Here is a 56,012-nt window from a genome sequence, read left to right on the forward strand (position 1 = left end):
TGTTGTTGCGCTTGCCGCTGGAAGTCGCGCCGTTGTTTGAACAGTGGCTGCAGGATCACTATCCGCAACGGGCTGGTCATGTAGTGAGCCTGATCCGCCAGAGCCGCGGCGGTGAGCTGTATGACAGCCGCTTTGGTGCGCGGATGCGCGGTGAAGGTGTTTTTGCCGAGTTGCTGGCGCAGCGCTTCAGCCGCGCCATTCGTCGTTTCGGGCTGAACCTGCGTGAAGGCTACGCGCTTGATTGCACTGCATTTTGTCCGCCGGGCCGACAAATGTCGTTGCTCTGATTTCCATAATGGGTATTGGCCACTGATGCTTTTTTGATACTATTTTGGCATCGCTTTGAATCGCTGAAATGCCCGTGCTAGAGCCTCGCAATTCAGTTTGAGTTAAGTTTTCCCGGGTAGCGTAGGAATTCAGTCAACAACTGATGTGATTGTTGGTGCGCGCAGGTCATCCAAGTGACATGCGCTGTTTGAATCATCAACCCGGTAGAATGGACTTAACCTAAAAACGTCAAAGAGGATGAATCATGCCCATCAAGGACCCATCCAAGGCCGTACCGGATGTACCCGCCGAAAGCGCTGATGCTGCCCTGAAGCATATCGTCGATGGCTTTCTGCGGTTTCACCACGACGTATTTCCTGAGCAGCAAGAGCTGTTCAAGAAACTGGCCACTGCACAAAAGCCTCGGGCAATGTTCATCACCTGTGCCGACTCGCGCATCGTGCCCGAGTTGATTACCCAGAGTTCTCCTGGCGACTTGTTCGTCACCCGTAACGTCGGCAACGTTGTGCCGCCCTACGGGCAAATGAACGGTGGTGTATCCACCGCCATCGAATATGCCGTGCTGGCCCTGGGCGTTCATCACATCATCGTTTGCGGCCACTCTGACTGTGGCGCCATGCGTGCAGTGCTCAACCCTCAGAGCCTGGAAAAGATGCCGACGGTCAAGGCCTGGCTGCGTCACGCCGAGGTTGCGCGCACGGTGGTTGAAGACAACTGCTCTTGCGGCAGCGAGCATGAAAGCATGCAAGTGCTGACCAAAGAAAACGTCATCGCGCAGTTGCAGCACCTGCGCACGCATCCTTCGGTTGCTTCGCGTCTGGCTGCTGGCCAGCTCCACATTCACGGCTGGATCTACGACATCGAAACCAGCCAGATCGAAGCCTATGACGCCGCGAGCGACAGCTTCCTGCCGCTGACTGCCGGTCAGCCAATCCCCAGCGCTACCCCGAAAGGCCGCTACTAAGCGTCCCTGAAACTCCCGCGACACGCTGATTGACGGCTGCACCCTCCGGGTGTGGCCTGGTCATCGGCTGCCTTGAATTTCCCTGACTGCCCTGCCGGCTCGCTGGCGGCCTGCGCCTGCGCGCGCGTCAGGGGTGTGTTATCGGCCATCGGAATGGCTGTGAACGTGAGAGAAGGAGTGACACGGTGAACAAAACACAGATCAAAGCGGCACTGCCGCGTGAATTACTGGCATCGGTAGTGGTTTTTCTGGTCGCCCTGCCCTTGTGCATGGGCATCGCCATTGCCTCGGGGATGCCACCGGCCAAAGGCCTGATCACCGGGATTATTGGCGGCATCGTGGTCGGCTGGCTGGCCGGCTCGCCACTGCAGGTCAGTGGCCCGGCGGCGGGGTTGGCCGTCTTGGTGTTCGAGTTGGTGCGCCAGCATGGCGTGGCGATGCTTGGCCCGATCCTGTTGCTCGCGGGCTTGCTGCAATTGCTGGCCGGGCGTTTGCGGCTGGGGTGCTGGTTCCGGGTGACGGCACCGGCCGTGGTGTACGGCATGCTGGCGGGGATCGGCGTGTTGATTGTCTTGTCTCAGGTGCATGTGCTGTTCGACAGCGCACCGCAGCCGTCCGGGTTGGCCAACTTGATAGCGTTTCCGGAAACGGTCAGTCAGGCGCTGCCAGTGGAGCACCAGGGCAACGGCTGGAAAGCCGCACTACTGGGGTTTGGCACCATTGCGCTGATGTGGGGCTGGGAGCGTTGGCGGCCGCAGTCGTTGCGTTTTGTGCCCGGTGCCTTGCTCGGCGTCGCGCTGATGACTGCCGTCAGTATCTGGCTGGCGCTGCCGGTCAATCGCGTTCAGGTACCAGCCGACCTGAGCGAGGCAATCGACTGGCTGCGCCCGGCCGACTTGCTCAACCTCGCTGACCCGAACCTGCTGGTTGCAGCCTTTGCCCTGGCCTTTATCGCCAGTGCTGAAACCTTGCTGTCGGCTGCCGCGGTAGACCGCATGCACAATGGTCAGCGTTCGGATTTCGATCGTGAGCTGTCGGCCCAAGGCTTGGGCAATATGCTTTGCGGAGTACTCGGCGCGCTACCGATGACCGGGGTGATCGTACGCAGCTCGGCCAACGTTCAGGCGGGTGCGCGGACGCGCCTGTCGGCGATCCTGCATGGCGTCTGGTTGCTGGCCTTTGTGGTGATGCTCAGCAGCGTGTTGCAACAGATTCCGGTGGCAAGCCTGGCGGGCGTGTTGGTGTATACCGGTATCAAGTTGGTGGATTTCAAAGCGTTCAAGGGCTTGGGCCGTTATGGCCGGATGCCGATGTTCACCTATGCCGCTACTGCGTTGGCGATCATCTTCACTGATCTGTTGACCGGGGTGCTGCTGGGCTTTGCCCTGACCCTGTTGAAGCTGGCGCTCAAGGCGGCGAGATTGAAGATCAGTGTGGTCAGTCGAGACGAGCCGGATCACTTGGAACTGCGCATGAGTGGTGCGGCGACCTTTCTCAAGGTTCCGGCGCTGGCACAGGCTCTGGAGGGGATCCCGGTGGGCACCACGCTGCATGTGCCGTTGGCCAACCTAAGCTATATCGACCATTCCTGTCTTGAGTTGCTTGAGGATTGGGGGCGAGCTAATGCGGGCAACGGCTCCCGTCTGGTGATCGAGCAGCACCGGCTAAAACGCCGGGTTGAAGGGCGGGTGCGTACGACGGTTGGTTTGGGGGCTTAGTGTTATCGCGGGGCAAGCCCGCTCCTACAGGGAATGTGTGATTCCGGTGGGAGCGGGCTTGCCCGCGATGTGTTTACTGTCAGGCCGGCTGATCCAGCCCCACGCCTAGTTGGCGCGACAGGCACGGCCAGCGCTTCCAGGCTGCGCCAGTGTCCGGGCTGCTGAGTTTTTCCCGGTATTGCTCTACCGACTCCAGGGCAAAGCTCTCGTCATTGAGCATCTCATCGACCGAGTGGTGCACCACTTCATCCAGCTGGTTGGCAAATTCTTCGCCGATCAGTTGGTGAGCAATCAAGTTGGCCACGGTGGTGTCCAGCGGGATCAGTGGCTGATTGAAGTGCTTGATGTACAGGTCATTCACTTCTTCCACCAGGCGGTGTGCCAGGTAGGCTTCGTCCAGCAGGCAACCCAGGCCCAGATGAGCGTTGGTGATGGCGGGTGGTTGCAGGAAATACTGTTCGGCGATTTTCAGCACCGGCTTGATCTGCGATTCGATGCCAGCTTCGCGGGCCACTTCATTGGCCGCCTCGAGCATTTCCGGAACCTGTTCAATGTAAGCGCCGACGAAGCGGGCCAAGGCATCTTCGGCGTTGATTGCCGGCAACTGGATCGATGGATGCAGGTGCGGTAGTTGCTTGGTGAGTTGTTCTTTCAGTTGGCCGGTTTCGGTCTCATGTTGATGGGCACGGCTAATCTGCGCGCGCAAAGCGGCGATGTTCATGACAACTCCAGGGTAAAGACGTGACAAACGGAAGACATAAGGTAGCTTGGTTCTGAAAAGCGCTAAGACGCATTTTGCATAACCCTGATCCGTTTATAGTTACTAATTATATCGAAATGCCATCATTGTGCTTCTATCCTAGTTAAACCGGGGCTTTGCGCGCAAACGTTCAACTGTCAGGCGGTTGAATTTTTTATCGCGTTGCGTGGTCGAGGTCGCTGTCTATACTCCGGTTTGAAGGTGATTCGCTGATGAGGCCCGACTGCAGTTCGCAGGGGCTCGGTCGTCGAAGTTCGCAGTCTTGGCCGCCGTACCCTTAGCCGTAGGTCCACGCCTCCGGGATAACAAGAACGATAAGGGGAACCCGCAATGATGCGACATCCACACGTCTGGATGGGCCTCCTGTTGTGGTCGGTATTCGGTCAGGCCAACGCCGCCTGGACCGTGAACATGGCGCCAGGGGCGACTGAAGTCAGCAACGCAGTGTTCGACCTGCACATGACCATCTTCTGGATCTGCGTGATCATTGGCCTGGTGGTCTTTGGCGCAATGTTCTGGTCGATGATCATCCACCGTCGTTCCACCGGGCAGCAGCCTGCGCATTTCCACGAGCACACCTGGGTCGAGATCATGTGGACGGTGGTGCCGTTCCTGATCCTGGTGGCGATGGCCATTCCCGCAACCAAAACCCTGATCGACATCTACGATGCCAGTGAGTCGGACGTCGATATCCAGGTCACCGGTTACCAGTGGAAGTGGCACTACAAATACCTGGGCCAGGACGTTGAGTTCTTCAGCAACCTGGCCACGCCCGCCGATCAGATCCACAACAAAGCCCCGAAAGACGAGCATTACCTGCTCGAAGTCGACCAGCCATTGGTGCTGCCGGTCGGGGCTAAAGTGCGCTTTCTGGTGACCGCCGCCGACGTCATTCACTCCTGGTGGGTGCCGGCCTTTGCGGTCAAGCGCGATGCCATCCCCGGCTTCGTCAACGAAGCCTGGACCCGGGTCGAGAAGCCGGGCATCTACCGCGGTCAGTGCACTGAGCTGTGCGGCAAAGATCACGGCTTCATGCCTGTGGTGGTCGAGGTCAAATCGAAGGCCGACTACGAAACCTGGCTGGCCGAGCGCAAAGCCGAAGCGGCCAAGCTCAAAGAGCTGACCAGCAAGGAATGGACGCTGCAAGAGCTGGTGGAGCGTGGCGACAAGGTTTACCACACCACCTGCGTGGCCTGTCACCAGGCTGAGGGTCAGGGCCTGCCGCCGATGTTCCCGGCACTCAAAGGTTCGAAAATTGCCACCGGTCCCAAGGAAGATCACCTGAGCATTGTCTTCCACGGCAAGCCTGGCACGGCCATGGCGGCGTTCGGCAAGCAACTGTCGGAAGTCGATATCGCTGCGGTAGTGACCTACGAGCGCAACGCCTGGGGCAACAACAAGGGCGACATGGTCACGCCAAAAGATGTGCTGGCGATGAAGCAGGCAGAAAGCAAATGAGCCGGCCTGACCGCAATTCCCGCACCAGTCACCGGACTGCAGGAGACAGGACATGAGCGCAGTGATCGACGACCACAGCCACGGTCATGAGCACGCCCACGGACCGGCCAAGGGCCTGATGCGCTGGGTGCTGACCACCAACCACAAAGACATCGGCACCATGTACCTGTGGTTCAGCTTTATCGCCTTCCTGCTCGGTGGCTCTTTTGCCATGGTGATCCGCGCCGAGCTGTTCCAGCCCGGGTTGCAGATTGTCCAGCCGGAGTTCTTCAACCAGATGACCACCATGCATGGCCTGGTGATGGTCTTCGGTGCGGTGATGCCGGCCTTCGTTGGCCTGGCCAACTGGATGATCCCGCTGATGATCGGCGCGCCAGACATGGCCCTGCCACGGATGAACAACTTCAGTTTCTGGCTGTTGCCAGCGGCATTCCTGTTGCTGGTTTCAACCCTGTTCATGCCCGGCGGCGGGCCGAACTTCGGCTGGACCTTCTATGCCCCGCTCTCGACCACCTACGCCCCGGAAAGCGTGACGTTCTTCATTTTCGCCATCCACCTCATGGGTATCAGCTCGATCATGGGCGCGATCAACGTGATCGCTACCATTCTTAACCTGCGTGCGCCGGGCATGACCCTGATGAAGATGCCGTTGTTTGTCTGGACCTGGCTGATCACCGCCTTCCTGCTGATCGCGGTGATGCCGGTACTGGCAGGTGTGGTCACCATGATGCTGATGGACATTCACTTCGGCACCAGCTTTTTCAGCGCTGCCGGTGGCGGTGACCCGGTGCTGTTCCAGCATGTGTTCTGGTTCTTCGGGCATCCTGAGGTGTACATCATGATCCTGCCGGCGTTCGGCGCGGTCAGCTCGATCATTCCGGCGTTCTCGCGCAAGCCGCTGTTCGGCTACACCTCGATGGTTTACGCCACCGGGGCGATTGCCTTTCTGTCCTTTATTGTCTGGGCACACCACATGTTCGTGGTTGGCATTCCAGTGGTCGGCGAGCTGTTCTTCATGTACGCCACCATGCTGATCGCCGTGCCGACCGGGGTGAAGGTGTTCAACTGGGTCAGCACCATGTGGGAGGGTTCGCTGACCTTCGAAACGCCGATGCTGTTCGCCATCGCCTTCGTCATTCTATTTACCATCGGCGGCTTTTCCGGGCTGATGCTGGCCATCGCCCCGGCCGACTTCCAGTACCACGATACCTATTTCGTGGTGGCCCACTTCCATTACGTGCTGGTGCCGGGGGCGATCTTCGGGATCTTTGCATCGGCCTATTACTGGCTGCCGAAATGGACCGGGCACATGTATGACGAAACCCTCGGCAAGCTGCATTTCTGGCTGTCGTTCGTTGGTATGAACATGGCCTTCTTCCCGATGCATTTCGTGGGCCTTGCTGGCATGCCGCGGCGGATTCCCGACTACAACCTGCAGTTTGCCGACTTCAACATGGTCTCCTCGATCGGGGCGTTTACCTTCGGTGCTACGCAGATCTTCTTCCTGTTCATTGTCATCAAGTGCATTCGTGGTGGAGCCCCGGCTCCGGCCAAACCCTGGGATGGCGCTGAAGGGCTGGAGTGGTCCGTGCCGTCGCCAGCGCCCTATCACACCTTCCAGACACCACCGGAAGTGAAATGAACCCGCAACGCCGGAGGATGAGCCATGAGTGAAGGGACCTCGCTCAAACGCCTGGTAGTGAGGCTGATGCTGCTGACCGTGGTGATGTTCGCCTTCGGCTTTGCCCTGGTGCCGATTTACGACGTGATGTGCAAAGCCTTCGGTATCAACGGCAAGACCGGCGGGCAGTATGCCGGTACCCAGGTCAGCGACCCGAACCGCAGTGTGAAAGTGCAGTTCATGTCGACCAATGCCAGTGACATGGTCTGGGAGTTCTATTCCACTGCCGATCAGATCGACGTCAATCCCGGTGCGGTCAATCAGATGGTGTTCATTGCCCGCAACCCGACCGACAAGCCGATGAGTGCCCAGGCCATTCCCAGCATTACCCCGGCCGAAGCGGCGGCGTACTTCCACAAGACCGAATGCTTTTGCTTTACCCAGCAGGTGCTGCAGCCGGGTGAGCGCATCGAAATGCCAGTGCGTTTCATCGTTGACCGTGACCTGCCCAAGGATGTGAAACACCTGACGCTGGCTTACACGCTGTTCGATATCACCGCTCGCCACCCGCCGGTTGCACACCTGGCGGGCCCGGCCACACAGGGCGCCCGATAAGGAGAACACTCCATGGCTTCGCATGAGCACTACTACGTACCGGCGCAAAGCAAGTGGCCGATCATTGCCACGGTCGGCATGTTCATCACGGTGTTCGGCCTGGGCACCTGGTTCAACGACCTCAAGGCCGGGCGCCCGGAATCTCATGGGCCATGGATCTTTTTCTTCGGTGCGCTGTGCCTGGTCTACATGTTCTTCGGCTGGTTCGGGGCGGTGGTCAAGGAAAGCCGGGCCGGGCTCTACAGCCCACAACTGGATCGCTCATTCCGTTGGGGCATGTCCTGGTTCATTTTTTCCGAGGTGATGTTCTTCATCGCCTTCTTCGGCGCCCTGTTTTATGTGCGTAACCTGGCTGGGCCCTGGCTCGGAGGGGAAGGCGCCAAAGGCGTAGCGCACATGCTGTGGCCGAATTTCGAATTTTCCTGGCCCCTGCTGAACACACCTGATCCCAAGTTGTTTCCGCCCCCCAGAGACATTATCGACCCCTGGCACTTGCCGTTGATCAACACCATTTTGCTGGTGAGTTCCAGTGTCACCGTGACCATCGCGCACCATGCCTTGCGCAAGGATCACCGCGGTGCCCTGAAGTTCTGGCTGGGGCTGACCATTGCGCTGGGCATCGCCTTTCTGATCCTGCAAGCCTACGAGTATCACGAGGCCTATACCCAACTGGGCCTGACCCTCGGCTCGGGCATCTATGGCGCCACCTTCTTCATGCTCACCGGGTTTCATGGCGCCCACGTGACCATGGGCACAATCATTCTGATTGTGATGCTGGTGCGGATCATGCGCGGGCATTTCAACGCCGATAAACACTTCGGCTTCGAGGCCGCCAGTTGGTACTGGCACTTCGTCGATGTGGTGTGGGTGGGGCTGTTTATCTTCGTTTACGTGCTGTGAGCCGGCTCAGAACGGCGCATGGGAGACCAGTTGGCCGCTGTAGAAGCCCCAGGTGATTAGCGCCAGGGTTAGCGCAGCGAGTGTGACCCGAACGGTCAGGGCTTTGAGCAGACGCGTGGAGTGTCCGTCGTCCTTGACCAGAAAGATCAGGCCACTGAACAGGCTAGCGATGGTGGCCAGCAGCATCAGGACAATCGCGGCTTTGAGCATGGCGAAACTCCGGGGGGATGCATCGATGACTTTAAGTATAGCGACTGACCATGGGGTGATCGGGTGAAGCCATTTCGCCCAGGCTGGGTGCCGACCCTGGTGGTACTGCTGCTGTTGCCCGGGCTGATTGCCCTGGGCTGCTGGCAGCTCACGCGTGCCCAGGAAAAGCGCGAGCTGCTTGCCCGCTACGCTGAGCGCCAGGCCGGTGAAGCCATCGCCGCCGGGCAACTGCCGCAGCTGCCGGATCCGGCGTATCAGCGGGTGCACCTGTACGGTCATTTCGATGCCGCGCACAGCCTGTTGCTCGACAATCGCCTGCGTGATGGTCGGGTCGGCGTCGAACTGCTGCAACCGTTTCTCGACCAGAACAGCGGCCTCTGGCTGCTGATCAATCGTGGCTGGTTGCCTTGGCCAGACCGGCGCACCCCCGTGCAGTTCACTACCCCGGAGCAGCCGCTGAGCCTGGATGCCTGGGTGTATGTCGCCCCCGGCGCGGCCTTTCAGCTGCATGCCGACCCGCAAGGCGGCAGTTGGCCGCGGCTGCTGACGGCGATTGATGCCCGTCACCTCTGGCCACAGCTGGCTCGCGAAGGCTTCCCTTACGAATTACGTCTGCAAGCAGGCCCGGCCAGCTACCGCCTGGACTGGCCGGTGGTTGCCATGGGCCCGGAAAAACACCTGGGCTATGCCGTGCAGTGGTTTGCCCTGGCCTTGGCGTTGGTTCTGCTCTACCTCTACTTCGGCTGGCATAACAACAAGGAGAAACAGCATGGGAGCCGTCACGAGTCCACTCAACATGTCTGAAGGCAAGACGCCGTCTAGTCGCGCCCGTGGACGCCTGCAACTGATCTTGATCCTGCTGGTGGTCATCGGCCCGATGCTGCTGGCCACGGCCATGTACAAACTGCAGTTCTGGGTGCCCGACAGCCGCAGCTATCACGGCGAAATGATCGGCAACGGGCAAAGCCGTGCCGACCTTGGCGTCAACGCTGATGTGCAGCGCTGGCAGTTGCTGGTCAGTGCCCCCAAAGAATGCGGGCTGGACTGCCAGCAGTTGGTGTACCTGGCCCGGCAGATCCAGATCGGCCTGGGGCGTGATGCCAGCCGTGCCAGTCATGCGCTGGCCGTGACCCAGCCACTGAGTGCGGACTTCCAGGCTCGACTGGAACGTGAATACCCACAGCTGCAACGCTACCCACTGGACCTGAGCAAGTACGAGACGGTCAGCCAGGGCAAGCAGGATGCCCAGCTGTGGATCGTCGACCCACACGGCAACCTGGTGCTGCGCTACGACGCCAGGGTCAAGGGCAAGGATTTGCTCAATGACCTGCGCCACCTGCTGAAGCTGTCCAACATCGGCTAGGACACCCTCATGGCCAGACCCGGATTCCGCCTCGCTGTGTTCGCCACCCTGCTGGCACTGGTTGTTGTCTTGCTCGGTGCCTATACCCGTCTCACCCACGCCGGCCTTGGCTGTCCGGACTGGCCAGGCTGTTACGGTTTCATCAGCGTGCCGAAAACCGAAGCGCAGTTGGCGCACGCCGAGCGACATTTTCCGGATACGCCGGTGGAGCACCATAAAGGCCGCAACGAGATGGTCCATCGCTACTTTGCCGGCACCCTGGCCTTGGTGATCACCCTGCTCGCAGTGCAAGCCTGGCGGCGTCATGGGCGTGATGGTCAGCCTTATCGTTTGCCGTTGCTGCTGCTCGGCGTGGTGTTCGCCCAAGCTGCCTTTGGCATGTGGACGGTGACCCTCAAGCTGTGGCCGCAGGTGGTGACCGCGCACCTGCTCGGCGGTTTCGCTACTTTGAGCCTGTTGTTCTTGCTGAGCCTGCGCTTGTCGCGCGCGTTCGCGCCGTTGCCCAAGCTGCCGTTGAGTGTGCGGCGGGTAGCGGCCCTGGCGTTGCTGGTGGTAATCGGCCAAATCGCCCTGGGCGGCTGGGTCAGTGCCAACTACGCGGCGGTGGCCTGTGTTGATTTGCCCACCTGTCATGGCCAGTGGTGGCCGCAGGCGGACTTCGCCAATGGCTTTCATCTCACCCAGCACATCGGCCCCAACTACCTCGGCGGGCAGTTGGACAGTGATGCCCGCACCGCTATCCATCTCAGTCACCGACTGGGCGCGTTGCTGGTCACCGGCGTGCTGTTACTGCTGAGCTGGAAGCTCTACCGCCACGGACTTGCCAGGCTCGCACGCCTGGTGCTGCTGGCGTTGGCGGTGCAGGTCGGCCTGGGCATCAGCAACGTTCTGTTCCACCTGCCACTGCCAGTGGCTGTAGCCCACAACGCTGGCGGGGCCATGCTGTTGCTGTGCATGGTGCTGGTCAATTACCGCATTCGCCTGGTGGCCAAGGCTCGCCGGGTCAGCCAGGGCTGGCGCCTGACACCGTTGAGCAGTGGCGGTGTCGTACATTATCTGGGAGACAACTCATGGCGACGCTTCTGAGCGAACGCAAACTCCAGGCGGGTTGGCGCGACTACCTGGAATTGACCAAGCCGAAGGTCGTTGTGCTGATGCTGATCACGTCGCTGGTGGGGATGTTTCTCGCCACGCGCGCAGGCGTGCCGTGGACGGTGCTGTTATTTGGCAACCTCGGAATCGCCTGCTGTGCCGGTGGCGCCGCGGCGATTAACCATGTACTCGACCGACGCATCGATGCGCTGATGGCCCGCACCCACAAACGCCCGGTGGTTGAAGGGCGGGTAGCACCGTCCGCTGCGGTGACCTTTGCCCTGTTACTGTCGCTGTTGGGCATGGCCTTGCTGCTGGTGTTCACCAACGCCCTCACCGCCTGGCTGACCCTGGCCTCGCTGCTGGGGTACGCGGTGATTTACACCGGCTTTCTCAAACGCGCGACACCGCAGAACATCGTGATCGGCGGGTTGGCAGGTGCAGCGCCGCCGCTGTTGGGCTGGGTCGCGGTGAGCGGCCACATCAGCGCTGAACCGCTGCTGCTGGTGCTGATCATTTTTGCCTGGACCCCGCCGCACTTCTGGGCCTTGGCCATTCACCGCAAGCAAGAGTACGCCAAGGCGGATATTCCGATGTTGCCGGTGACCCATGGCGAGCAGTACACCAAGGTGCACATCCTGCTTTACACCTTGGTATTGCTGGCGGTCAGCCTGCTGCCGTATGTCATTCACATGAGTGGGCCGCTGTACCTGCTGAGCGCCGTGCTGCTGGGCGCGCGCTTCCTGCAATGGGCCTGGGTGTTGTACCGTGGCAGTCGGCCGCACGCGGCGATCAAGACCTTCAAGTACTCTGTCTGGTACCTGTTGCTGCTGTTCATCGCGCTGCTTGTAGACCACTACTTACTGTTGAACTTATGACTCGAACCCAGAAAACCGTCTTTATCCTCGTTGCCCTGGTCGCCGTGTTTCTTGGGCTGGCTGTCAACAAGGTGCTCAATGGCCGCAGCGAAGGCAACCCGACCGAGCTGATCGATGCCGGCATTATTCTGTTGCCGCAAAGCCGTACCGTGCCGGCGCTGGAGATGACCGACGAGAACGGCCAGACGCTGCAAATGGATGAGCTCAAAGGTAAGTGGTCGCTGCTGTTCTTCGGCTACACCTTCTGCCCGGACATCTGTCCGACCACCCTGGCGCAACTGCGTCAGGTGAAAAGCGAGCTGCCTAAAGAAGCTGTGGAGCGGCTGCAGGTGGTGTTGGTCAGCGTTGACCCGAACCGCGACACGCCGGCGCAGCTGAAACAGTATCTGGGGTACTTCGACAAAGACTTCCGCGGCGTGACCGGCTCACTGGATAACCTGCAGAAGCTGGCCAATGCGGTGAGCATTCCGTTCATTCCAGCCGATACCAGCAAGCCGAATTACACGGTGGATCACAGCGGCAACCTGGCGCTGCTGGGGCCGGATGGCAAGCAGCGTGGTTTTATTCGTGCGCCGTTCAACAACCAAAAGCTGGTGGCGCAGTTGCCGGGGTTGGTTAAGCGGGACTGAAATGCATCGCGGGGCAAGCCCGCTCCCACAGGCGATCTCCTGTAGGAGCGGGCTTGCCCCGCGATAGATTACCGAATCAGAACGCTGGCTTAACCGCGCCCTTGTACTTCTCTTCGATGAACTTCTTCACTTCCGGGGTGTGCAGGGCTGCAACCAGCTTCTTCACCGCGTCGGCGTCTTTGTTGTCTTCACGGGTCACCAGGATATTCACGTAAGGCGAGTCAGCACCCTCGATAACCAGGGCATCGCTTTCCGGGTTCAGCTTGGCTTCCAGCGCGTAGTTGGTGTTGATCAGCGCCAGGTCGACCTGGGTCAGCACACGCGGAATGGTGGCCGCTTCCAGTTCACGGAACTTCAGGTTCTTGCTGTTCTCGGCAATGTCTTTGACGGTCGAGAGGATGTTGGTGTTGTCCTTGAGCTTGATCACACCGGCCTTGTCCAGCAGCAGCAAGGCACGGCCGCCGTTAGTGGCGTCGTTAGGGATAACCACGGTGGCAGTCGATGGCAGCTCGTCGAGCTTCTTGTACTTGCTGGAATAAGCGCCCAGTGGCTCCAGGTGCACACCGGCAACGCTGACCAGTTTGGTGCCCTTGGCCTTGTTGAATTCATCCAGGTACGGCTGGTGCTGGAAGAAGTTGGCGTCCAGGCGCTTTTCGGCCACCTGAACGTTCGGCTGGATGTAGTCGGTGAAGACCTTCACTTTCAGGTCCACACCTTCTTTGGCCAGCGCCGGTTTGACGAACTCGAGGATTTCGGCGTGCGGCACCGGGGTGGCGGCGACGGTCAGGGTCTCGGCCTGGGCGGAGAAGGCCGCAACGGCGGCAACAACAGCAAGCAGCTTTTTCATCAAATCACTCCTTGTGAGGGCCGAGCCGGCCCCCGGTGCGTCGGCAGCGCCGACCCATGGGGTTACTTACGGGAAAAATGCACAACCAGTTTGTCGCCCACACTCTGCAGCACTTGAACCAGTATCAGCAGCAGGACCACGGTGACGACCATCACATCGGTCTGGAAACGCTGGTAACCGAAGCGGATCGCCAGGTCACCGAGGCCGCCAGCACCCACCACACCAGCCATCGCGGTGTACGACACCAGGGTAATGGCGGTCACGGTGATGGCCGCGAAGATGCCCGGACGGGCCTCAGGCAGCAAGGCGTTCATGATGATCTGCCGGGTCGTGGCGCCCATCGACTGGGTGGCTTCGATAATGCCGCGATCGACCTCGCGCAGCGCAGTTTCCACCAGGCGTGCGAAGAACGGCGTTGCCCCCACCACCAGTGGTGGAATGGCCCCGGCGACGCCCAGCGAAGTGCCGGTGATCAGCACCGTGAACGGAATCATCACAATCAGCAAGATGATGAACGGCAGCGAACGCAGCACGTTAACCACGAACGACAGCAGCGCATACACGCCTTTCTGCTCGAACATCTGCCGCGGGCCGCAGAGGAACAGCAGCACGCCCAAGGGCAGGCCCAGCAGCACGGTGAACAGCAGCGAGCCGAACAGCATGACCATGGTGTCGATGGTGGCGAGCCAGATTTCGGCCCAGTCGACGTTGGCAAAGAAACTCAAAGCGTCCATTAACGCAGTACCTCCATATGAACATCAGCCGCCGTGAAGCGGGCAAAGGCCGCCTCCATGTCGCCGCCAGTGACGGCCAGGGTCAGCTGCCCATACGGGGTGTCTTTGATGCGGTCGATGCGACCGGCAAGGATGCTGTAGTCCACGCCTGTTTCGCGGGCTACTGTGCCCAGCAGCGGCGCGTAGGTGGAATCGCCCTGGAAGGTCAGGCGCACGATGCGGCCCGGCACATGGGCGAAGTCGTCGCGCTGCTCGTCTTCGTCGATCTGCTCGTCTTCCTGGACGAAGCGCTTGGTGGTCGGGTGCTGCGGATGCAGGAACACATCGGCCACCGGCCCGTGCTCGACGATCTGCCCGGCGTCCATCACCGCAACCCGGTCACAGACCCGGCGGATCACGTCCATTTCATGGGTGATCAGCACGATGGTCAGCTTCAGTTCGCGGTTGATCTCGGCCAGCAGTTGCAGCACCGAGGCTGTGGTTTGCGGGTCGAGCGCACTGGTGGCTTCATCGCAGAGCAGAATTTTCGGCTTGGTGGCCAGGGCGCGGGCAATCCCGACGCGCTGCTTCTGGCCGCCGGACAGCTGTGCCGGATACTTCTTCGCGTGCTCTGACAGCCCGACACGGGCCAGCAGCTCGCTGACACGGGCGTCGATGTCCTTGCGCGACAGCTCGCCGGCCAGGGTCAGTGGCAGCGCGACGTTGTCGGCTACGGTCTTGGATGCCAGCAGGTTGAAGTGCTGGAAGATCATCCCGACTTGCTGGCGGAAGCGCCGCAGGTCGTTGGCGTTGAACGCGGTGACATCTTCACCGTCAACGATGATCTTGCCGCCGCTTGGCGCTTCCAGACGGTTGATCAGGCGCAGCAGGGTACTTTTGCCGGCGCCGGAATGGCCGATCAGTCCGAACACCTGGCCGTTTTCAACGCTCAGGCTGGTCGGGTGCAGCGCGGGGATGTCCCTACCGGCAACGCGGTAGGTTTTATGCACATTTTGAAACTCGATCACGTAGCGAACCTTGTGGGGCGCATGGAATTTGGGTCAGCGGTTAGCCGGGGCGCGCATTTTAGCCTGTTCGTATAGAGGTTCTTAGCATTTATTTCGCAATTGACCAATGCTACGGGAATAACGCGATCAGTGGTCAATCCGAATGAACGCTCGCCGAGCCCGGCCAGTCACTACTGAAAGGGCCCGCCGTGGGGCCGAACCAAGACTGATCGAGGAGAGCGTTCCAATGCCCAGCAAGAAGAATCCGCCCAAGGAAAGTCAACTGGCCGGCACCCAGACACCGGACCGGGCCAATACCAACGCCAAGCTGCAAAGCCTGGAAACCTTCCGCAGTGATGCCACCGGCCAGGCCTTGCGTACCAACCAAGGGGTGAAGATAGCTGACAATCAGAACACCTTGCGCGCAGGTGCACGCGGGCCGTCATTGCTGGAAGACTTCATCATGCGTGAAAAAATCACGCACTTTGACCACGAGCGCATCCCTGAGCGTATTGTCCATGCCCGTGGCTGCGGTGCCCATGGCTACTTCCAGGCATACGAATGCCATGCCGCGCTGAGCAAAGCCGGATTTCTCCAGGACCCGGAGAAAATCACCCCGGTCTTCGTACGCTTCTCCACCGTACAAGGGCCGCGTGGTTCGGGTGACACGGTGCGCGACGTGCGGGGCTTTGCGGTGAAATTTTTCACCGACGAGGGCAATTTCGATCTGGTTGGCAACAACATGCCGGTGTTCTTCATCCAGGACGCCATCAAGTTTCCTGACTTCGTCCATGCCGTCAAACCCGAACCGCACAACGAGATGCCCACCGGCGGCTCCGCGCACGACACCTTCTGGGACTTTGTTTCACTGGTGCCGGAGTCGGCGCACATGGTGATCTGGGCGATGTCTGACCGGGCGATTCCGAAGAGTTTGCGCAGCATGCAAGGCTTTGGCGTGCATACCTTCAGATTGATCAACGCCGAAGGCAAATCGAGCCTGGTGAAATTCCACTGGAAGCCTAAAGCGGGTGTGTGTTCGCTGCTGTGGGACGAAGCGCAGAAGCTGGCAGGCAAAGACACCGACTTCCATCGCCGTGACCTCTGGGAGGCGATTGAAACCGGGAATTATCCCGAGTGGGAGTTCGGTGTGCAGATCGTTGCTGAAGAGGATGAACATAACTTCGATTTCGACCTGCTCGACCCGACCAAGCTCATCCCCGAGGAACTGGTGCCGGTGACACCGCTGGGCAAGATGGTGCTCAACCGCAACCCGGACAACTTTTTCGCCGAAACCGAACAGGTCGCGTTCTGCCCGGGGCACATCGTCCCGGGTATCGATTTTTCCAATGATCCGCTGCTGCAGGGGCGATTGTTTTCCTACACCGATACCCAGATCAGCCGTCTGGGTGGGCCGAACTTCCACGAAATCCCGATCAACCGGCCGTTGGCGTCCAACCATAACGGCCAACGCGATGCCCAGCATCGCGTCACGCTGGATAAAGGCCGGGCCTCGTATGAGCCAAACTCCATCGACGGCGGCTGGCCGCAGGAAACGCCGCCAGCCGCCAGCGAGGGTGGCTTCGAGTCGTATCCGGAGCGGATCGAAGCGCACAAAGTGCGCCAGCGCAGCCCGTCGTTTGCTGATCATTTCTCCCAGGCGCGGTTGTTCTTCCACAGCATGAGCCCGACCGAGCAAGCGCACATCATCAGCGCCTACAGCTTCGAGCTGGGCAAGGTTGAGCGGGCTGAGATCCGCACGCGCGTAGTCAACGAGATCCTCGCCAACATCGACCTCAAGCTGGCCGCGCAGGTGGCGGCGAACCTTGGTTTGCCAGCGCCGAAAAAAGGCACGGCCGAGGTGCCTGAACTTGGCCTCAAGCATTCACCCGCCCTTAGCCAGATGAACCTGTTGGGCGAAGGCATCCGCGGCCACAAAGTGGCGGTGCTGGTGGCCAATGGTGTGGATGGAGAACGTGTCGATGCGCTGGTCAAGGCGCTGGAGGCAGAAAGCGCGCAGATCAACCTGTTGGGGCCGACCTCGGCACCGGTGAAGACGGCTCAAGGCAAGTCGCTGGCGGTGGATGCTTCGCTGGATGGCATGCCGTCGGTGATGTTCGATGCCGTGTGGGTCGCTGCTGGCAAAGCGTCTACCCAAGCCTTGCTGGCAAGTGGCGCAGCCCTGCATTTTTTGCTGGAAGCCTACAAGCACCTCAAGCCCATGGGGCTGGCCAGCGAGGCACAGCCGTTGCTCGACAGCACGGGCCTGAAGGTCGATGAAGGCTTGCTGGTGGGCGACGACGGGAAAACCTACCAGGCCTTTATCACGGCCATCGGCAAGCATCGGGTGTGGGCGCGGGAGGCTGCGGCCCAGGCGATTCCCGCGTAGGCGCAGCAGGCGGGTGCTCGTTCGAGCACCCGCTCAGTCAAGGACGGCGGGGAATCAGAACCGCCTGGGCGGGCTGATTACGGTGGATCTCGTGGGACTGCTGCAGGGCGAATTCGCTGTCGAGCTTCTGCACGCGTTTGCCCAGCAGGGTTTTCAGCCACGGGGCGTCATCTTTGCGCGGCACCTGGAACACCACGTCGCACTGGTAATTCACTACGTCGGTGGCAATGTCATCCAGTTGCCGGCGCATTTCCCGAATATTCGTGGTTTTCAACGCCACGACGGTGCTCGGCGCGGTCGGGTCGATGAGCTTGGCCGCAGGGCGCGCTTCGGCTGCCTTGAGGGCGGCCTCGGCCTTTTCCAGTTCGGCTTTGCGTGCCTGGGCGATGGCGCCGTTGACCCCGCCAGTCAGTGCCGGTGCCTTGGGCATCAGCGCGCGGGCGCGGCTCAGGGCCGTAGCCGCCGCATTGACGTCACCCTTTTGCAGCACGATCTGGCTGCGTTGCAAGTAGGCTTCGGCCAACTGTCGTTGGTACTGCTCGACGCGAGGGTCGTTGGGCGCCTGGGCTTGCAGTGCGGTCAGCTGGTCTTCGGCGGTGGCCAGCTCGCTGCTGGCGATGCTTTGCTCCAGTTGCTGCCAGGCATCGGCCTGTGCAGGCGTACCGGCGTTATCGGTCGGGGTGCTGGAGCACGCAGCCAGGAACAGCGAAAACGCGGCAAGGAGCAGATAACGGGAGGCGAACGGCTTCATTCCTGCGTCTCTCTAAGTTTGCGCAAAAAGCGAGCAAGTCTACACCCAGTCCGCAGACTCGAAAATAAATCTTCAGGGCCCGGCGTGATTTAAATGTCGCAGGGTGCAACCTCGGGGCTGCACCCTGTGAGTCAGCGCCGCGGCAAGGCCAGGCTCAGCAAGAATAGCACTGCGGCGCAGACCACGATCGAGGGACCGGCCGGGGTGTCTTTGAACCAGGACAGTGCCAGGCCTGCGCACACCGCCGTAACCCCCAGCAGACTGGCACCCAGCGCCATTTGCTCAGGCGAACGCGCGTGACGTTGCGCCGCAGCCGCCGGGATGATCAGCAGCGAGGTGATCAGCAACACACCGACGATTTTCATCGCCACGGCAATCACCACGGCAATCAACAGCATCAAGGCCATGCGCAGCGCTGCTACCGGCAGGCCTTCGACCATCGCCAGCTCTTCATGTACCGTCACTGCCAACAACGGGCGCCAGAGCATGACCAGCAACAGCAATACCACGGCGCTGCCGCCGAGAATCCAGGCGAGGTCGCCCGGGCTGATAGCCAGTAGGTCGCCGAACAGATAGGCCATCAGGTCGATGCGCACATCGTGCATGAAGCTCAGCACCACCAAGCCGAGTGACAGGGTACTCGGCGCAAGAATCCCCAACAGCGTGTCGGAGGCCAGCGGTTGGCGCTGTTGCAGGGTCACCAGGAGCATCGCCAGCAACAGACAGCCGACAGTGACCGCCAGCGCCGGGCTGATGTCCAGCACAAAGCCTAGGGCTACTCCCAACAGCGCCGCGTGAGACAGGGTGTCACCGAAGTAGGCCATGCGCCGCCACACCACGAATGACCCCAGAGGGCCGGCAACCACCGCCAGGGCCAGGCCTGCGAGCAGGGCGTAAAGCAGAAAATCAGCCATGCTTGCAGTGTTCTCCGTGTACATGCCCGCCTTGGGCGGGTGCAACCACCGAACCATGCAGGTCATGGGCGTGGTCGTGATGATGGTGATAGATCGCCAGGCTTGGCGCATTGCTGCCGAACAGTTCGACGAAGGCCGGATCGCCGCTGACCTGCTCCGGATGGCCGGAACAGCAGACATGACGATTCAGGCAGACCACCTGATCGGTGGTGCTCATGACCAGGTGCAGGTCGTGAGAGACCATCAGTACGCCGCAACCGTGGCGGTCGCGCAGTCGGGTGATCAGGCTGTACAGCTCGGCCTGGCCAGCCACATCGACGCCTTGCACCGGCTCATCCAGTACCAGCAGCTCAGGCTCGCGCAACAGTGCCCGCGCCAGCAGCACGCGCTGCATTTCGCCGCCGGAAATCGTCTGGATCGGGCTATCGATCACTTGCTCTGCACCGACTTCGTTCAGCGCACTCAGGGCCGCCGCACGGTCAACGCCCGGCACCAGGCGCAGAAAACGCAGTACCGAGAGCGGCAAGGTGGCGTCTACCTGCAGCTTTTGCGGCATGTAGCCCACTCGCAGGCGCGGCTTGCGCCACACCTTGCCGGTATGCGGTTTGAGCAAGCCAAGCACGGCACGCACCAGGGTGGTTTTGCCAGCGCCGTTGGGGCCGATCAGGGTGACGATTTGCCCAGGCTCGACGGCCAGGTCGATGCTGTCGAGCACCGCTTGCCCAGAGAACGTTACGCCTACTTGTTCGAGGCGAATCAGCGTATTGCTCATCAGGCGCTCCGGCAGTTGCCGCACAAGCCGACCACTTCGACGGTTTGCGCTTCGACGCTGAAGCCGACGTCATTGGCACTGGCGACAATGGCATTGCTGATGCTGGTTTGTTCCAGCTCGATCGCCACGTGGCACGCCCGGCAGATCAGGAACTGGCCTTGGTGGGTATGCTCAGGGTGACTGCAGCCGATGAACGCGTTGAGCGACGCAATGCGGTGCACCAGACCATTCTCCAGCAGGAAGTCCAGGGCCCGATACACGGTTGGAGGCGCGGCCCGACGACCATCCTGCTCGCTCAAAACGGCCAGGATGTCATAGGCACCCAGAGGCTTATGGCTCTGCCAGACCAGCTCCAGCACGCGTCGGCGCAAGGCGGTCAGGCGCAGGCCCTTGCGTGCACACAGCACGTCGGCCTCGGCCAGGGCGCTGTGTACGCAATGGGAGTGATCGTGGGGACGGTTGGCCAGCGGGGTTTTAGGCATGAGCGGCGACGGTTCCGATTAGAGACGTTATTATGTTACCTGTTCCTGCCCCTGTGAGTGGTCATCGTGTCCCGATTTTTTGCCCTTTTTGTCGCTTTTATCGCCACCATGGTGATGGCCCAGGCACAGGCCGAGGTGCGTGTCCTGACCAGCATCAAGCCCCTGCAACTGATCGCTGCTGCAGTGCAGGACGGTGTGGGTAGCCCCGAAGTGTTGCTGCCACCGGGTGCTTCGCCGCACCACTACGCCCTGCGTCCTTCCGATGTGCGCCGCGTCGGTGATGTCGAGCTGCTGTACTGGATCGGACCCGATATGGAAGGTTTCCTGCCGCGAGTGCTCAAGGGCCGTAGCAAGCCCACAGTGGCCATTCAGGACTTGCCTGGCCTGCACCTGCGTCACTTCGGTGAGGACAGCCATTCCCATGACCATGACGATGATGCCGACGAACATGATCACGACCATCGTCCCGGCAGCCTCGATGCGCATTTGTGGCTATCGTCGGCCAATGCCCGGGTGATCGCGGCGAAAATGGCGGCTGACCTCAGCGCTGCCGACCCTGCCAATGCCGCACGCTACCAGAGCAACCTCAAGGCCTTTGGCGAGCGTTTGGATGCGCTGGATGCACGCTTGAAGAAACGTCTGGCTGGGATTAGCGGCAAGCCGTTCTTTGTGTTCCATGAGGCGTTCGACTATTTCGAGTCGGCGTATGGCCTTAAGCACACTGGCGTGTTCAGTGTGGCTGCCGAAGTGCAGCCGGGCGCCCAGCATGTAGCAGCGATGCGCAAGCGCCTGCAGGATGTCGGCAAGACTTGTGTGTTCAGTGAGCCGCCATTGCGTCCGCGCCTGGCCGAGACCCTGACGGCAGGGTTGCCGGTTACCTTGGCGGAGCTGGATGCGTTGGGCGGGACTACGCCGGCCGGTGCTCAGGGGTATGAGCAACTGCTGGAGAAGCTGGGAAATGATTTGGCGGGGTGTCTGGAGAAGCTTTAGGGACTTTATCGCGGGGCAAGCCCGCTCCTACAGGTAGGAGCGGGCTTGCCCCGCGATCACTCACAAAGCAAACGGCAAAGCAATTTCTACCTGCTGACGCGCAACCAGGCGCACCTCAAAATCCGCCGGATCGTGAATCAACACGTCCATCCCGGCAAACGACTCGGCGGCGATCAGGCGCGACAGCCAGAAGCGCACACAGGCGATGCGCAGCATCACCGGCCACAGATGCGCCTCTGCCGAGGTGAACGGCCGCAGCGCGGCGTAAGCACCCAGGAATGCCCGTGCCCGCGGGCCATCGATCTGCCCGGCGTCATCACAGCACCAGTCGTTGAGGGTAATCGCCAGGTCGTAGAGCATTGGCCCTGAGCAGGCGTTGTAGAAGTCGATCAGGCCGGTCAGGTGGGTGCCTTCGAACAGCACGTTGTCACGGAACAGGTCGGCGTGCAGGTTGGCGCGCGGCAGGGCCATGATCTGCGCTTTATGTTCAGCGATCTCGTCCAGGCAACCTTGCAGCAACTGGCGCTGCTCCGCGCTCAGGCGTGGCATCAACTCGGCACCGGTTTCCAGCATCCAGTCCAGGCCACGGTCAGTCTTGCGCTCCAGCACCTTGTCACGGGTCGCCAGGTGCAGGTGGCCGAGCAGTTCGCCGATCTGTACGCAGTGCTGGTTGTTGACGTTCTTCACGTGCTTACCGGGCAGCCGCGGCTGCAGCAACGCCGGCTTGCCAGCCAGCTCCCGCAGGGCCACACCGTCGTTGCCACGCAATGCGTACGGCACGGGCAGATCGGCATCGTGCAGCACATCCAGCAGCTCGATGAAGAACGGCAGGTCCTGGATCGGCCCGCGCTCGACCAGCGTCAGCACGTACTCGCCCTGTTCCAGACTGACAAAGAAGTTACTGTTCTCGGTGCCAGCGGCAATGCCCTGGAAGTCCCGCAGGCGGCCCAGGCCGTACGGCGCCAGAAAGGTTTCCAGCTCAGGCCGGGTCAGGGGGGTGAAGACTGACATGATCAAAAATTGCCCATACGGGCACTTCTGCAGGGAAGTGCCAGGTTGATGTAAAGGGTACGGCTTACTTCCACTCGAAGATTTTCCACGAGGGGATCAGCATGTCGGGTTGGTCGGAGCGAACGAAGTTCGCGTCCGTGCCGTCAGCACGTACCAGGAAATAAGGTTTGCCGCCTTTCGGGGTGACCTTGATTGCATACAGGAAACCATTCTGACGGTATTCCTGAATGGTTTTGTCGCCTTCCGTGCGAATGGTTACTTCCGGGTCAGCCGATGGCGCGTCATCCGCAGCCAGGGCGACAACCGGCGCGACTGCAAACAGGCTGAGCAGCAACAGGCGATTTAGTGTACGCATGATAACCTTGTCCCTTTGTCGTCAATGTTCCGGACATTCTAGCGCCGGGCCCGTCGAAAAGGTTGATTCTGCTCATGAGCCAAGCCCCCCTCGTCCTGGTGGACGGTTCCTCATACCTCTACCGCGCCTTTCACGCGCTGCCGCCGCTGACCACGTCCAAAGGCATGCCGACCGGTGCGGTCAAAGGCGTGCTGAACATGCTCAAGAGCCTGCGCAGGCAGTACCCTGACAGCTTGTTTGCAGTGGTGTTCGACGCCAAAGGCGGCACGTTCCGCGACGAAATGTACGCCGAGTACAAAGCCAACCGACCGAGCATGCCGGATGATCTGCGCGTGCAGATCGAACCGCTGCATGCCAGTGTCCGTGCCTTGGGCTACCCGTTGTTGTGCGTCGAAGGCGTGGAAGCCGACGATGTGATCGGTACCTTGGCACGCAGCAGCGCCGCAGCGGGTCGTCCGGTGATTATCTCCACCGGTGACAAGGACATGGCGCAGCTGGTGGACGGCCACATTACGCTGGTCAACACCATGACCGGTAGCGTTCTCGATGTGCCTGGCGTACACGAGAAATTCGGTGTCGGTCCTGAGCACATCATCGATTTTCTCGCCTTGATGGGCGACAAAGTCGACAACATTCCCGGCGTGCCGGGCGTCGGCGAGAAAACTGCAGTGGGTTTGCTCACCGGTATCGGTGGCGGCCTGCGCGACCTCTACGAAAACCTCGACAAGGTCCCAGGCCTAGCCATTCGCGGTGCGAAAACCCTGCCCGCCAAGCTGGAAGAACACCGTGACGCGGCGTTCCTGTCCTATGAACTGGCGACCATCAAAGTTGATGTGCCGCTGGACGTTGAAGTGGATGCCCTGGTGTGCTGCGAGCCAGACCGCGAGGCGCTGCTCGAGCTGTACACCGAGATGGAATTCAAGAGCTGGATCGACGAGGTGCAACGCGACGCCAAGCGCGCCGGCCAGGAGATCGTTGCCGAGGCGCCTGAAGAAGTAGTCGAGGCGAAATACGAAACCATCCTCGATCAGGCCCGCTTCGATGTCTGGTTGGAAAAACTGCGCAACGCGCCGCTGTTCGCCTTTGACACCGAAACCACCGGCCTGGATGCGCAGCAGGCGCAGCTGGTAGGGCTGTCGTTTGCGGTGCAGGCACATGAAGCAGCGTATGTGCCGTTGGCCCACAGCTACATGGGCGCCCCTGAGCAACTGGACCGCGATCGCGTGTTGCTGGCGCTCAAGCCACTGCTGGAAGACCCGAAAAAGCTCAAGGTCGGACAGAACGCCAAGTACGACATGAACATCCTGGCCAATTGCGCCATCGGTGGTGATATCACTCAGGGCATCCAGATGCAGGGCGTGGCCTACGACACCATGCTTGAGTCTTATGTGCTCGACTCAACGGCCACCCGCCACGACATGGACAGCCTGGCGCTCAAGTACCTGAATCACACCACCATCGGTTTTACCGACATCGCCGGCAAAGGCGCCAAGCAGCTGACCTTCGACCAGATCAATCTGGAGCAGGCCGGGCCGTACGCCGCTGAAGACGCCGATGTCACCCTGCGCCTGCACCAGGCGTTGCAGCAGAAGCTGGCGAAGACACCAAGCGTGTTGCCGGTGCTCACCGATATCGAAATGCCGCTGGTGCCGGTACTGGCGAAAATCGAGCGCCAAGGCGCGCTGGTCGACGCCAACCTGCTGGGTATCCAGAGTGTCGAGCTGGGCGAGAAGCTGGTGCAGCTGGAGCGCGAAGCGTTCGAAATTGCCGGTGAGGAGTTCAATCTCGGCTCACCCAAGCAGTTGGGGGTGATCCTGTACGACAAGCTGGGTATGCCGGTGCTCAACAAAACCGCCAAGGGCCAGGCGTCGACCGCCGAAGCGGTGCTCGCCGAACTGGCCGAGATGGACTTCCCGCTGCCCAAGGTGCTCATGCAGTACCGCTCGCTGAGCAAGCTCAAAAGCACCTACACCGACCGTTTGCCGGAGCAGATCAACCCGCGCACCGGGCGGATCCATACCTCCTACCAGCAGGCGGTGGCGGCTACTGGCCGCTTGTCGTCCAGCGATCCGAACTTGCAGAACATTCCGATCCGCACCGCCGAAGGGCGCCGCATCCGTCAGGCGTTCATCGCCGCACCAGGTTACAAACTGCTGGCAGCGGACTACTCGCAGATCGAGCTGCGAATCATGGCGCACTTGGCTAAAGACGAGGGCTTGCTGCATGCCTTCCGCAATGACCTGGACGTGCACCGGGCTACCGCTGCCGAGGTATTTGGCGTCGATCTGGCCGAGGTCACCACGGACCAGCGGCGCAGTGCCAAGGCGATCAACTTCGGCTTGATCTATGGCATGAGTGCGTTTGGTCTGGCCAAGCAGATTGGCGTTGATCGTAAGCAGTCACAGGCCTACATCGATCGTTATTTCGCCCGCTATCCCGGCGTTCTGGCGTACATGGAGCGCACCCGTGCGCAGGCCGCCGAGCAAGGTTTTGTCGAGACCCTGTTCGGTCGCCGCCTGTACCTGCCGGAGATCAACGCGAAAAACCCCGCCTTGCGTAAAGGCGCCGAACGTACGGCGATCAACGCGCCGATGCAGGGTACTGCAGCCGATATCATCAAACGGGCAATGGTCGCTGTGGATAACTGGCTGACTGACTCGGGGATCGATGCCCGGGTGATCCTGCAGGTACACGACGAACTGGTGCTGGAGGTACGCGAAGACCTGGTTGAGCAGGTTCGCGAACAAATTCGTCCGCATATGAGCAACGCGGCAACACTCGATGTCCCGCTGCTGGTTGAGGTAGGAACAGGGGCAAACTGGGACGAAGCGCACTAAAAATGCGGCTAAATGCGCGGAAAAGCTGCGGCATATCGTCGCGGCTTTTTTGCCGCAAAAGGCATTGGTAGTAAAAAAATGCGGCGCTATCGCAAATAGTTGCAAACGCTTCGGAACTAAACCGGTGAACCACGACTCAGAGTAACTGAATGGCTGGTGAAGCCCTTCGATGCTCCTATGTTGTGTTAAGTGTTGGCAGATATCTGGACCCCGCCCTAGCGGTCCGGAACTTGAACCCCGAACTTCCCCCTCCCCATACGAAGTCCGGGGTTTTTTTTGCCCGGCGTTTGCCGGGCAGCCCTTATTCTGCGGGCTTGTCAGCCAGTTCCATCCAGTTCGCCAATACGCCGTAGGCTTCTTCCAGGCCCTGGCGCTTGGGCGCCGAGAACAACTGGATAGTGACCGCATCGCCCCAGCCTTTGCGGATTTCCGACTGCACCTTGAGTAGGGTGTTTTTCGCCGCACCAAAGGTCAATTTGTCGGCTTTTGTCAGCAAGATGTGCATCGGCATGCCCGCAGCCTGCGACCAGTCGAGCATCATTTTGTCGAAGTCGGTCATCGGATGGCGCACGTCCATCATCAAGATCAAACCCTTCAGACACTCACGGCTGCCCAGGTAGGCCTCAAGGTGTTTTTGCCAGTGTTGCTTGAGTGGAATCGGTACTTTTGCATAACCGTAGCCTGGCAAGTCGACCAAACGCCGTTCATCGTCCAGACTGAAGAAATTCAGCAGCTGGGTACGCCCTGGGGTTTTCGAGGTGCGGGCCAGGCTGGCGTGGGTCAAGGTGTTCAGCGCGCTGGACTTGCCGGCGTTGGAGCGGCCAGCGAAGGCCACTTCATAGCCCTGGTCGTCCGGGCACTGGTCGACCTTGGCAGCGCTGAGGGCGAATTTGGCCTGTTGGCAGAGACCGAGGATGGGGTTTTTGACTTGCATGGTTTATCCGGTTGGGCGTTGCGCGAGGGGGTCTCGGCAAGCGGTGTCGTTTCCGTTTCAGTAACGGGAGTATATAATGCCCCAGTTTTTGTGTGCGCATTATCCCGGCGTAGGAGGATGTGCACGAGGGCGGTTGATTCAAGCTTGCGCAGTAGAACGCAGTGCAACCCCCAACCCTGAAAGGTCGTTCGTATGACGAAATGGCTGCTTGCTGCAGGTGTCTTGATACCGTTGTTCAGCGCTCAGGCTACACAGGATCCCCAGGCAGTGTACAAGCGAGCATGTGCCGCTTGCCATGCCGGACAGCTACCGCAGGCACCGCAACCAGGTGACCAGGCAGCTTGGGAGCCACGGCTGGCGCAGGGGATGGAGACGCTGGTGAAGCATGTCACCCAGGGTTTTAAGGCTATGCCGCCGCGTGGATTGTGCATGGACTGCAGTGCCGAGGACTACCAGGCGATCATCCAGTGGATGAGCCGGAGTCCCGATACATAACTCTTTCACCCTTAGCCGTAGTTGGATTAGCTGATGAACAAACTACTCGTGAGTCTGCTGTTGACCTTGGGCGTCACTGGTGCAGCCAATGCCGCAGAGCCTATCAAAGGGGATGCCGCTGCTGGTCAGGCCAAAACTGCTGTATGTGGCGCCTGTCACAATCCGGACGGCAACAGCCTGGCGCCGAACTTCCCGAAACTTGCAGGCCAGGGTGAGAAGTACCTGGAAAAACAATTGCACGACATCAAGTCGGGCAAGCGCACCGTGCTGGAAATGACCGGCATGCTCGCCAACTTCAACGACCAGGACATGGCTGACATCGCCGCTTATTTCTCCAGCCAGAAAGGCAGCGTGGGTGCCGCCGATCCGAAGCTGGTCGAGCGTGGTCGTGCCCTGTTCAACGGCGGTGATGTCGAAAAAGGCCTGCCTGCCTGCACCGGCTGCCATTCGCCAAACGGCGCGGGCCTCGCATTGGCCGGCTTCCCACACCTGAGTGGCCAGCACTCGCAATACGTTGCCAAGCAACTGACCGACTTCCGCGAGGGCAACCGCACCAACGACGGCGATGCCACCACCATGCGTACCATCGCGTCGAAGCTCAGCAACAAGGACATCGAAGCGCTGTCCAGCTACATCCAGGGTCTGCACTGATCCGCGTTTTAACGCTGGGTTAATACTGCAGCGCAAAGATGAAAAGGGTGGCCGAGGCCGCCCTTTTTTGTGCCCGCTGCCGTTACACTAACGAACTCGGGCCCGCTTCGACCTGTCTTACTGCAGGTCGTGTCGAGGCGACCAAATAGATTGCTCAGGAGTGAAGCATGCGTAATTTGATTCTCAGCGCCACGCTGGTCGCCGCCAGCGTATTCGGTATGACTGCCCAGGCTGCAGAGCCTGTAGCAGGTAAGGAGTATGTCGAGCTGAGCAACGCGGTACCGGTGTCGGTGCCCGGCAAAATCGAAGTGGTTGAGCTGTTCTGGTATGGCTGCCCACACTGCTACAGCTTCGAGCCAGTGGTTAATCCTTGGGCTGCGCAGTTGCCTGCCGACGTCAATTTCAAACGCGTTCCTGCCATGTTTGGCGGTCCATGGGATGCCCATGGTCAGATGTTCCTGACCCTCGAAGCCATGGGCGTCGAGCACAAGGTCCATGCTGCGGTGTTCGAAGCCATTCAGGTGCAGCGCAAAAAGCTGACCGACCCTGAAGAAATGGCCGAGTTCCTCGCGACCCAAGGCGTCGACAAGGACAAGTTCCTGGCCACCTTCAACTCCTTTGCCATCAAAGGTCAGGTGCAGAAAGCCAAAGAACTGGCGAAAAAATACGAAATCACCGGCGTTCCTAGCATGGTCGTCAACGGCAAATACCGCTTTGACCTCGGTACCGCCCAAGGCCCGCAAGGTGTCCTGAATGTTGCCGACTTCCTGGTCGAAAAGGAGCGCGGCGCCAAGTAAGCGTCGCCCACCATGCGCCGTTGGAGAGCTGAGCGAAGCGTTGGCCTGCACGATCCGCGGGTCAACGAACATCACCTGCAGGCTAATGGCCTGCCAGAGGATGGGCGCCTGCGCCTGCTCAGTTTCAACATCCAGGTGGGGATCAACACTGAGCGTTACCGGCACTACCTGACCAAGAGCTGGCAGCATTTGCTGCCGCACACAGGGCGTGCCGGTAACCTGCAGAAGATCGGCGACCTGCTTGGCGACTTCGACCTGGTAGCCCTGCAGGAAGCCGATGGCGGCAGCCTGCGCTCCGGCTACATCAATCAGGTCGAGCATCTGGCGCAACTCGGTGCCTTTCCTTATTGGTACCAGCAGCTCAATCGCAACCTCGGGCGTCTAGCCCAGCACAGCAACGGCGTGCTTAGCCGGCTCAAACCTCAATTGATCGAAGACCATCCCCTGCCCGGCCCAGCTGGACGCGGGGCAATCCTGGTGCGTTTCGGCGAGGGTGAAGACGCCCTGGTGGTGGTCATGATGCACCTGGCACTGGGTGCCAAGACCCGTGTCCGGCAGTTGGCCTACATCCGCGAGCTGATTGGCGGTTATCGTCATCAGGTGTTGATGGGCGACATGAACACCCATGCCAACGACCTGTTGGAACACTCTCCCCTGCGTGATCTGGGGCTGGTTGCGCCGCAAGTGCAAGCGACCTTCCCGAGTTGGCGCCCGCAGCGCTGCCTTGATCATATTTTGCTCAGCCCAAGCCTGACCCTGGAGCGGGTCGAGGTGTTGGCGCAACCCATTTCCGATCATCTTCCGGTCGCGGTTGAGATTCGTTTGCCTGATGCCCTCGCTGTGGATACGCTGCCCGCTTTGAGCTAATTGCCATCACCCCTCTGCGGACCCAGGCATGACCGACGAAGCCCAGCGCTGGAAAGAAAAGTACCTCAAGAGTATCGAACAGCAAGAGAAGCTCGAGCGCCGTTGGGATGCCCGCCTCGACTTGCTGCGCCGTGGTCTGGTGCGTAGCACCCTGGCTGCCGAAGGCAGTGACCGGGCGGTGGATCAGTGCATGAAGGAGATGCGTGAAGTCATCCGCACCGACAACATGGACGCCGCCCTGGCAGGGCTGATCCCGCGCCTGGAAAAGGCTGTTCTCGACTCCGAGCAGCGCCGGGAAACCCGGATTGGCCAGGTCAGCACGGCGTTGAATGCACTGGTCAGCCAGTTGCAAACCCTGCCCCTGCCCAGTGACGTCAGCCGGCCTCTGAAGAAGTTCGCCAAGCAGGTTGAGGCCCGCGCCAGCCAATCACGCGAAGTACCTTTGCTGCTGGGGGAACTGAGCACCCTGCAGGGGCAGGCACTGTCGGCGCTTGAACGCCCTGAAGAAGCCCAGCGTCCCGGCTTTTTGCAGCGCCTGTTCGGTAATCGTGAAGCCGAGGCGCAAGCGCTACAACCCGCCATGGCCGGGGCAGGAGCGATTGCGTCCGAGGCCTTTGAGGCGCCTGTAGCGGTGCCGCAGGTCCGTGAAGCTGAAGCGCCTCAAGCGCAAACACCGGGCGATGTTGACGAACTGCAGCCGCTGGAGGCCAGCGCTGAGGACGTTGCTCAAGCCGTAGAGCAAGTAGCGGTTGCGCAGGAAATGCCTGAAGAGCCGGTGCCTGAGGTCGGCGTTCTCGACGATCCAGCGCCTGTGCTTGAAGCACAAGCGCCAGCACCCATCGACCAGCCCGAAGCCGAGCAACTGGAGCAAGTGCAGGACGAATCAGAGCCCGTCGAGACTGAAGTCGCGCAAACACTGGCAGAAGATCCTCACTACGCCCTGCCCGACGGTACTGAACCCACCTACAGTTCGGTCGCCGCGCACATTGAGGAGACCTTGCTGGGCCTGCTGGATGACCTGACCTTACCTGAGCGCTACAAGGCCCAGGCCGAGTCCCTGCGTGCACGTCTGGAGCATGGCCTGAACTGGTATGAGCTGTTGCCGGTGCTGGATGACCTGGCGGTGTTGATGTTGGCGATCAACGACAGCGGCCAGCACGAGTTCGAGGCTTACCTGCAGCAACTCAACGAGCGCCTGGAGTCGTTTCAGAGCCACTTGCACGAAGCCAGTGAAGGCCATGCCGACAATACATCGGCGGCTCGTGATCTGGACAACCAGCTGCGTGAGCAGGTCGATGGCCTGCAAAGCAGCGTGCAGGGCGCAGCTGATCTGGATAGCCTCAAGCACATCCTGGAAAACCGCCTCGAAGGTTTGCTCGGTACCATGGACGAGCATCAGCACAAACGTGACCAGCGCGAACAAGACATGGCAAACCGCCTGCAGGGCCTGGCCGAGCGCGTCGCCAGCATGGAACAGGAGGCCATGGGCTATCGCGAGCATCTGGAGGAGCAGCGGCAAAAAGCCCTGATCGACCCCCTCACCGGTTTACCGAACCGGGCTGCCTGGTCTGAGCGCGTGGATCAGGAAGTGTTGGAGTGGCAAGAAAACGGTGGCCATCTGCTGATGGCGATACTCGACCTTGATCATTTCAAGCGTATCAATGACAGCTACGGGCACCAGGCGGGCGACAAAGTACTGAAGATTGTTGCCAGCGTGCTGCGCAAACGCCTGCGCAGCCGTGATTTCATTGCCCGTTTTGGCGGTGAAGAGTTTGTCTTGTTGATCCCGCAGACGGCCATGGCCGCGGGCTGCCAGTTAGCGGAAAGTCTGCGCGCAGCCATCGAGGCGTGTCCGTTCCACTTCAAAGGTGAGCGGGTGACGATTACCCTGTCGATTGGGATCAGTGCGTTTCGCAGTGGTGAGCGTAGTGAGGTCGTACTCAAGCGTGCTGATGAAGCACTGTATCGGGCGAAACATCTCGGTAGAAATAGAGTAGAACAGGGCTGAGTGGCGCCCGCGAGGATACGTTATGCTATTGCATTACAAGTCATCACATGTGCCCTTTTTCATGAAAGCCATACTCACTGCGCTCCTGCTGCTAACCCTGGCAGGTTGCAGCAGCGGCTTGCGGATTGACCGCAGCCACACGTCGGTCAACCAGGACGGCCGTATCCAGTTCGTCGTTTTGCACTACACCAACGCCTCACTGGAGCGTTCCCTCAAGCTGCTGACCCATGGCGAAGTCAGCAGCCATTACCTGATCGGCGATTCACCGGCCACCGTTTATCAGTTGGTCGATGAAAGTCGCCGCGCCTGGCACGCCGGCGATAGCCAATGGGATGGCCGAACCTGGCTCAACTCCAGCTCGATTGGCATCGAGATCGTCAACCCAGGCTTTACCGATACCCCGACCGGGCGGGTCTGGCATCCGTACACCGAAGCGCAGATCGAAGCATTGATTGCTTTGCTCAAGGACATCGTCAAACGTAATAACATCCAGCCTCGCTACATCATCGGGCACAGCGACATTGCCCCCTCGCGCAAGCTCGACCCGGGCCCACTGTTCCCCTGGAAGCGCCTGGCCGATGCCGGTTTAGGCGTCTGGCCGGATGCACGGGCGGTGGCGCAGCAGCAGGCGCGCTTCAACGTCAATCCGCCGAGCATCACCTGGTATCAGCAGCAACTGAAGCGCTTCGGTTATGCCATTGAGCAGACTGGGGTCTACGACGTCAGCACCAAACATGTGCTGGCCGCGTTCCAGATGCGCTTCCGTCCACAGCGTTTTGATGGCGTGGCGGATGCGCAAACTGCAGCCATGCTGCAGGTGCTCAACAGCCGTTAAGGCACGGCGCCGCCAAACGGGCAGGCTGACTTGACCGGCAGTTGCTATACCTCTTGGTATTCAACTGGATGCTTCTTGATGTCAGCTGCCCTCTCCGTGCTGCGCCACTTGCTGTATCGCCCCTGGTTACTGGCCACACTTGCGGCTGCGGCCAGCGCAGTGCTGTTGCTGGTTGCCAGCATCGGTGTCGCGATGCACCAGATGCAGCAAAGTGAAAGCGAGCAGATGAACGCCAAGGGCGAGCGCTTTCTCGAGCGTCTGGAGCAGATTTTCGGGCAGTTGCGTGAGGGCGTTGATGAGCTTCAGGCTCAGCCGTTGCGCGGCTGTGATGGGGCGATGCTGAACATCCTGCAGCAGATTGGCTTCAGATACCGCTTCGTCTATGAGGCTGCCTATGTGGATGGCACGGTTGCCTGCTCCAACCGCATTGGCGAGCGCACTATCAATCCGTTACGGGCCCCGGATATCCAGGGACCGACGTACAGTTACTGGCTCAATACCACCAGCGAACCGGATGACAACATTGCCGCGCTGATGCTGGGCCGCGGCAAATTCCTGGTAGCGACCTCTCGCGGCCATTTGACCGATGTGGTCGACTTGCCCCCGGACGGCAGTTTGCTGGTGGTGCTGGACAACGGTGAGCGTGCAGTGCCGGTGCTGGGGCCGCCGCAGGCCTGGCCGCCTTCGGCCAATTGGCCACCGAAATCCATGGACGCCCTGCTCGAATTGCCCGACCAGTTGATTTACCGCATGCCGACCAAGTCGCCCGACTACCAATTGGTATTGATCGCCCCGCGCGCCAGCCTGCCGTTGAAGATGAATGGCGTGCTCTGGTTGTTGTTTCCCGGCAGCCTGGTACTGGCATGGTGCATCGGTTGGTTGGTGTTGCAATTGGTGCGTCAGCGCCGCTCGATGAGTTCCGAGTTGCAGGGGGCGTTACGCCGTGGGGAATTGCAGGTGCTGTACCAGCCAATTTTTGAGCTCAACAGTCGCCGCTGTGTGGGGGCTGAAGCCTTGGTACGCTGGCGTCGGCCTGATGGCACCCTGACTAGCCCGGATCTGTTTATTCCGTTGGCGGAAAATACCGGCCAGATCCGCCAGATCACCGATTTTGTTCTGCAGCGTGTGCTTGAACAGTTGGGGCAGTTGCTGCGCTCCAACAAGCACCTTTATATCTCGGTCAACCTGGCGGCCTGTGATGTGATGGTTCCAAGGATTGGCCGGGTGGCGGCACGGTTACTGGCCTTGCACCATGTCGCGGCCAGTCAGATCGCATTCGAAGTCACCGAGCGTGGCCTGATCGACGTGGTGGTTGCCCGCGACAACCTGCAAGCGCTGCGCGAAGTAGGCCACCAAGTGTTGATCGATGACTTCGGCACCGGTTATTGCAGCCTGGCCTACCTGCAAACCCTGCCTGTGGACTGCCTGAAAATCGACAAGGCCTTCATCGACGCGCTGGGGCACGATGCCGCCAGCAGCGGTGTGGCACCGCATATCATCCGTATGGCCCACGCCCTGCAGCTGCGGGTGATTGCCGAAGGTGTCGAGTACGAGGACCAGGCCATGCTGCTTAACAGCGAAGGGGTGAATTACGGCCAGGGTTGGCTTTTTGCCCATCCGCTGAGTGCTCGCCAATTCGTCGAGCTGGTTACCCGTGGTCGGCGTACCGTCTCACGACGGATCGATGATGAAGCCTGATTCAGACAGGTAGGGCCATGTAGAACTGGGTGCCTTGGCCTGGACGAGAGTAAACGCCCATGCGCCCGCCATGTAGTTGCACGATTTCCTTGCACAGCGCCAAGCCCAATCCCGCGCCGCCCTTCTTGCGCCCGACCTGCACGAACGGTTCGAAGATCCGCCCCTGTTGGCTGTAAGCAATGCCTTCGCCGCTGTCTTCAATACTTATGATCACCCGCTCGGCATGACGTCTGGCATGCAGGCGAATGCTGCCGGCCACCGGAGTGTGGCGCACGGCATTGTCCAGCAGGTTGTCCATGACGCGGTCCAGTTGCACGCTGTCGGCCTGGATATGCGGTAGTGGCGCTGCCAGCTCCACCTGTAGCTCGATCTGCTTGTCACCCGCTGGGCCGGCAAAACGTTCACAGGCCCTGGCGAGTAATTCATCGATCGCACAGGGCATCAGCTCGAGTTTTTGCTGGCCGCTCTGGTAGCGGGAGAAGTTCAGCAGGTCGTTGATCAATTGGGTCAGGCGTTGCATCTCTTCGCCGATGGTTTCGAGCAGGTCAGCCTCTCGCCCTTGTGGGGGGAAGCTCAGGCGCTCGCGTAGCAGTCCGAAGGCCATGTGCATGCCGGTTACCGGCGTGCGCAATTCATGGGAAGCACGCAGGACAAACTCACTGCGCACCCGCTCGAACGCACGCTGTTCGGTGACGTCGCGCAGTACCATGACCGCACCGAGAATCTGCCCGTCGGGATGACACACCGGGGTCAGCCTGTAGGCCAGCAGGCGAGGTTCCTCTTCAACATCAAAGCTCAGGTCGTCCGGTACCCGCTCAAGGTTGGCGCCGCGCAGCACCAGGCGCAGTTGCTCATCCAGCTCCGGCCGTTGCAGCGCTTCACCCAGGCCCTTGCCCAGGTGGCTGTCATTCCAGCTCAGTTGCCGTTGGGCAACAGGGTTGATGTGCTCCAGGTGGCCCTGGTGGTCGATTATCAGCAGGCCATCATCGATGCTGTCGAGCACGGCTTGCAGGCGCTGCTTGCCGGCAAGCAGTTCGTCGATGTTGGTTGCCTGATGTTTGCTCAGGGCTTCGGCCATCAAGCCAAAGCGCCGGGTCAGCTGGTTCATCTCAATGGACTGGGACACCGGTAAGGTGACTTTGAAATCACCCTGACCTATTTGATCGGCTGCTTTAGCCAGTGCTTCGATCGGCTGACCAAAGCGGCGGGCAATGCCATGGGCAGTGACAAAACCAAGGATCAGCACGCTCAAGCCCACCAGGCCAAGCAAGCTGGAAATCAACAACGCCCGATCGTAGGTGACCTGCTCACTGTGGTTGATGTGATCAACTGCGCGTTTATGGGCGTCGAGCAGATCGTTGCGCAGCAAGCCGAAGGCTTTGCCCAGTGGTTGTTCGCTGCCCAGGCCTTGAGCTGGCACTGCCGTGTTCTGGAATGCCTGCAGGTAGCGTTGGAAGTGATTGTTGGTGTCGGCAAAGTTTTTCCCGGCATCACCACGCTGTTCCTGTTGGATACCTTCGTTGAGCAGGTGCTGGAACTGGGTCTGCAGACGCGCGATCGCGTTTCGGTCCACCGATTCGGTAAGCATCAGTGTCAGTTGCTCGCCGAGGTTTTGCCGTAGTTTCAGGCCAAGGTCCAGGGTTGCCGTATTCTCCCGGATCAGCGCCTGCTGCGAGCTGGCCATCTGCAGCACGCTGACCAACCCCAGCAATAAACCCAGCAAGGCGACGGTGATCAGCGCCGAAATACTGAGAAAAAGCCGCGTACGCAGCTTCATCATCGCCCATTTCATAGGTTGTACTGCTTGCGTTTGCGATACAGGGTGGAGGCATCGATGCCCAGTGTTTTCGCTGCCTGGTCGAGGGTCTCACTGGTGGCCAGCACCGCTTCGATGTGGGCGCGCTCCAGTTCATCAAGGCTCAGTGCTGCACCGATGCGCGGAGCATTGGTGGTGGCCTGTTCACCCATGCCCAGGTGGCTGAGTTCAACGCGCTCCTGAGGGCAGATAATGCTGGCGCGCTCCACCACGTTGCGTAGTTCACGAATGTTCCCCGGCCAGCGGTAATTGAGCAAAGCGGCTTTTGCCTCGTCGCTGAAACCACGGGCAGGCCGCGCATATTCTTTGACGAAGCGGGCCAGGAAGCGGTCGGCTAGGGTCTGGATGTCTTCGCTGCGCTCACGCAGGGGTGGCAGGTGCAAGGTGATGACATTCAGGCGATACAGCAAGTCTTCACGGAAGCGTCCGTCGCGGACCATGTCTTCAAGGATGAGGTTGGTGGCGGCCAGAATGCGAACATCGGCCAGTCGCGTTACTGGGTCACCGACCCGCTCGTACTCTTTATCCTGGATAAAGCGCAGTAACTTGGGCTGAAGTGTCAGGGGGAAATCGCCGATCTCGTCGAGGAACAACGTGCCGCCATCGGCCTGGTTGACTCGGCCCAAGGTGCTTTCACTGGCGCCGGTAAAGGCACCGCGGCTATGGCCGAACAGTTCGCTTTCCATGAGTTCGGCGGTAAGCGAGGGGCAGTTGATGGTGACGCAGGCCTTGCGCGCGCGCTTGCTCCAACCGTGAATGGCCCTGGCCAGTTCACCCTTACCAGTGCCCGACTCGCCGAGGATCAGGATATTGGCATCGGTGCTGGCCACCTGGCGTGCAGTTTCCAGCACCGCCATCATCGCCGGGCTGTGCGAGTCCAGGCCGTCCTTGGGTTTTTTTACTTCGCCTTCCAGTGCTTCCAGGCGGGCAGAGAGTTGGCGTATTTCCAGCTGTTTGGCTGCTGCCAGGCGCAGTTGGTCGGGACTGCAGGGTTTCACCAGATAGTCGGCGGCCCCCGCCTGAATCGCATCAACTGCCGTATCGACGGCCGAGTGAGCGGTAACGATGACGATGCGCATCCACGGCGCTTGAATGCGCATCTGCGCCAGCACATCCAGGCCGTTGTCTTCACCCAGGCGCAGGTCGAGGAAACACAAGTCGAAGACCTGACGCTGCAGCAGGGTTTCGGCCTGAGCGGCACTGTTGGCAGTCGCTACGCTGTAGCCTTCATCTTCCAGGCAGTAACGGAAGGTGCGCAGGATGGCTGATTCGTCGTCGACCAACAGGATACGGCCTTGATGTTCCTGGGTTGACTCCATTTCCTACGCTCCTTTTAAGAATGTTCTCTATTAGTGCCGGAGAAATCGGGCAAGTTGCATGCTTTTTTCTGATTTATTGCATTCTCTGCATGGTAGCCGTTGGCCTACGACATATCTAACCCGGCAAAAGGCTGCGATCGGCGCCTTTAAAAGGCCTTTGCTGTACGGCGGTCGGGATGAGCGTGTCATGCAAATCGCACGACCCTACAGCAGGCATCGTGCAGGATACGTACTGCAAGCACGCATGCTCGTCGTTATCTCTTTGATTTTGTTAGTTATTTATTTTTGCGAAAGTCTGGCATGCACAGTGCAACATCCCCTGCAGACACCAATGAATGCGGCAGGAGGAATTCAGCATGATCAGGCACCCCGCCACCCTTGCGCAGGTTTCCCCACTTCAGCTGCGCCAGGGACTGATCCTTAGCCTGGCCTTGCTGCTGACGCTCATTGCCGGTCAGCTCTTCCACAACTGGCAGCACACTCAGGCGGTTCGAGAGGTATCTGAGCGCGCGGCCCTGCTGGGCAAGGCATCCCACTCGGCTCCCAGGGCGGTGATGCAGTCGCGGCCTGCAGCGGTCAGCAGCACGTCTGATGAGGTCACCACCGCGCAGCAACGCTGGGTGTTCTGAGGCCAGTAGAAGGTTTCTTCCAAGAACGGTAAGGAGAATCACCATGTTAAGTTGGGCTATCACCTTTCTGATTATTGCGATCATTGCCGCTGTGCTGGGCTTCGGTGGTATTGCCGGCGCAGCTACCGGTATCGCGAAGATCCTTTTCATCATCTTCCTGGTGCTGTTCGTGGCGTCCTTCTTCTTCGGTCGTCGCGGCAGAGGCTGAACGTGAACAGGTACTGGGTGCGACTGGACACCCATGTACATATATAGAAGCTGAACCTTTTTTCATTTCAGGCTTCTATGTTGTGCCCGCCTGAGGAAGGCCGGCACATGACCAGGGGGCCGGGCTGCTCTGATTGTTGCAGGATCGGAGGGGCCTAGGGGTACAAGGAGTGCCTCCGATGAGGGCCGGGTCGGGTGAAGCGGTCACGGAAGTTTCAGGTCTGGCAGCTCCCTGTTGAAGGGACTGTTCGAACTGGCTTCCGTAACGCTTTAGCAATTCTTCGCTCCCTATCGATTTTTTTGATTGTTCCCGCCAACGGCGTACACGCATATTTCCATGCGACCGTACATCGATATTTTTTCACCCCGCCAAGGTGCTCGATCCGAGGTGATTTCACGCATTCGGATTGTCGAACAACACCCTTTCACACTCAGCTGGATACGTCTAAATCTGCCGGATTGTGGCGCTTTGGCCATCGTCGGAATTCCGAACGCCCCTTGAGCAACCCTCTGGGACGCTCGTTTTGACCTGAAAAGATCATGCCGATTCGGCATAGGGTAGTCGCTTACGGCATTAGACGCCCCCCCTTCTCGTGGGAATAGTTGCGCCTTTTTTCGCTGGCCTGAGCGTTCAAACGCTCGCTTGCGGTGACCTTCTACGGAGTCGCCTGGCAATAGCCTTCAACGACCAGATACCGCTGTTAACAGCTCTGGATCGCGGTTTTTAGCCAAGTGCCCGTGGCCACTTGAAGAAAAGGTAATGATATGAAGAAGGCAAAGCTAAGCCTCGCCTGGCAGATCCTCATCGGTCTGGTATTGGGGATTGCAATCGGCGCTTTACTGAATCATTTCAGTGCAGAAAAGGCATGGTGGATCAGTAACGTCCTGCAACCTGCCGGTGACATCTTCATTCGCCTGATCAAGATGATCGTCATCCCGATCGTGATTTCGTCGCTGATCGTGGGTATCGCCGGAGTTGGCGATGCGAAAAAACTGGGCAGTATCGGCCTGAAGACCATCATCTACTTTGAGGTGGTGACCACCATCGCCATCGTGGTGGGTCTGGTTCTGGCCAACCTGTTCCACCCGGGTGCCGGTATCGACATGAGCACCTTGGGCACTGTCGATATTTCCAAGTACCAAGCTACCGCCGCTGAGGTTCAGCATGAGCATGCGTTTATCGAAACCATCCTCAACCTGATCCCGTCGAACATCTTCGCAGCGCTGATGCGTGGCGAAATGCTGCCGATCATCTTCTTCTCGGTACTGTTCGGCCTGGGCTTGTCGAGCCTGCAGGCAGACATTCGCGATCCGTTGGTGAAAACCTTCCAGGGCGTCTCCGAAGCCATGTTCAAGGTCACTCACATGATCATGAACTACGCGCCAATCGGTGTGTTCGCGCTGATCGCGGTGACCGTCGCCAACTTCGGCTTCGCCTCGCTGCTGCCATTGGCCAAGCTGGTGCTGCTGGTGTACTTCGCCATCGCCTTCTTCGGCTTCATGGTGCTGGGTCTGATTGCTCGCTTGTTTGGTTTCTCGATCCTGAAGATCATGCGCATCTTCAAGGACGAGCTGGTTCTGGCTTACTCCACCGCCAGCTCGGAAACCGTACTGCCGCGTGTTATCGAGAAGATGGAAGCCTACGGTGCGCCGAAAGCGATCTGCAGCTTCGTGGTACCGACCGGCTACTCGTTCAACCTTGACGGTTCGACCCTGTACCAGAGCATCGCGGCCATCTTCATCGCCCAGTTGTACGGTATCGATTTGTCGATCAGCCAACAGCTGCTGCTGGTGCTGACCTTGATGGTGACCTCCAAAGGTATCGCCGGCGTGCCGGGCGTGTCCTTCGTGGTGTTGCTGGCTACCCTGGGCAGCGTTGGTATCCCGCTGGAAGGCCTGGCCTTCATCGCCGGTGTCGACCGCATCATGGACATGGCCCGTACTGCCCTGAACGTTATCGGTAACGCCCTAGCCGTGCTGGTTATCGCACGCTGGGAAGGCATGTACGACGACGCCAAAGGCCAGCGCTACTGGAACTCGCTGCCGCACTGGCGCAGCAAAGAAGCTGCCCCGGCTGGCAAGACTGCCAACCACTAAGTTGCAGCTTGGCTGAACGAAGAGCCCCGACCCTGTCGGGGCTTTTTCGTTCTGGTAGGAGCGGGCTTGCCCCGCGATAGCGATCTGCCAGGCACACCGCATCGCGGGGCAAGCCCGCTCCAACCCACCTCCGGCGGTGCATTGGTTGGCGGCTGCCGCTATCATTCGTCGCAACTGTGTGGGGGAACAACGGATGCTCAACGGCCTTTGGCTTGGTTTTTTTGTGGTCGCGGCCATCTCCGCGCTGGCGCAATGGCTGGTCGGTGGCAATGCCGGGGTGTTTGCCGCGATGGTCGAAAGCATCTTCGCCATGGCCAAGCTCTCGGTCGAGGTGATGGTCCTGCTGTTCGGTACGCTGACCCTGTGGCTGGGCTTTCTGAAGATCGCCGAACAGGCCGGTATCGTTGAATGGTTGGCCAAGGTCCTCGGCCCGCTGTTTGCCCGTCTGATGCCGGAGGTGCCACCCGGCCACCCGGCGCTTGGCCTGATCACCCTGAACTTCGCCGCCAACGGCCTGGGCCTGGACAACGCCGCCACCCCCATTGGCCTCAAGGCGATGCGGGCGCTGCAGGAGCTGAACCCCAGCTCGACCACCGCCAGTAACGCGCAGATCCTCTTCCTGGTGCTGAACGCGTCGTCGTTGACCCTGCTGCCCGTGACCATCTTCATGTACCGCGCCCAACAAGGCGCCACGGACCCGACCCTGGTGTTCCTGCCGATCTTGCTGGCGACCAGTGCTTCGACCCTGGTTGGCCTGCTGTCGGTAGCGGTGATGCAGCGCTTGCGCCTATGGGACCCGGTCGTGCTCGCCTACCTGGTGCCCGGCGCCCTGCTGCTGGGCGGCTTCATGGCGTTTCTGGGAACGCTGTCGGCCACCGCGTTGGCCGGGCTTTCGTCGATTCTCGGCAACCTCACCCTGTTCGGCCTGATCATCCTGTTTTTGCTGGTGGGGGCGTTCAAGCGGGTGAAGGTCTATGAAACCTTCGTGGAAGGCGCCAAGGAGGGCTTTGACGTCGCCAAGAGCCTGCTGCCCTATCTGGTTGCCATGCTCTGCGCAGTCGGCGTGCTGCGCGCCTCAGGCGCGCTGGAGCTAAGCCTGGACGGTATCCGCCATGTGGTGGAGTGGCTGGGTATGGATACGCGCTTTGTCGAGGGCCTGCCTACCGCCCTGGTCAAACCGTTCTCGGGCAGTGCTGCACGGGCGATGTTGATCGAAACCATGCAGACCCACGGGGTCGACAGCTTCCCGGCATTGATCGCTGCGACGATTCAGGGCAGTACCGAAACCACCTTCTATGTACTGGCCGTGTATTTCGGTGCGGTGGGCATTCAGCGCGCTCGCCATGCCGTGGGTTGCGCGCTGCTCGCTGAACTGGCCGGGGTGATTGCGGCGATTTTCGTCTGCTACTGGTTCTTTGCCTGAAGCTGCGCCTGATTGGCCTGGGCCAAGGTCCAGGCCAGCAGTTGCGCCATTAACTGGTCGCTGGCGCTGCCGAAACCGTTGACCACCGCCGGCACTTGCTTGTCACTCAACGGTTGGCGCACTTCAAAGCGGCGGCTGGCGAGAATGCGCTGGCTGCGCCCTTGCACCAGGCGTGCGTCATAGCGGACCACCACCGCCAGGCCGCTGGCACTGTATTCACTCTGAAAGGCCTGTAGTTCGCCTGCCAGCTCGTAGTCAGCCTGCAGGTTGCTGTCATCGGCGCTCAGCCGTGGCACCCGGCCATCGCGCTGGAAGGCATCGAGCATGCGGTTGCGCAGCAGCAAGGGGGCCGGATCGCTCCAGCGCGCGCCTTTGTAATTGCTGATGAGATTACCGTCGGGCACCACCGCGATTTTAGGACTGTTGAGGGCATCACTGGCCAGCGGCTTGTTGATCCGCAGTGACCAACTGACTGCAGTGCTCGCAGCGGCTGGCTGACTGGTTGCGGCCGAAGGTAGGAGGTAGACATCGGCAGGCTCAGCCTTGGGCAGGATCGAACAGGCACTGCTCAGGCTCAGCGCCATCGTCAGAACCAGAAAGCGGCAGGTACGGCTCATGGCGTGAACTCCTTGTTGTTGTCACGGCCGAGCAGATAGCCGCTGGGGTTGGCTTCCAGACGCTGGGAGATGGCCTTCAGCGAATTCAGGGTTTCGCGCAGCTCGCGTATGGCCGGGGCCAGTTGATTCAGGCCTTGCGCACCCTCGTCGAGGGCTTCGCGGTTGTCGTTGAGCAGGCTGTTGATGGTCGCGGTGCTCTGCGCCAGTGACTGCATGGCCTGCTCGGCGCTGCCAAAGGCCTGCTTGCCCTGGTTGTTGAGCAAGCCGCTGGCATTGCGCATCAGTGCGCTGGTTTGCTCCAGCATGCTGCTGGCCTGGTTACCGACCTGGGTCAGTTGCTGGAGCGCGGTGCGGATATCGCCGCGTTGTTCGCTGAATGCGGCCGTGGTCTGCTCCAGATGATTGAGGGTTTTGCTCAGGCTGGCGGCGTTGTCTTCGGAGAACAACAGGTTGGCGTTGTTGACCAGCAGGTTGATGTTGGTCAGCAGGTCACTGCCGTTATCGAGCAAGCGGGCAATCGGTGAGGGTGAGGCAACGATCACTGGCAGCTTGCCATTTTTGCCTTTGAGCTCCGGGCTTTGCGGTGTGCCGCCACTGAGCTGGATGAACGAGGTGCCGGTGATGCCGGTCAAGGTCAGCTTGGCCCGGGTGTCTTCCTTGATTGGCGTATCGGCGCTCAAGCGTATCCTGGCCAGCACCCGGCGTGGATCTTCCGGGTCCAGGCGCAAGCTGGTGACATCCCCGACCTTGATGCCGCTGTACTGCACCGAGCTGCCGCGGGACAAGCCAGACACCGCTTCATTGAACACCACTTCGTAGTCTTTGAAGGTGCTGTCGACGCTGGACTTGGTCAGCCACAGGCCGAACAGCATGGCGCCAGCGACCACAATGACAGTAATCAGGCCGATCAGCACATGATGTGCACGGGTTTCCATCTCAACGCTCCTTTGCCGCAGTGGCGGCCTGATACGCCGCACGGCCACGCGGGCCGTGAAAGTATTCATGAATCCAGGCGTCGTCGGTGTCTTCGACCTGGGCTATCGGGCCCGCCACCAGGACTTTCTTCTGCGAGAGTACGGCCACCCGGTCGGTGATGGTGTAGAGCGTATCCAGGTCGTGGGTGATCAGGAATACGCTCAGGCCCAAGGCATCGCGCAGGGTCAGAATCAATTGGTCAAAGGCTGCTGCGCCAATCGGGTCCAGGCCAGCGGTGGGCTCATCGAGAAACAGAATGTCCGGATCAAGGGCCAACGCCCGGGCCAGCGCGGCGCGTTTGATCATGCCGCCGGACAACGACGCCGGGTATTTGTCGGCGGCGGAGATCGGCAAGCCAGCCAGGGCCAGTTTGACCCCGGCCAGGTGTTCGGCATCGGCGCGCGACAGGCCGGCGTGTTCGATCAGCGGCAAGGCGACGTTCTCGGTGACGGTCAGCGATGAGAACAGCGCGCCCTTCTGGAACAACACACCAAAGCGGCGTTCGACCTTCGAGCGCTGTTCGTCATTCAGGCCACTGAGGTCCTGGCCGAACACTTTGACCTGACCTTCGTTAGGCCTACGCAGGCCAACGATGCTGCGCAGCAATACCGACTTGCCGCTGCCAGAGCCACCCACCACGGCCAGGATTTCACCGCGATACAGGTCCAGGTCCAGTTGTTCATGCACGCTCTGGGTACCGAAGCGGTTGCAGATCCCACGGGCTTCGATCACTGCCTCGCGGCTGCTGGGGGTTATCTGGCTCACCAGCCCATCTCCATGAAGAACAACGCCGCCACCGCATCCAGAACAATCACCACAAAGATCGATTGCACCACGCTGGAGGTGGTATGAGCCCCCACCGACTCGGCGCTGCCACTGACTTTGAAGCCTTCCAGGCAACCAATGGCGGCAATCAGGAAGGCAAAGAACGGCGCCTTGGCCAGGCCGACGAGGAAATGCTGGACGCCGATGTCGCTCTGCAGCAGCGACAGGAACATCGCCGGTGAGATATCCAGCGACAGGGCGCACACCACCGCCCCGCCGATGATGCCGCAGAGCATTGCGACGAACGTCAGCAGCGGCAGGGCAATCAGCAGCGCCAGGACCCGGGGCACCACCAGCAACTCGACCGGGTCCAGACCCAAGGTACGAATGGCGTCGATTTCTTCGTTGGCTTTCATTGAGCCGATTTGCGCGGTAAAGGCACTGGCGGTGCGACCGGCCATGAGAATGGCAGTCAGCAGTACGCCGAACTCGCGCAGGAAGGAGAACGCCACCAGATCGACGGTGAAGATACTGGCGCCAAACCCGGCCAGAACCGTGGCACCAAGAAACGCCACCACTGCGCCGACCAGAAAGGTCAGCAGGGCAACAATCGGTGCGGCATCCAGGCCAGTCTGTTCGATATGTGCGACCACCGAAGTGACTCGCCAACGCTGCGGCTGGAACAGGCGTAGCACCAGGGTTTGCAGGATCAGGCCGACGAAGCCCAGTACCTGCAAAGTGTCTTGCCAGAGGATGTCTACCGCGCAGCCAATGCGGGTGAGCAACTGAATCAGCACCGATTTTTCGGGCTGCTTTTCCGGAATGCAGAAGTCTTGCACAGAGCAGTAGACGGTTTGCAGCAGCGCTCGGCTCGCTTCTGGCAGTTGGCTGCTCTGGGCCAGGCGCGATAACCGCTCAGGTCCGAGCAAGTCGACCAGCAGTGCGGCACCTGCGGTGTCCAGGTGACCGAGCTGGTCGAGATCGACTTCGGCGCTCTGATCGTACTGGCCGATCAGGCCCTCACTGTTGCGCTTGAGGCTGGCGTAGTTGGCCAGGGTCCAGTCACCGACAATGCGCAAGCGTGCGGGGCTGCTTGTGGTGTCCAGGGTTGCGCTGGCTGGTGTAGTCATAGGCTCCATGCAGTTCGACCGACAGTTCGCAGCTTCAGAGCATAGCGTTACTCAGCCTTTGCCGCTTGACCATCGTCAACCACCTTGAAGCGCAGCACGCCGATGACCTGGCCATCTTCGGTCAGCACCCTGACCTGCCAGCGCCCCACCGGGTTGGCCGGGAAGTTCTGCTTGTGCGTCCAGGCGCGGTAGCCTTCCTTGCGTCCACCGTGGATGTCGAGGGCGATGCGGTCGACTTCTTTGCCGTTGAATTGCCACACATGGTAGATCCGCTCGTTGAGCCCACGCGGTGCATTGATGGCGGTAAAGGCATAGAGCCCGGCGCGGATCTCACTGGCGTTGATCTGCTTCAGGCTTTTGCCGGGGGTGCGATTTTCCACCTGGGTGCTGACCGCCACTTCGGTCATCCACAGCGTCGCCGGTGGTACCCACGAGCGCAGCATCCAGCCGCTGGCGCCGACAGCGAGGGTAATCACCACCAGCATCACGCCGCGTCGCCAGTGAATGATCGAGAAGCTGCTGGCCAGGCTTGGGAATGACAGCAGCATGGCAATCCCCAAGGCCAGCTTGAAGCTCTGCGAGGTGGTCAGGTGCAGAATGATCGGTAATGCGGTGAGCAACGCGGCGAACAGCGTCAGGGTATGCAGGGCGAGAAACAGCCAGCGCCGTGGCGCCAGCCACTTGTAGTACAGCGGGTCGATGATCGAAATCAGCCCGGCCGCGCCGAGCAGGCCGGTAAACACCAGCTGGCCGCTGTTCCAGGTGGTGGTGACGAAAAAGAATGGCAGGACGAAAAACAGGCTTTCCTGATGGATCATCTGTGTGGCGTAGCGCAGCAGCGGCTGCGGGATCTCACGCTTGAACACCTTGGCGAACAGTTGCGTGAAGGTGTTCTCCAGCATCAGCCAGATCCAGCTGATCAGCATGACAATGGCGATCCAGCTGGCCAGGCCTTCCTGGCGATCGACCAGGATGAAGCTGGCGATACCGGAGATAAAGCCGCCAAGGGCGATGACGCCGGGGTAGCGTTTGATCAGCTCGATCAGACGCTGGACATAGTGAGGCATGAAGGTGTTCGCAGAGTGAGGTTCAAACCCGAACAGGATACGCTGGTTTGTAGGAGCGGGCTTGCCCCGCGATTGCGGTGTGTCAGTTAAATTGGAATCGCGGGGCAAGCCCGCTCCTACAGGGGCGTCAGCGTCGGCGCCAGATCAGCCCGCCAATAATCAGAATTCCCAGCCCCAGCGCGATGAGCCCATACAACCCGTCATAACTGATCAACGGCTGTTCGATGCGCACATAGCCGGGTTTGGCCAGCAGCCGCTGCAGCGCCTGGTTGGCATCCTTCAGGCTGACCCGGCGCAGGGTACGCACCGGATCGGCAAAGTGCCCGTCGAGGTAGTCGTTCAAGGCCCCCCAGTAATAGTCCGCCAAGGCGGCATTGCCTTGGGTGGTCCAGGCTTCGCGATCAATCGTGGCTTGTTTGACCCGCTCGAAGATGACCGGGTCCAGGCCATTTTTGCGCAGTTGCTCGAGCATATCGCGCAAGGCCTGTTCGGCTTCCTCGACGTCCGTGCGGTCGAGATCGGCATTCAGGCTCATCAAGCCCGTGTCGCCGAAGCTTTCGCGTTGAGTGAAAGGCCCGTACGACAAGCCGCGCTTGAGCCTGAGCTCTTCATACAGCGTCCAGTCCAGATAACGCTGTAGCAGGTCGTAGGTGTGGCCATGGTCGTTGTCCAACACCGGTTCCAGAAAAAACCAGTGCAAACGAGCGCTGTCGCCAAGCCAGCCGCGGGTCAGCACTCGATGCGCTTCGGCCTTTTGGCTGACACCCTCCAATGTCCGCCGCTCACCGGGCTCGGCCGGTGGCAACAGCGCATAGGTGCGTTCCAGATAAGCCGGCAGCACGCGATCCAGTCCACCGACCACGATCAGGCTCATGTTGTTGGCCGCATACCAGTGTTCGCGCACGTTATTGACCTGTTCGACGGTCATGTCGGCAACTGCGGAGCGTTCAGGGCACTTGAGCCCTAACTCCACCGCCAGCTGATCGCCGGCACGGTGGCCGAGGTCCTGGCGGTCCAGCCAGCGCTGCAGATGTGTGTAATGGCCGCCGTCTTCACGCTCGACGATTTGCTTGGACAGGGCCAATGCCTTCTCGTCGATCTTGGTGTCTTTGATCACGGACAACAGCAGGTCGAGCACTTTGCGCAGGTTGCGTGCAGGTGCTTCGATGACAAAGGTGGTGTCGGCACTGCTGGTGTAGGCATTCCACTCACCGCCAAGGGCTTGCATGCGCGCCTCAAGACCGCCCTCACCTGTTTCGTCGATACCACTGAACAGCACGTGTTCCAGCAGGTGCGGCAGCTCTTGCTGCTCACAGGGGAAATCGTCGAAGCCGACCCCGACCACCAGGCGAATCGACACATGGTTGCGTTCATAGCCTGATTTGAGCAGCACCTGCAGACCATTGGGCAGCAGGTAGCCTTCGACCTGCGAACGGTCGAGGGCAAAACTGGGCACGGCGCCCAGCAGCAGGCACAGGAACATCAGGCAACGCATGGCGAGCTTCCTTGCGGGAGTTCTGGGGTAGCGCTCAAGGTGAATGGGCATCGTCCGGCACACTGTCGAGCAGCAGACCACCGGTATCGGAGCCACCCAATACCACATAGGCACTGCTACAGAACAAGGAGTTCAGTCGTTTCATATCGGCAATCAGCTCCAGGTGCAAGGCGCTGGTCTCGATACTTTGCAACACTTTACGTTGCAGTCGGCTGACATGGGCATGGGCCAAACGCCTTTCCTGCGCACGAAAACGGCGTTTCTCCCGGAGTAATTGGCGCGCGCTCTCCGGGTCGGCACTAAGGAACACCGACAGACCCAGGCGCAGGTTGGCGAGCAACTGGCTGTGCAGCCCGGTCAGCTCTTCCAGGCCGACCTCGGAAAACTCGCGGCGCTGCGAGGTTTTTTGCTGCTGCACCTTGCGCAGCATGCGTTCGATCAGGTCGCTGGCCAGCTTGAGGTTGATCGCCAGCTCGATGATTTCAGCCCAGCGCTTGCTGTCCTGGGTGCTGAGGTCTTCGCGGGGCATCTGCGCCAGGTACAGTTTGATCGCGTTGTTCAGCGCTTCAACGTCTTCGCCCAGGCTGCGTACTTGCTGAGTCATTGCGGTTTGTGTGCCCAACAGCACGCTGTGCATGGCGTCGAGCATGTTGTCGATCAGATCGCCGACCCGCAACGTTTCGCGCACAGCGTTGGCCAAGGCCAGGCTGGGCGTGCTCAAGGCAGCGGGGTCCAGATGGCGCGGGCGGGCGCGGCCGTTGACCTCTGCCCGTTCCGGCAGCAACCAGCAGCAGATACGCGCCATGGGCGTGACGGTCGGTAGCATGATCAGGCAGCGCAGGCTGTTGTAGAGCAGGTGAAAGCCAATGACCAGTTCCTGGGCGCTGAAACTCAAGGAGTCCATCCAGTGCACCAGTGGGTCGAGCACCGGGATGATCAGCACCAGACCAATCAACTTGTATAGCAGGCTGCCCAAGGCCACCTGGCGTCCCGCCGCGTTCTGCATGCTGGTGCTGAGGAACGCCAACAGGCCGCTGCCGATGTTGGCGCCAATCACCAGGCCGATGGCCACTGGCAGGCTGATCAATTCAGCGCCGGCCAGCGTGGCCGTCAGCAGTACCGCAGCCAGGCTTGAATAGGAAATCAGCGCAAACAGGGCACCCACCAGAGCATCGAGGAGGATGTCGCCGGTCAGCGAGGCGAACAGGACTTTTACACCTTGCGCCTGAGTAATAGGCGCGGCGGCTTCGACGATCAATTGCAAGGCAAGGATGATCAGGCCCAGGCCGATACCAACACGTCCCAGTTGCCCAGCACGCGTTTGCTTGCGGGACAGAAAGAAGATCACCCCGAGGAAGATCAGCAGCGGTGACAGCCAGGACAGGTCAAAGGTCAGCACTCGCGCCATCAGCGCCGTACCGACATCGGCGCCGAGCATGATTGCCAGCGCCGGGGTCAGGGTCATCAGCCCCTGGCCAACAAAAGAGGTCACCAGCATGGCCGTCGCGTTACTGCTCTGGACCATGGCCGTTACCAGGATCCCGGCAATGAACGCCAGCGGACGCTTGCCCATGTTCTGGCTCAGCACACGCCGCAGGTTGGAGCCGTAAACCCGCAAGATCCCGGTACGCACAATGTGCGTGCCCCAAATCAACAGCGCCACGGCGGAGAGTAGATTGAGCAGGGTCAGCATTGAAATGGCCCCCTGTTGATCGCGCCCCAGTGGGGCAAATGGATGGTGCCGTGAGCCTGGCCTGATGACAGGCGATTTTTACCAGTGCTCACTTAAGCTGTAGTCGGCCCTAAGGCTTGGCGCCAGCATCGCATAGCCAGTGCAGGCTTTGAAACAAAAGCGTCATGAAAACAAATGAAAAAGGGCCCCGCAGGGCCCTTTTTAGCAGACGCTCCGGATTACTGACCCGGAATGTCCTTGCGAAGTTTCACTGGCTCGCCTTGTTCCTGGTTTTTCTTCCGGGCAATCGCGGTGCGCATCTTGATGTTGATGGCCTCGACTGCCAGGGAGAATGCCATGGCGAAGTACACGTAGCCTTTTGGTACATGCACATCGAAGGCCTCAGCGATCAGCACCGTACCCACCACGATCAGGAACGACAGCGCGAGCATCTTCAGCGAAGGATGCTTGTCGATGAAGTTACTGATGGCACCAGCGCAGAGCATCATCACCAGTACGGCGACAACGATCGCGGCGATCATCACCGGCACATGGGAAACCATACCGACTGCGGTGATCACCGAGTCCAGCGAGAACACGATATCGATGATGGCAATCTGGATGATGGTGTACAGGAACTTGCCGCCTGCACCGCTCGGCCCTTCATGGGTTTCATCCTCGCCTTCCAGGCCGTGGTAGATCTCCTGGGAGCTTTTCCACAGCAGGAACAGGCCACCGAAGAACAGGATCAGGTCGCGCCCGGAAATGCCCTGGTCGAACACCACGAACAGGTCGGCGGTCAGGCGCATGACCCAGGTGATCGACAGCAACAGCAGAATACGCGTGACCATGGCCAGGGCCAGGCCGAAAATCCGGGTGCGTTGCTGCATATGCTTGGGCATACGGCTGACCAGGATCGAGATCATGATGATGTTGTCGATGCCGAGAACGATCTCAAGAGCCGTCAAGGTAAAAAAGGCAACCCAGATTTCTGGGCTGGTCAGCCATTCCATGTGTATTCCTTCGCGCAATCAGTGCAGAGCGCCCGGGCAAAGGGCGCCGCTGCGGTTGGATGAAACCGTAGTTTTATAGGCTGCTGAACAGTGGGAAAATTCCCATCATCAGCGCGGCGAACATTATGCACAGGCAGACCAGTACTGCCCACTTCAGGGTGAAGCGTTGATGATCGCCGAAGTCGATACCAGCCAAGGCCACTAACAGATACGTAGAGGGTACCAGCGGGCTGAGCAGGTGTACGGGTTGGCCGACGATCGACGCCCGGGCCATTTCCACTGGCGAAATACCGTAATGGCTGGCCGCTTCGGACAACACAGGCAGCACGCCGTAGTAGAAGGCATCGTTGGACATAAAGAAGGTAAACGGCATGCTGACGATTGCAGTGATCACCGCCAGGTAAGGGCCCAGGGCTTCAGGAATCACCGCCAGCAGGCTCTTGGACATGGCCTCGACCATGCCGGTACCGGAGAGAATACCGGTGAAGATACCCGCCGCGAAAATCAGCCCGACGACCGCCAGAACGTTGCCGGAGTGGGCGGCAACGCGCTCTTTCTGCATTTGCAGGCACGGGTAGTTGACGATCATGGCGATACTGAACGCGACCATGAACAGCACCGGCAGTGGCAGCAGGCCTGCGACCAGGGCAACCATCAATGCTGCAGTCAGGGCGCCGTTGAACCAGATCATTTTCGGGCGACGCGCATCGGGGAACTGCGAAACGCTGATCTCGCTGTGGTTGATCTCGTCACCCGGCAGGTGCAACTCGCCCAGGCGAGCGCGTTCACGCTTACCGTACATGTAGGCGATGGCAAGAATTGCCAGCACGCCCGCCAGCATCGCCGGGATCATCGGTACGAAAACATCCGACGGGTCGACATGCAGGGCACTGGCCGCACGGGCCGTTGGGCCGCCCCACGGGGTCATGTTCATCACCCCGCCCGCCAGAATGATCAGGCCGGCCATGATTCGCGGGCTCATGCCCAGGCGGCTGTACAGCGGCAGCATGGCGGCCACGCAGATCATGTAGGTGGTGGCGCCATCACCGTCCATCGAGACCACCAGCGCCAGCACAGCGGTGCCTACCGACACCTTCAGCGGGTCGCCTTTGACCATCTTGAGGATCTTGCGCACGGCCGGGTCGAACAGACCGGAGTCGATCATCAGGCCGAAGTACAGGATGGCGAACATCAACATCACCCCGGTTGGGGCCAGTTTGGTGATGCCTTGCAGCATCATTGGGCCGATATCGCCCGAAAAGCCGCCGAACAGGGCGAACAGGATCGGTACCAGAATCAGGGCGATCAAGGCCGACAGGCGCTTGGTCATGATCAGGTACATGAAGGTGATGACCATGGCAAAGCCGAGGAAGGTCAGCATGGGAGTACTCCAGGCGTTTCGCGTCGAATTGAGAACGGGTCGGGCGGATCAGCGCGCGAGGCGCGGCGCATGGAATAACGGAGGGCGTGCAGCGAGGAGGCGGTTGTAGGCAAACATCAGAATCACCATTGTTGTTGTTAATTGGGCCGGGCGCTGTACAAGAAGTCAGGTGCCCTGGCTGACCGGTCTGTGCCGGTAGTGGCGGTAATCCTAAGGTGGCAAGCTTTCAGCCAGCTTTCGCTGGCCCTAAGGCGACGAGAGGTGCATTGTTATTGTTCGGCAACGTGGCAGGAGGGGCATGCCATGCATCAGACGTACGAAGGCGGCTGCCATTGCGGCGCCTTGAGATACCGGGTTCGTGGGCCTCTGACAGACGTCGCGCACTGTCATTGCTCAGTGTGCCGACGTGTCAGTGGTGGTCTGCTGGTGACTTGGGCCACCCTGCCCTGCAGTGACTTCCAGTGGCTGAGCGGTACGCCGCAATGCTACGACTCGTCGCCCAGTTGCGTGCGTTACTTCTGCAGTCGCTGTGGCAGCCACCTGGCGCTGACCACAGACCTGAGCCCGGAAACCATCGACATCACCATTACCACCCTGGATCAGCCGGAAGTGGCCCAGCCGCAAAAACACATCTGGACTAGCAGCCGTTTGCCTTGGTTGCACCTGGATGAACACCTGCCAGGCGAGGACGAAGAAGCGCTTTAACGCAGCAGCTTCAAGGCAGTTGCAGGCCGCCGGCTGCTTTGTGCAGGGCGCGCAGGTGCTCGCCGACCTGCTTGATATTGGCCTCGACTGCGTTGATTTCCGCTGCCCGGGCTGGGCCCAGCAGTGCCCGCACTTCTTTGTCCAGGTCAGTGGTGAGTAGCTGCAGCTGTTGTTGGCGCTGGGTGGACTCGCTGATCAACAGTTGTTGTTCACTGGCCTGTGGCAAGCCGTAGCCGCTGTTGCCCAGCAGTTCCGCTGGCCGACTGAGGAAGCCGCTGTTGGCAAGAATTTGCTGCAGGGTGCCGTTGGCCTTGGCGACGCTGGCGTCGTTCGCATCCCGCCCGCTCAGATAGCGCTGCTTGACCTCGTCCTGAGCCAGCAGCAATTGCTGGCGCAAGCTGGCCTGTTCCAGCAGCAGCAAGGCCGCACTGGTGCGCAGGTCGGCACGTTCAAACCATTGCTGGCGTTGCTTGGCAGGCTGCTCAAGCCAGGCTTCAACAGTGTCCTGAGGGATCGGCAGCTGCTTCTTCAGCACCATGAACATGGCTTGATAGCGGTCACGGTAGGAGTCGAAGCGGTAGCCCAGGCGCAGCGCTTCGCGTGGGTCATCAAGCACGCTGGTATCGGCCAGGCCACGCCCTTGCAGCACTTCGAGCAAACCGTTGGGCATGATGTTGTCCAGGTCTGTCAGGCGCGGGTTGGCGGTGCCGCTGCGCAGCAGTTTGAGGGTCTCTACCGCGCAGTTGTTGGACAGGAAGTAGTAGTTGCCGTCGTAGCTCCAATGCATCTCGGCGGCCTGGCGCACCAGGTTTTCCAGCTCGTCGCGGTTCAGCTTGAGGGGGATCGAGGCAAGGCTACGCAGCTCGGTCTTGGTGTATTCATCGATGACCTGAGCCAATGGCAGTACAAACAGGCGTGAGGGATACGCACCTGTCAGCCCGTCCCAGCTCGACAGCTGCACATCGTTGACGAAGGCGCGGTACGACAGCACCAAGTGCTGGTCGAGGTCGAGACGGCAATCAGGGCCACGTGGCCGCCCCGGTGCACAGATGACCAGGCGCAACATGCTGTGCCCCCAGCGGCTGACCAGATTCTGGTTGGCCTCGGCCAGCAGGTAATCGACGGCATACACCCGTTCTGGATCGATTTCACCCAGGGGGGCCTTGGCAAAATCGTTGCCGGCATTGAGGAACGGCAACGCCTTGGCACAGGCCGGATGCTCAGGTGCCCAGTCGAAGTGGGCTTTCAGATAACTGTGCAGGGCTGGCCGACGGCACGCGAAGCTCGGGTCTAGGAGGAAATACTCCATGTTGACCGCAATGAATTCCTTGGGGCTGCTCAGCTCATAACTGTCGGGGCTGCGGGCCACCTGACGGTTATGCTGCTCGCGCTCCCCTCGCCTGCCGACATATTGCGGCCAGCCAGCAAGGTCGAGCAGGCGTGGATCATCGCTGAGGGTGAAGCGCCGTTCGGTTTGGCCACGGCATTCTTCGGGCAGGCCAACCTTGCCCTGGCTGCTCAACAGCCGGGTGCAACGAGTGATCAGGTGACGTTCGGTGCCTTGCCAGAGGCGTGCGCGATCATAAATGTGGGTCAGCTCATGCAGCACCGTAGCCAGTAGCTCTTGGCGCACAGTGCCATGCGGGCGGCCAGTCTTGCTGGTGGCAGCGCTGCCATCGGTGAGTGCGGGCAGCAGCCGACGGTTGAGCTCCAGGGTGGATACCAGCGATGCCTGGCCATAGGCATCTTCTGGCATCTTGGTGCCCCAGCTCACGCGGATACGGCGATCAAGCCGGGTTTTGAAGCCAGGCGGCAACGCCTGCATGGCTTCGTCCAGCAGCGCCTGACTGGCACGCTGCTGTGCAGGGTTCAGACCTTCAGTCTGAAGTTGCAGCTGCAGATCGGCCAGTACAGGGCCACCCAATAGCGTCAGGAAGCTACCGAGCAGCCAGGCGCGCAGGGCTTTCACAGGGCGAGAATGGCTTCAGCCAGGACCTGATCGCTGGCCTCGCGTGCTTCAGGCACACGCTGGCGCAGGGTGTTGAACGCGGACTCTAGCTGCGAACCACGAATTTCACCGTTGCTGGCAACGTAGCTGGCGGCGTCGTCACGGGCTTCACGCACGACTTTGGAGTCACGGATGGAGGTGGTGGTGTCGGAGGTGAAGTCGATCGAGCGGCCGAAAGCGCGAACGATGATATTGCTGGTGGCCACCAGGGTTTGTGCCTGGGCTACATCGGCCAGCAACATAAGGCCAAGGGTGGCGGCAATCAGCGGGTTACGCATGGAGCATCTCCGGAAGAACAAGGGTAATCATTGGACGAGAATTGCCTGCGCCAGTTCAAGGTCGCTGGCATGAAGTTTGAGGTTGGCCTGACGAACCTGGCTCAAGGCTGCCTGTAACCGGGCGCCGCGCAGTTGGCCATCGGTTGCGACAAACACCGCAGCGTCATCCTGGGCATCGTGCAGCAGTTTGCGATCGAAGGGTGCTGAAGTCACCTTGCTGGTGACGTAGCCACTGACGACAAGGTTGTTGGTGGTGAGGTCCAGGGCCTGAGCGGCACTGCTCCAGCAAAGCACAAGCAACAGCAATGACAGATAACGCATGGGTCTCGTTAGGCTGGTGAATCAGGCAGCAAAGGCTATCCCAATGCGCTGGCGAGGGCCAGCGCAGGGTACCCGGCTTCATTGCATGTTGTTACATGTTCGAAGCCGGATTCAGGCAGTGTTACAGCGCCAGGATAGCCTGAGCCAGTTGCGCGTCGCTGGCCTGCAGGCTTGGGGCCTGCTGACGAATGTGAGCGAAAGCGCTTTCGAGTTTCACACCGCGGATATCGCCTTGGCTGGCAACGAAGCTGGCGGCGTCGTCGCGGGCAGCGCGGACGATTTTGTCGTCACGGAACGAAGAAGAAACGTCGGATGTCGCATCGGTAGAGGCAGCAACACCGCGGACGATGGTGTCAGTGGTTACGACGAAGCTGGTGGCGTTGGCAGTGGAAGCCAGGGTGAGCACCAGTGCGGCGCCAAACAAGCGGGTACGGAACATGGTCGATCTCCTGATTGGACGGGCTCTTTGTGTCAGACGCACGCTCAGCTGGTTTCGCTACTTTTACCAAGCTGGGTGCTGTAAGGGTATCACGCGGTGAGCGTCTGCGAGTTGGACAAGGTAACGGCGATATTTATCAACTGTACCTATAAAAAATAACTCTTTGGAAACTGTACTTGTTTGGTAAGCAGCCGCTCTATTTCGGGGCTTCAGAATGACAAAACCCGTCAGCAGTGACCTGCGACGGGTTTTGTAGAATTCGAGGTGCCGGCGTTGGCCGGCGAGCCCTGCATTAACGCCAGAACGGCTTGCTCAGCTCTTCGTAGCGTTGTGCTTCGCTGATGCCGGCATCGGCCAGCAGACGCGAATCCAGGCGGGCCAACTGGTGGCGGCTGGCGATGCGGCGTTGCCACAGCATCAGGTTAGCCAGCAGGCGCAGTGGCAGCGCGGCCTGGGATTGTTTTTCGGAGCGTTCGAAAACCAGATCGGAACTGAGGGTACGTTCCATGATGTCATCCTTCCGCTTGTGGCGGCATTAGGTAGTGATTTAACTGATGCCAATGATCCTCCTCTGTTGACCATAACAGTAGATACAGTTCACCTACATTGTGATGGGCCAGTTAACTGTTTTACGGCACTGTTGCACTTCAAATAGGCGTAACTGTACTGGTCGGCACCGATCTGGTGCATTTTTGTGCAGGTAGAGGTCGTAGGAAGGGAAATGCGGGGGCAAAACACCGGTACAGTAGAACAGTTTTTGATTTTGAACTGTACCTAGGATTCAGCCGGTGGGCATTGCGCGCCACCGA

55 protein-coding genes (1 of these 55 cut by a window edge) are annotated in these 56,012 nt (G+C 60.2%); 27 read left to right on the plus strand and 28 right to left on the minus strand.

Features of this window, described 5'->3' with window-relative positions; genetic code table 11:
* The 3 genes from ACVWSC_RS00265 to ACVWSC_RS00275 form a co-directional block, all read left to right on the plus strand.
* On the plus strand, positions 1-287 hold the 3' end of the coding sequence (locus ACVWSC_RS00265; protein ID WP_442111166.1) for a PA0069 family radical SAM protein. It extends 772 nt beyond the left edge of the window; 287 of the gene's 1,059 nt are visible here — the last part of the coding sequence; the start codon falls outside the window, past its left edge; it ends in the stop codon at positions 285-287.
* A gap of 245 nt (positions 288-532) precedes the next feature.
* Positions 533-1,252: a carbonic anhydrase gene (locus tag ACVWSC_RS00270; protein ID WP_442111168.1), complete on the plus strand. Its 720-nt coding sequence runs from the start codon at positions 533-535 to the stop codon at positions 1,250-1,252.
* Positions 1,253-1,437: 185 nt separating this feature from the next.
* On the plus strand, positions 1,438-2,970 hold the full coding sequence (locus tag ACVWSC_RS00275; protein ID WP_442111170.1) for a SulP family inorganic anion transporter: 1,533 nt from the start codon (positions 1,438-1,440) through the stop codon (positions 2,968-2,970).
* Positions 2,971-3,049: 79 nt separating this feature from the next.
* On the opposite strand, the gene ACVWSC_RS00280 is transcribed toward ACVWSC_RS00275, so the two are convergent.
* A complete protein-coding gene (locus ACVWSC_RS00280; RefSeq protein WP_442111172.1) occupies positions 3,050-3,691 on the minus strand; it encodes a hypothetical protein in 642 nt (213 codons plus the stop codon).
* A gap of 369 nt (positions 3,692-4,060) precedes the next feature.
* Here ACVWSC_RS00280 and coxB point away from each other — a divergent pair, with 369 nt between their 5' ends.
* The 4 genes from coxB to ACVWSC_RS00300 are packed head-to-tail and all read left to right on the plus strand — an operon-like array spanning position 4,061 to position 8,324.
* Positions 4,061-5,188 carry a cytochrome c oxidase subunit II gene (gene coxB, locus ACVWSC_RS00285; RefSeq protein ID WP_442111174.1) on the plus strand — a complete coding sequence of 376 codons (1,128 nt, stop codon included), beginning with the start codon at positions 4,061-4,063 and terminating at the stop codon, positions 5,186-5,188.
* A 52-nt stretch (positions 5,189-5,240) separates the two neighbouring features.
* Complete coding sequence (gene ctaD / locus ACVWSC_RS00290) at positions 5,241-6,830, plus strand: cytochrome c oxidase subunit I (protein WP_400174007.1); 1,590 nt, start codon at positions 5,241-5,243, stop codon at positions 6,828-6,830.
* A 24-nt stretch (positions 6,831-6,854) separates the two neighbouring features.
* Positions 6,855-7,424, plus strand: coding sequence for a cytochrome c oxidase assembly protein (locus ACVWSC_RS00295; protein ID WP_133213462.1), 570 nt, complete (start codon positions 6,855-6,857; stop codon positions 7,422-7,424).
* Between the two features lie 12 nt (positions 7,425-7,436).
* On the plus strand, positions 7,437-8,324 hold the full coding sequence (locus ACVWSC_RS00300; RefSeq protein WP_442111176.1) for a cytochrome c oxidase subunit 3: 888 nt from the start codon (positions 7,437-7,439) through the stop codon (positions 8,322-8,324).
* Between the two features lie 6 nt (positions 8,325-8,330).
* Here ACVWSC_RS00300 and ACVWSC_RS00305 read toward each other — a convergent pair whose 3' ends face one another.
* Complete coding sequence (locus ACVWSC_RS00305) at positions 8,331-8,534, minus strand: twin transmembrane helix small protein (protein ID WP_442111178.1); 204 nt, start codon at positions 8,532-8,534, stop codon at positions 8,331-8,333.
* 63 nt (positions 8,535-8,597) lie between these two features.
* On the opposite strand from ACVWSC_RS00305, the gene ACVWSC_RS00310 reads away from it, so the two are divergent.
* The 5 genes from ACVWSC_RS00310 to ACVWSC_RS00330 are packed head-to-tail and all read left to right on the plus strand — an operon-like array spanning position 8,598 to position 12,496.
* A complete protein-coding gene (locus tag ACVWSC_RS00310; RefSeq protein ID WP_442111180.1) occupies positions 8,598-9,338 on the plus strand; it encodes an SURF1 family protein in 741 nt (246 codons plus the stop codon).
* Positions 9,304-9,897, plus strand: coding sequence for a hypothetical protein (locus ACVWSC_RS00315; RefSeq protein ID WP_442111182.1), 594 nt, complete (start codon positions 9,304-9,306; stop codon positions 9,895-9,897). Before ACVWSC_RS00310 ends, ACVWSC_RS00315 begins: the two co-directional genes overlap by 35 nt.
* A gap of 9 nt (positions 9,898-9,906) precedes the next feature.
* Positions 9,907-10,983, plus strand: coding sequence for a COX15/CtaA family protein (locus ACVWSC_RS00320; protein ID WP_442111184.1), 1,077 nt, complete (start codon positions 9,907-9,909; stop codon positions 10,981-10,983).
* Positions 10,968-11,867: a heme o synthase gene (gene cyoE / locus ACVWSC_RS00325; protein ID WP_442111186.1), complete on the plus strand. Its 900-nt coding sequence runs from the start codon at positions 10,968-10,970 to the stop codon at positions 11,865-11,867. Before ACVWSC_RS00320 ends, cyoE begins: the two co-directional genes overlap by 16 nt.
* Positions 11,864-12,496 (plus strand): SCO family protein, encoded by a 633-nt coding sequence (locus ACVWSC_RS00330; RefSeq protein ID WP_442111188.1) that lies wholly within the window; start codon positions 11,864-11,866, stop codon positions 12,494-12,496. The genes cyoE and ACVWSC_RS00330 overlap by 4 nt, the downstream gene beginning before the upstream one ends.
* Positions 12,497-12,572: 76 nt before the next feature.
* Here ACVWSC_RS00330 and ACVWSC_RS00335 read toward each other — a convergent pair whose 3' ends face one another.
* The 3 genes from ACVWSC_RS00335 to ACVWSC_RS00345 form a co-directional block, all read right to left on the minus strand.
* Positions 12,573-13,343, minus strand: a complete 771-nt coding sequence (locus ACVWSC_RS00335) for a MetQ/NlpA family ABC transporter substrate-binding protein (RefSeq protein ID WP_442111190.1) — start codon at positions 13,341-13,343, stop codon at positions 12,573-12,575.
* A 62-nt stretch (positions 13,344-13,405) separates the two neighbouring features.
* The gene (locus ACVWSC_RS00340; RefSeq protein ID WP_442111192.1) at positions 13,406-14,077 is read right to left on the minus strand and encodes a methionine ABC transporter permease; all 672 of its coding nucleotides are present in this window, start codon (positions 14,075-14,077) and stop codon (positions 13,406-13,408) included.
* Positions 14,077-15,084 carry a methionine ABC transporter ATP-binding protein gene (locus tag ACVWSC_RS00345; protein ID WP_442111194.1) on the minus strand — a complete coding sequence of 336 codons (1,008 nt, stop codon included), beginning with the start codon at positions 15,082-15,084 and terminating at the stop codon, positions 14,077-14,079. The genes ACVWSC_RS00340 and ACVWSC_RS00345 overlap by 1 nt, the downstream gene beginning before the upstream one ends.
* A gap of 142 nt (positions 15,085-15,226) precedes the next feature.
* Between ACVWSC_RS00345 and katE the strand changes: the two genes are divergently transcribed.
* A complete protein-coding gene (gene katE, locus ACVWSC_RS00350; protein WP_442111196.1) occupies positions 15,227-17,449 on the plus strand; it encodes a catalase HPII in 2,223 nt (740 codons plus the stop codon).
* Between the two features lie 37 nt (positions 17,450-17,486).
* On the opposite strand, the gene ACVWSC_RS00355 is transcribed toward katE, so the two are convergent.
* The 4 genes from ACVWSC_RS00355 to zur form a co-directional block, all read right to left on the minus strand.
* Complete coding sequence (locus tag ACVWSC_RS00355) at positions 17,487-18,200, minus strand: PA5502 family lipoprotein (RefSeq protein ID WP_442111198.1); 714 nt, start codon at positions 18,198-18,200, stop codon at positions 17,487-17,489.
* Positions 18,201-18,331: 131 nt separating this feature from the next.
* Positions 18,332-19,114, minus strand: a complete 783-nt coding sequence (gene znuB, locus ACVWSC_RS00360; protein WP_442111200.1) for a zinc ABC transporter permease subunit ZnuB — start codon at positions 19,112-19,114, stop codon at positions 18,332-18,334.
* Positions 19,107-19,886 carry a zinc ABC transporter ATP-binding protein ZnuC gene (gene znuC, locus ACVWSC_RS00365; protein WP_133213435.1) on the minus strand — a complete coding sequence of 260 codons (780 nt, stop codon included), beginning with the start codon at positions 19,884-19,886 and terminating at the stop codon, positions 19,107-19,109. Before znuC ends, znuB begins: the two co-directional genes overlap by 8 nt.
* Positions 19,886-20,368 (minus strand): zinc uptake transcriptional repressor Zur, encoded by a 483-nt coding sequence (zur, locus tag ACVWSC_RS00370; RefSeq protein WP_442111203.1) that lies wholly within the window; start codon positions 20,366-20,368, stop codon positions 19,886-19,888. The genes znuC and zur overlap by 1 nt, the downstream gene beginning before the upstream one ends.
* 66 nt (positions 20,369-20,434) lie before the next feature.
* Between zur and znuA the strand changes: the two genes are divergently transcribed.
* On the plus strand, positions 20,435-21,358 hold the full coding sequence (znuA, locus tag ACVWSC_RS00375; RefSeq protein WP_442111205.1) for a zinc ABC transporter substrate-binding protein ZnuA: 924 nt from the start codon (positions 20,435-20,437) through the stop codon (positions 21,356-21,358).
* Positions 21,359-21,418: 60 nt separating this feature from the next.
* Here the strand turns inward: znuA and ACVWSC_RS00380 are convergent, their stop codons facing one another.
* Complete coding sequence (locus ACVWSC_RS00380) at positions 21,419-22,369, minus strand: homoserine kinase (protein ID WP_442111207.1); 951 nt, start codon at positions 22,367-22,369, stop codon at positions 21,419-21,421.
* Between the two features lie 64 nt (positions 22,370-22,433).
* Complete coding sequence (locus ACVWSC_RS00385) at positions 22,434-22,724, minus strand: DUF2782 domain-containing protein (protein WP_442111209.1); 291 nt, start codon at positions 22,722-22,724, stop codon at positions 22,434-22,436.
* Between the two features lie 74 nt (positions 22,725-22,798).
* Here ACVWSC_RS00385 and polA point away from each other — a divergent pair, with 74 nt between their 5' ends.
* Positions 22,799-25,561 (plus strand): DNA polymerase I, encoded by a 2,763-nt coding sequence (gene polA, locus ACVWSC_RS00390; RefSeq protein ID WP_442111211.1) that lies wholly within the window; start codon positions 22,799-22,801, stop codon positions 25,559-25,561.
* Between the two features lie 301 nt (positions 25,562-25,862).
* Here the strand turns inward: polA and yihA are convergent, their stop codons facing one another.
* Positions 25,863-26,495 carry a ribosome biogenesis GTP-binding protein YihA/YsxC gene (gene yihA, locus ACVWSC_RS00395; RefSeq protein ID WP_133213423.1) on the minus strand — a complete coding sequence of 211 codons (633 nt, stop codon included), beginning with the start codon at positions 26,493-26,495 and terminating at the stop codon, positions 25,863-25,865.
* Positions 26,496-26,687: 192 nt separating this feature from the next.
* Between yihA and ACVWSC_RS00400 the strand changes: the two genes are divergently transcribed.
* From ACVWSC_RS00400 to ACVWSC_RS00430, 7 genes are all read left to right on the plus strand, one after another.
* A complete protein-coding gene (locus ACVWSC_RS00400; RefSeq protein WP_442111213.1) occupies positions 26,688-26,990 on the plus strand; it encodes a c-type cytochrome in 303 nt (100 codons plus the stop codon).
* Positions 26,991-27,023: 33 nt separating this feature from the next.
* On the plus strand, positions 27,024-27,641 hold the full coding sequence (locus ACVWSC_RS00405; RefSeq protein ID WP_442111215.1) for a c-type cytochrome: 618 nt from the start codon (positions 27,024-27,026) through the stop codon (positions 27,639-27,641).
* A gap of 167 nt (positions 27,642-27,808) precedes the next feature.
* A complete protein-coding gene (gene dsbA / locus ACVWSC_RS00410; protein ID WP_442111217.1) occupies positions 27,809-28,438 on the plus strand; it encodes a thiol:disulfide interchange protein DsbA in 630 nt (209 codons plus the stop codon).
* 12 nt (positions 28,439-28,450) lie between these two features.
* Positions 28,451-29,305, plus strand: coding sequence for an endonuclease/exonuclease/phosphatase family protein (locus ACVWSC_RS00415; RefSeq protein WP_442111219.1), 855 nt, complete (start codon positions 28,451-28,453; stop codon positions 29,303-29,305).
* 28 nt (positions 29,306-29,333) lie between these two features.
* Positions 29,334-31,313, plus strand: coding sequence for a GGDEF domain-containing protein (locus tag ACVWSC_RS00420; RefSeq protein ID WP_442111221.1), 1,980 nt, complete (start codon positions 29,334-29,336; stop codon positions 31,311-31,313).
* Positions 31,314-31,374: 61 nt separating this feature from the next.
* Positions 31,375-32,148 carry an N-acetylmuramoyl-L-alanine amidase gene (locus ACVWSC_RS00425; RefSeq protein ID WP_442111223.1) on the plus strand — a complete coding sequence of 258 codons (774 nt, stop codon included), beginning with the start codon at positions 31,375-31,377 and terminating at the stop codon, positions 32,146-32,148.
* A 78-nt stretch (positions 32,149-32,226) separates the two neighbouring features.
* On the plus strand, positions 32,227-33,846 hold the full coding sequence (locus tag ACVWSC_RS00430) for an EAL domain-containing protein (RefSeq protein WP_442111225.1): 1,620 nt from the start codon (positions 32,227-32,229) through the stop codon (positions 33,844-33,846).
* A 1-nt stretch (position 33,847) separates the two neighbouring features.
* On the opposite strand, the gene ACVWSC_RS00435 is transcribed toward ACVWSC_RS00430, so the two are convergent.
* Together ACVWSC_RS00435 and algB are read right to left on the minus strand one after the other, a co-directional pair.
* Positions 33,848-35,638, minus strand: a complete 1,791-nt coding sequence (locus ACVWSC_RS00435; RefSeq protein ID WP_442111226.1) for a KinB sensor domain-containing domain — start codon at positions 35,636-35,638, stop codon at positions 33,848-33,850.
* Complete coding sequence (algB, locus tag ACVWSC_RS00440; RefSeq protein ID WP_442111228.1) at positions 35,635-36,981, minus strand: sigma-54-dependent response regulator transcription factor AlgB; 1,347 nt, start codon at positions 36,979-36,981, stop codon at positions 35,635-35,637. The genes ACVWSC_RS00435 and algB overlap by 4 nt, the downstream gene beginning before the upstream one ends.
* Positions 36,982-37,337: 356 nt before the next feature.
* Between algB and ACVWSC_RS00445 the strand changes: the two genes are divergently transcribed.
* The 4 genes from ACVWSC_RS00445 (at position 37,338) to ACVWSC_RS00460 (ending at position 41,337) form a co-directional block, all read left to right on the plus strand.
* The gene (locus ACVWSC_RS00445; protein ID WP_442111230.1) at positions 37,338-37,610 is read left to right on the plus strand and encodes a hypothetical protein; all 273 of its coding nucleotides are present in this window, start codon (positions 37,338-37,340) and stop codon (positions 37,608-37,610) included.
* A gap of 43 nt (positions 37,611-37,653) precedes the next feature.
* A complete protein-coding gene (locus tag ACVWSC_RS00450) occupies positions 37,654-37,818 on the plus strand; it encodes a DUF1328 domain-containing protein (protein WP_197875236.1) in 165 nt (54 codons plus the stop codon).
* Between the two features lie 764 nt (positions 37,819-38,582).
* Positions 38,583-39,914 carry a glutamate/aspartate:proton symporter GltP gene (gltP, locus tag ACVWSC_RS00455; RefSeq protein ID WP_442111232.1) on the plus strand — a complete coding sequence of 444 codons (1,332 nt, stop codon included), beginning with the start codon at positions 38,583-38,585 and terminating at the stop codon, positions 39,912-39,914.
* 193 nt (positions 39,915-40,107) lie between these two features.
* Positions 40,108-41,337, plus strand: coding sequence for a nucleoside recognition domain-containing protein (locus tag ACVWSC_RS00460; RefSeq protein ID WP_442111234.1), 1,230 nt, complete (start codon positions 40,108-40,110; stop codon positions 41,335-41,337).
* On the opposite strand, the gene ACVWSC_RS00465 is transcribed toward ACVWSC_RS00460, so the two are convergent.
* The 9 genes from ACVWSC_RS00465 to ACVWSC_RS00505 form a co-directional block, all read right to left on the minus strand.
* Complete coding sequence (locus ACVWSC_RS00465) at positions 41,319-41,954, minus strand: ABC-type transport auxiliary lipoprotein family protein (RefSeq protein ID WP_442111236.1); 636 nt, start codon at positions 41,952-41,954, stop codon at positions 41,319-41,321. The genes ACVWSC_RS00460 and ACVWSC_RS00465 overlap by 19 nt on opposite strands.
* Positions 41,951-42,889: an MlaD family protein gene (locus ACVWSC_RS00470; protein WP_442111238.1), complete on the minus strand. Its 939-nt coding sequence runs from the start codon at positions 42,887-42,889 to the stop codon at positions 41,951-41,953. Before ACVWSC_RS00470 ends, ACVWSC_RS00465 begins: the two co-directional genes overlap by 4 nt.
* Before the next feature lies 1 nt (position 42,890).
* On the minus strand, positions 42,891-43,685 hold the full coding sequence (locus ACVWSC_RS00475; RefSeq protein ID WP_442114397.1) for an ABC transporter ATP-binding protein: 795 nt from the start codon (positions 43,683-43,685) through the stop codon (positions 42,891-42,893).
* 5 nt (positions 43,686-43,690) lie between these two features.
* Positions 43,691-44,833 carry an ABC transporter permease gene (locus tag ACVWSC_RS00480; RefSeq protein WP_442111240.1) on the minus strand — a complete coding sequence of 381 codons (1,143 nt, stop codon included), beginning with the start codon at positions 44,831-44,833 and terminating at the stop codon, positions 43,691-43,693.
* Between the two features lie 38 nt (positions 44,834-44,871).
* Positions 44,872-45,891, minus strand: a complete 1,020-nt coding sequence (locus ACVWSC_RS00485; protein WP_442111242.1) for a DUF5924 family protein — start codon at positions 45,889-45,891, stop codon at positions 44,872-44,874.
* Positions 45,892-46,018: 127 nt separating this feature from the next.
* Positions 46,019-47,386: a M16 family metallopeptidase gene (locus ACVWSC_RS00490; protein ID WP_442111244.1), complete on the minus strand. Its 1,368-nt coding sequence runs from the start codon at positions 47,384-47,386 to the stop codon at positions 46,019-46,021.
* A 34-nt stretch (positions 47,387-47,420) separates the two neighbouring features.
* Entirely contained in the window at positions 47,421-49,079 is a 1,659-nt protein-coding gene (locus ACVWSC_RS00495; RefSeq protein ID WP_442111246.1) for a Na/Pi cotransporter family protein, read from the minus strand.
* Positions 49,080-49,297: 218 nt separating this feature from the next.
* The gene (locus tag ACVWSC_RS00500) at positions 49,298-50,071 is read right to left on the minus strand and encodes a TerC family protein (RefSeq protein ID WP_442111248.1); all 774 of its coding nucleotides are present in this window, start codon (positions 50,069-50,071) and stop codon (positions 49,298-49,300) included.
* 73 nt (positions 50,072-50,144) lie between these two features.
* Complete coding sequence (locus ACVWSC_RS00505; protein WP_442111250.1) at positions 50,145-51,452, minus strand: CitMHS family transporter; 1,308 nt, start codon at positions 51,450-51,452, stop codon at positions 50,145-50,147.
* 303 nt (positions 51,453-51,755) lie between these two features.
* On the opposite strand from ACVWSC_RS00505, the gene ACVWSC_RS00510 reads away from it, so the two are divergent.
* On the plus strand, positions 51,756-52,157 hold the full coding sequence (locus tag ACVWSC_RS00510) for a GFA family protein (RefSeq protein WP_442111251.1): 402 nt from the start codon (positions 51,756-51,758) through the stop codon (positions 52,155-52,157).
* 10 nt (positions 52,158-52,167) lie between these two features.
* On the opposite strand, the gene ACVWSC_RS00515 is transcribed toward ACVWSC_RS00510, so the two are convergent.
* The 5 genes from ACVWSC_RS00515 to ACVWSC_RS00535 all read right to left on the minus strand — a co-directional run bounded on the left by ACVWSC_RS00515 (position 52,168) and on the right by ACVWSC_RS00535 (position 55,711).
* Positions 52,168-54,126, minus strand: coding sequence for a DUF7844 domain-containing protein (locus ACVWSC_RS00515; protein ID WP_442111253.1), 1,959 nt, complete (start codon positions 54,124-54,126; stop codon positions 52,168-52,170).
* A complete protein-coding gene (locus ACVWSC_RS00520; protein ID WP_442111255.1) occupies positions 54,123-54,443 on the minus strand; it encodes a DUF2388 domain-containing protein in 321 nt (106 codons plus the stop codon). The genes ACVWSC_RS00515 and ACVWSC_RS00520 overlap by 4 nt, the downstream gene beginning before the upstream one ends.
* A 27-nt stretch (positions 54,444-54,470) precedes the next feature.
* Positions 54,471-54,764: a DUF2388 domain-containing protein gene (locus ACVWSC_RS00525; RefSeq protein WP_442111257.1), complete on the minus strand. Its 294-nt coding sequence runs from the start codon at positions 54,762-54,764 to the stop codon at positions 54,471-54,473.
* Positions 54,765-54,885: 121 nt separating this feature from the next.
* The gene (locus ACVWSC_RS00530) at positions 54,886-55,203 is read right to left on the minus strand and encodes a DUF2388 domain-containing protein (RefSeq protein ID WP_442111259.1); all 318 of its coding nucleotides are present in this window, start codon (positions 55,201-55,203) and stop codon (positions 54,886-54,888) included.
* 292 nt (positions 55,204-55,495) lie between these two features.
* On the minus strand, positions 55,496-55,711 hold the full coding sequence (locus tag ACVWSC_RS00535) for a DUF1127 domain-containing protein (protein ID WP_442111261.1): 216 nt from the start codon (positions 55,709-55,711) through the stop codon (positions 55,496-55,498).
* Positions 55,712-56,012: the final 301 nt, after the last annotated feature.

The sequence above is a fragment of the Pseudomonas sp. NUPR-002 genome, assembly GCF_056322725.1.

Excerpts from the sequence above, each read along its gene's own strand:
- ACVWSC_RS00415 (WP_442111219.1), top strand. The coding sequence starts at position 28,451 with ATGCGCCGTTGGAGAGCTGAGCGAAGCGTTGGCCTGCACGATCCGCGG.
- ACVWSC_RS00400 (WP_442111213.1), top strand. The coding sequence starts at position 26,688 with ATGACGAAATGGCTGCTTGCTGCAGGTGTCTTGATACCGTTGTTCAGC.
- gltP (WP_442111232.1), top strand. The coding sequence starts at position 38,583 with ATGAAGAAGGCAAAGCTAAGCCTCGCCTGGCAGATCCTCATCGGTCTG.
- ACVWSC_RS00525 (WP_442111257.1), bottom strand. The coding sequence starts at position 54,764 with ATGCGTTATCTGTCATTGCTGTTGCTTGTGCTTTGCTGGAGCAGTGCC.
- ACVWSC_RS00505 (WP_442111250.1), bottom strand. The coding sequence starts at position 51,452 with ATGCTGACCTTCCTCGGCTTTGCCATGGTCATCACCTTCATGTACCTG.
- ACVWSC_RS00425 (WP_442111223.1), top strand. The coding sequence starts at position 31,375 with ATGAAAGCCATACTCACTGCGCTCCTGCTGCTAACCCTGGCAGGTTGC.
- ACVWSC_RS00495 (WP_442111246.1), bottom strand. The coding sequence starts at position 49,079 with ATGCTGACCCTGCTCAATCTACTCTCCGCCGTGGCGCTGTTGATTTGG.
- ACVWSC_RS00335 (WP_442111190.1), bottom strand. The coding sequence starts at position 13,343 with ATGAAAAAGCTGCTTGCTGTTGTTGCCGCCGTTGCGGCCTTCTCCGCC.
- ACVWSC_RS00355 (WP_442111198.1), bottom strand. The coding sequence starts at position 18,200 with ATGAAGCCGTTCGCCTCCCGTTATCTGCTCCTTGCCGCGTTTTCGCTG.
- ACVWSC_RS00380 (WP_442111207.1), bottom strand. The coding sequence starts at position 22,369 with ATGTCAGTCTTCACCCCCCTGACCCGGCCTGAGCTGGAAACCTTTCTG.
- ACVWSC_RS00315 (WP_442111182.1), top strand. The coding sequence starts at position 9,304 with ATGGGAGCCGTCACGAGTCCACTCAACATGTCTGAAGGCAAGACGCCG.
- ACVWSC_RS00405 (WP_442111215.1), top strand. The coding sequence starts at position 27,024 with ATGAACAAACTACTCGTGAGTCTGCTGTTGACCTTGGGCGTCACTGGT.
- ACVWSC_RS00465 (WP_442111236.1), bottom strand. The coding sequence starts at position 41,954 with ATGAGCCGTACCTGCCGCTTTCTGGTTCTGACGATGGCGCTGAGCCTG.
- zur (WP_442111203.1), bottom strand. The coding sequence starts at position 20,368 with ATGCCTAAAACCCCGCTGGCCAACCGTCCCCACGATCACTCCCATTGC.
- ACVWSC_RS00295 (WP_133213462.1), top strand. The coding sequence starts at position 6,855 with ATGAGTGAAGGGACCTCGCTCAAACGCCTGGTAGTGAGGCTGATGCTG.
- ACVWSC_RS00535 (WP_442111261.1), bottom strand. The coding sequence starts at position 55,711 with ATGGAACGTACCCTCAGTTCCGATCTGGTTTTCGAACGCTCCGAAAAA.
- ACVWSC_RS00485 (WP_442111242.1), bottom strand. The coding sequence starts at position 45,891 with ATGCCTCACTATGTCCAGCGTCTGATCGAGCTGATCAAACGCTACCCC.
- ACVWSC_RS00460 (WP_442111234.1), top strand. The coding sequence starts at position 40,108 with ATGCTCAACGGCCTTTGGCTTGGTTTTTTTGTGGTCGCGGCCATCTCC.
- znuB (WP_442111200.1), bottom strand. The coding sequence starts at position 19,114 with ATGGCTGATTTTCTGCTTTACGCCCTGCTCGCAGGCCTGGCCCTGGCG.
- ctaD (WP_400174007.1), top strand. The coding sequence starts at position 5,241 with ATGAGCGCAGTGATCGACGACCACAGCCACGGTCATGAGCACGCCCAC.
- ACVWSC_RS00430 (WP_442111225.1), top strand. The coding sequence starts at position 32,227 with ATGTCAGCTGCCCTCTCCGTGCTGCGCCACTTGCTGTATCGCCCCTGG.
- polA (WP_442111211.1), top strand. The coding sequence starts at position 22,799 with ATGAGCCAAGCCCCCCTCGTCCTGGTGGACGGTTCCTCATACCTCTAC.
- ACVWSC_RS00520 (WP_442111255.1), bottom strand. The coding sequence starts at position 54,443 with ATGCGTAACCCGCTGATTGCCGCCACCCTTGGCCTTATGTTGCTGGCC.
- ACVWSC_RS00340 (WP_442111192.1), bottom strand. The coding sequence starts at position 14,077 with ATGGACGCTTTGAGTTTCTTTGCCAACGTCGACTGGGCCGAAATCTGG.
- yihA (WP_133213423.1), bottom strand. The coding sequence starts at position 26,495 with ATGCAAGTCAAAAACCCCATCCTCGGTCTCTGCCAACAGGCCAAATTC.
- ACVWSC_RS00385 (WP_442111209.1), bottom strand. The coding sequence starts at position 22,724 with ATGCGTACACTAAATCGCCTGTTGCTGCTCAGCCTGTTTGCAGTCGCG.
- ACVWSC_RS00280 (WP_442111172.1), bottom strand. The coding sequence starts at position 3,691 with ATGAACATCGCCGCTTTGCGCGCGCAGATTAGCCGTGCCCATCAACAT.
- ACVWSC_RS00445 (WP_442111230.1), top strand. The coding sequence starts at position 37,338 with ATGATCAGGCACCCCGCCACCCTTGCGCAGGTTTCCCCACTTCAGCTG.
- ACVWSC_RS00510 (WP_442111251.1), top strand. The coding sequence starts at position 51,756 with ATGCATCAGACGTACGAAGGCGGCTGCCATTGCGGCGCCTTGAGATAC.
- ACVWSC_RS00320 (WP_442111184.1), top strand. The coding sequence starts at position 9,907 with ATGGCCAGACCCGGATTCCGCCTCGCTGTGTTCGCCACCCTGCTGGCA.
- katE (WP_442111196.1), top strand. The coding sequence starts at position 15,227 with ATGAACGCTCGCCGAGCCCGGCCAGTCACTACTGAAAGGGCCCGCCGT.
- algB (WP_442111228.1), bottom strand. The coding sequence starts at position 36,981 with ATGGAGTCAACCCAGGAACATCAAGGCCGTATCCTGTTGGTCGACGAC.
- znuC (WP_133213435.1), bottom strand. The coding sequence starts at position 19,886 with ATGAGCAATACGCTGATTCGCCTCGAACAAGTAGGCGTAACGTTCTCT.
- ACVWSC_RS00500 (WP_442111248.1), bottom strand. The coding sequence starts at position 50,071 with ATGGAATGGCTGACCAGCCCAGAAATCTGGGTTGCCTTTTTTACCTTG.
- ACVWSC_RS00435 (WP_442111226.1), bottom strand. The coding sequence starts at position 35,638 with ATGAAATGGGCGATGATGAAGCTGCGTACGCGGCTTTTTCTCAGTATT.
- ACVWSC_RS00300 (WP_442111176.1), top strand. The coding sequence starts at position 7,437 with ATGGCTTCGCATGAGCACTACTACGTACCGGCGCAAAGCAAGTGGCCG.
- ACVWSC_RS00270 (WP_442111168.1), top strand. The coding sequence starts at position 533 with ATGCCCATCAAGGACCCATCCAAGGCCGTACCGGATGTACCCGCCGAA.
- ACVWSC_RS00420 (WP_442111221.1), top strand. The coding sequence starts at position 29,334 with ATGACCGACGAAGCCCAGCGCTGGAAAGAAAAGTACCTCAAGAGTATC.
- coxB (WP_442111174.1), top strand. The coding sequence starts at position 4,061 with ATGATGCGACATCCACACGTCTGGATGGGCCTCCTGTTGTGGTCGGTA.
- ACVWSC_RS00330 (WP_442111188.1), top strand. The coding sequence starts at position 11,864 with ATGACTCGAACCCAGAAAACCGTCTTTATCCTCGTTGCCCTGGTCGCC.
- cyoE (WP_442111186.1), top strand. The coding sequence starts at position 10,968 with ATGGCGACGCTTCTGAGCGAACGCAAACTCCAGGCGGGTTGGCGCGAC.
- ACVWSC_RS00480 (WP_442111240.1), bottom strand. The coding sequence starts at position 44,833 with ATGGAGCCTATGACTACACCAGCCAGCGCAACCCTGGACACCACAAGC.
- ACVWSC_RS00490 (WP_442111244.1), bottom strand. The coding sequence starts at position 47,386 with ATGCGTTGCCTGATGTTCCTGTGCCTGCTGCTGGGCGCCGTGCCCAGT.
- ACVWSC_RS00470 (WP_442111238.1), bottom strand. The coding sequence starts at position 42,889 with ATGGAAACCCGTGCACATCATGTGCTGATCGGCCTGATTACTGTCATT.
- dsbA (WP_442111217.1), top strand. The coding sequence starts at position 27,809 with ATGCGTAATTTGATTCTCAGCGCCACGCTGGTCGCCGCCAGCGTATTC.
- ACVWSC_RS00530 (WP_442111259.1), bottom strand. The coding sequence starts at position 55,203 with ATGTTCCGTACCCGCTTGTTTGGCGCCGCACTGGTGCTCACCCTGGCT.
- ACVWSC_RS00305 (WP_442111178.1), bottom strand. The coding sequence starts at position 8,534 with ATGCTCAAAGCCGCGATTGTCCTGATGCTGCTGGCCACCATCGCTAGC.
- ACVWSC_RS00450 (WP_197875236.1), top strand. The coding sequence starts at position 37,654 with ATGTTAAGTTGGGCTATCACCTTTCTGATTATTGCGATCATTGCCGCT.